The following is a 57,671-nucleotide window of genomic DNA, read 5'->3' as shown; positions in this document are numbered from 1 at the left end:
AAAATACTCATTACCAATATTACGTCCACCAACGATGCTGATCAGGTTATCCACCGTAAGGGATTTGTTGTGCATTCGATGATTTAAACGCGAAAAGTCTAGCAGTAAACCAAAATTACCAAAGCCACGAAGCGATGAAGGATTAAATAGACGGATCTCAATATTGGAATGACTCGCCAACTGCGCCAATACTTGATCACTGGTATCAAGGGTTAAATCGTCGAGCAAGACTCGCACTCTTACGCCGCGATCTGCCGCATCGATGAGTGACCACAATAGCAGTCTGCCAGTCTCATCATCATGATAAATATAATATTGTAGATCGATTGACTGCTGAGCCGCCTGCACCGCCTTAATACGTGCTGCGAAAGCATCGACACCTGACAATAATGGCAATACCCCAGTTTGATTGGGGTGAGCGGCCAAATCGGCACGTAAGAAATGGTAAAGTGGAGAATCAGCTGGAGCGGCAATCTTATAACTTGGAGAGAGGGTAGAAGTTAATGGCGTTTCAGAGACAGTTGTCGAACACCCACCGATGAGCGACAACTCAACAATTAGCACTATCGAAAAGAAAATCCGTTTAAACATCAGTAGATAATCAGCCGTATGGTTTGCCTATCACGAGCATAGGCTAACGGCTTCAGTCTTGTAAAGCGTAAAGCACATCGAAGGTAAATTGATCCCAGCCATCGGCGCTAAAGGCAATATCACGGATCGCACGCACCTGGCTAACCGCATGTAATGGCGCCGCGCCGTTACTCATTAGATAATAAGCCATTAATAACCCCGTTCTATCCTTGCCTGAACGGCAGTGGATCAACACAGGAATATCTTCGGCTTCGCACTGGCGAATAAAATCAAGCGCTTTGGGTAACTGTTCAACGCAGACAGCCAAATCGGTCTCAACTGGTGGCACATTGTTAGAAAATGGAATACAGGCATAACGCATTCCATGTTGTGCAAAGACTTCCGGCTCGCACATGTCGCCGCCATTAACCGACAATACCGCGCCAATCCCGCCTTGTTTTAACTCTGCAATATCCCAGTTTTCTTTATTCGGACCACAACGCCCTGCGACTTGTCCTTCGACTAACCAGAAAAGGTGCTTCATCTATTTACCTCGGTAAAATGATTAATGACGAAAAACGTATTCAATTATGACTTTTTCGCCCATAACGCTTCATTGATCTTAGGTAATTTTTTGCGCTTTTTCTTACCTGTGCCTTCAGGCTTAGCGACTGGCTTTTGTTGCCTTGAAGGACAATCTTCAGGTGCTTCATCGTCGGCTTCAAAGCCCACATATTGCAACCTGTCTAATCGAATCTTGTTTTTCTTCTCGATGATCTTAAAGTGATGATAGTCTTCATGACTAATTAACGAAATCGCCTCACCCGCTTCACCGGCACGACCACTTCGACCTATTCGATGCATATAATCGGCAGGACTTCTTGGCAATTCATAGTTAATCACCACGGGTAATTTGTCGATATCGATCCCGCGCGCAGCAATATCAGTGGCCACCAGTACTGTCACTTCACCGCGTTTAAAAGCTTCGAGTAAGCGAGTTCGCGTACCTTGAGCCTTATCGCTATGAAACACCTCTGCGGTTATCCCTTGCTTAGCCAACTTCTGTGCTACACGATTACAACTGTTCTTCGCGCTGGCAAACACCAACACCTGTTGCCATTGATGAGTATTAATTAGCTCAGCCAGCAACGCGGTTTTACGATCACGATTCACCGTATAAACCTTTTGCGTCAAGGTCTGCTGCTCTTCGTTTTGTAACTGGATCTCAAGTGGGTTGTTAAGTAAACCTTGAGTTAACGCTCGCACTTCTTCAGGAAAGGTGGCTGAAAATAACAAGGTTTGTTTCTGCTTTGGCAGTAAAGACAAGATTTGATTTAGCTCTTCGGTAAAACCGAGATTGAGCATACGATCGGCTTCATCTAACACTAACGCCTGTAACTTATCCAGTTTCAGCGCATTACTGGATAATAAATCGAGTAAACGTCCCGGTGTTGCCACCAACACATCAACACCACCGCGCAGCGCCAACATTTGGGTATTAATCGACACGCCACCATACACCGCCTGCACTTTTGCTCTGGGTTTAAGACCAGCGCCATAATTGACAAAACTGTCGGCAACCTGCTGCGCAAGCTCACGCGTAGGCACTAAAACCAGCGCACTGACAAAATTGCCACCACTAGCACGTTGACCCACCAGCTTTTGCAACAAAGGCAACGCAAATGCTGCGGTTTTCCCCGACCCCGTGTTTGCACCAGCAAGCAAGTCACGTCCGGCTAATATCACAGGAATGGCCTGCTGCTGTACCGCCGTAGGCTGGTGATAATTTAATTCCGTAAGGCGAGTTTGCAACGCCTCACTTAACTGAAGCTGACTAAAGGTCGATGTGCTTGCCACACCATTTGTGGTTGGGGTTTCTGAGAGCGTTTCTCTGATCATAACTACAGGAGGCCAAATTTGATATAGCCCAATATTGTACTGTAAAAGCCCTCAGAAAGCTTATTTTTTACATTAGTTAACTCGCCGCAGATTCTAAGGTTAACAATAGCTGTTTTAGCTCGAGTCCATAGGCGTAACCAGTCAAGGTGCCACTTTTACCTATAATTCGATGACAAGGAATAATAATCGCAATGTCATTGGCACCATTAGCACTGCCTACCGCCCTCACCGCTTTAGGATTGTTAATCGCAGTAGCGATATCACTATAACTACAGGCATGGCCAAAAGGTTGTTTTATTAAGGCTTGCCAAACCTGATGCTGAAACGGGGTTCCAACTGGCGCTAAAGCCAAGTTAAATTGCTTAAGCTGTCCTGAAAAATACTCAGTTAACTGTTGTTGCGCTTGAGCTAAATGTTGCTCGGCTTGAACCATATCCGTTTGCGTCCCTTCGGCAAGTTGAATCTCTCGTTCTGGCCAATTATCCCCTTGTTTGGGCTTAAAGGTTAAATGCGTTAACCCATAGCGATTGGCTGCAATCAGAATCTTTACCGTATCTGTGGTCAACAACGCAGATGCAACAGGCATATAGCCATCATCCATTTTCGTCATGGCATGATACGAAAGAAATTGAGAGTCACTCATTGTTTGCTCCAAAGTTGAAAGGTTAAATAGCTGCCCCAGGGAGAAACTTGGTGCGCTAGCTGCTGACTGTAGATTAAATATTGTTTCAGTTGTATGCGTTTAAGCGCTTTGGCATCGAATACTTCAGTATCAAGCGATGCTGCTTCTGTTTTAATTTGAGTTGAACCTGCTTCTTTGACTTGCTCCACAAAGGGTAAATTGTCTAAAAGCTGGTTTTTTACCACCAAATCCCCGGCTAGCAAGATATCAGGCAAACTGAGTCCGCGCATACGCACGTAATCTATCGTCCAAGAACCTATCCCCTTAATCGATAACCATTGCTCTACAGGTGCCTGCGGATTATCTACAACAAACTGGGCTAAATCTCGCAGGGCCTGTTTACGCGCACCAGGCATTTTTAGGCAGTCGAGTGTGGCAGTCGCAATAGACTCTGGATTTGGAAAGAAATATACCCTGCGTCCGTCTATGATCTGCTGCTGACCATAATGCTCAACCAATTGTGCGAGTAATTTCACCGCTTGTGTCACGCTCACTTGTTGGCCTAAGACGGCGCGACATCCAGCTTCAAAGGTCGACCAGATCCCAGGAATACGAATACCTGAATCCAAATTCGGCAAGTCACAGTCAATCTCAGTTAACCGCGCCTGAATAGCACTCATATCGGCATCCAGATCTAACATTCTACGAATTTGGGCGACGATGGCGTTTAAATGGGCAAGATCTGCCTTGTCGTTAAGCACAATGTTAACTTTAAAGCAGGCCGACTGCGGCTGATGAGTCGCAATAAAATAGCCTTTAGCCTGATGTAATTGAAAACTTCGGCCATAACAATCATCTGAAATCCACTCCATGCCTTCAACTGCACGCAAACGATAAAACTCGCGCATATGTTGCCAGTTAAATGGAGGTCGATAATGTAAAGTCAGCGCTAAACTGTTGGTTTCTGCATCGCACTCTTTAGCGCCACTGTTACGGATCGCGCTCGGCGTCATCTGCAATTGCTGTTGAAACACCTCATTGAAACGCCGCACGCTATTAAAACCTGATGCAAACGCCACATGGGTGATAGGAATCTGTGTTTGATGTAGCAACTGTTTAGCGAATAACAGTTGTTGATACAATGCATATTGCTTCGGTGAAGCCCCGATATATTGCCGGAATAACGCCCGTAAATAGCGGCTTGTCATCCCCAACCTTTGAGCCAAATCTTCCAGCGAAATCGCATTGGGTCCTGATAACACGCCAGAATTAATTAAGGCCAATGCACGATTAACACTCGTCTGAGTCCCGATCCAAGGGTTCGATTGCGGTGCACTATCGGGACGGCAACGCAGACAAGGACGTAATCCTTGGTTAGCCGCCGCTAATGCGCTATCAAAATAGCCCACGTTTTCTTCTTTGGCAGGCACTGCCGGACAAATAGGCCGACAGTAGATCCCCGTCGAAAACACACCTACATAAAACAAACCATCAAAACGACGATCTCGCGATAGTCGCGCAAGACGAAAATGTTCTGCAGTGTCGATTTGATCCTGTGTCATCTGAGTTCAGCATCCACTCATTACTCTCTTAAGGTAGTGCTACCTTAATCTATGCCGAGGACGGATACTAGCGGAAAACGGAACTCAACATAGCAAGATATTCAGCGTCAATTTGTCTTTGAAAGCAAACTTAAACTTTAGGCATCACTGATAAGGTAAGATATGATGATGGTTTTTAATCACGCCTGAAACCTTTTGCTAAGGACGTTATGTTTAAGCTATTCGAATCTTGGGTGGACGCCCTTCCCGATGATGAACCAGTACAACCACCCGAAGGGATATTCGCTTTTTGTCGCCATTACACCAAAGGCTTCGAAATCCCCTTAGCGCTGATGTCAGTGTTGACAGCTGCATTGGCCATATTAGAAGTGTCTTTGTTCGCCTTTATGGGCGATCTAGTCGATATGCTTGCCAGCCATACACCAGAAACCTTATTTACCCAGCAAGGTGACAAATTACTTATTATGGCGTTACTGGTATTAGTGGTGATCCCCCTATTAGTGTTGTTGCACGCCTTAGTGGTTTATCAGGGATTATTAGGCAATTACCCCATGTCGATACGTTGGCTCGCCCATCGTTATCTACTAAAACAGAGCGTGTCGTTTTATCAAAATGATTTTGCAGGGCGAATTGCGACAAAAGTCATGCAAACCTCGCTTGCAGTTCGTGAAACCGTGACCAAATTGCTCGATGTCATGGTGTATATCTTGGTGTATTTTTTATCCATGCTGGTGATCATCGCCGATGCCGATTTAAGATTGATGCTTCCCATGGTCGTCTGGCTTATTTTATATGTCGGTTTGCAGATCTATTTTCTGCCTAAACTTAAGAAAGTCTCCACCGAACAAGCTGATGCACGTTCAAGCATGACGGGATGCATCGTCGACAGCTACACCAATATCGCCACGGTAAAGCTGTTTTCTCATACTCAGAAAGAAGCCGAATACGCGAAAGAGAGCATGGGCGGTTTTCTCGATACCGTATATCGCCAAATGCGCTTGGTGACAGGCATCAATGTCAGCGTTCAGGTGATCAATTACCTGTTAGCTTTTGCTATCGCAGCCGCCTCAATTTGGCTGTGGAGCGATAACGCCATCACCATAGGAGCCATTGCTGTGGCGGTAAGCTTATCGCTCAGACTCAATGGCATGTCTCAGTGGATCATGTGGGAGATCAGTGCGTTATTTGAAAATATCGGCACTGTTGCCGACGGAATGAATACCTTATCAAAACCCACTTCGATTGCAGATAAATGCGATGCAACTCAGCTTCAGGTTGATCAGGGGAAAATCGATTTTAATGACATCAGCTTCCATTATGGTGAGCAGAGTGGTGTCATTGACTCGCTACAACTGAATATCAAAGCAGGCGAAAAAGTCGGCCTTGTCGGGCGTTCAGGTGCTGGTAAATCGACCTTAGTAAACTTGTTAATGCGTTTTCACGATGTAGAACAAGGACACATTGCTATTGATGGGCAAGACATCAAAGATGTCACTCAAGACTCATTACGCTCTAATATCGGCATGGTGACTCAAGACACGTCGTTACTGCATCGCTCAATCAGAGATAACATTCGCTATGGCAAGCCAGAAGCAACTGAACAAGAGCTCGATGATGCTATCAGGCAGGCACAGGCTTACCAGTTTATCAATGAGTTAAGCGACCCTGAAGGTAATCATGGTTTAGATGCTCAGGTTGGTGAACGCGGCGTCAAACTCTCTGGTGGACAAAGACAACGTATTGCAATTGCTCGGGTGCTACTTAAAAATGCACCTATCTTGTTGCTCGATGAAGCCACGTCGGCACTAGACTCAGAGATTGAAGCGGCAATTCAGGAAAGTTTATACCAATTGATGGCAGGCAAAACCGTGATTGCCATCGCTCACCGTTTATCGACCATCGCGGCAATGGACAGACTCATCGTATTGGATCAAGGTAAGATTGTTGAACAAGGAACTCATCAACAACTAATTACTCAAGGCGGAATTTATGCCCAGCTTTGGGCACACCAAACTGGTGGATTCTTAGGGGTTGATTAACCTTTAAACGAGGCGAAGTTAGTTTATCTCGATAAGCTTCGCCTCTTGTTATCCATTTTTGCAGCAGACTATATACAAATTATTCATAGCCTTGTGGTCAGTTTTACTTATCCGCAACAATAAGCCAATTGTTAACCTAGCATTGTAATTTACATGAATTAAATGCTTATCGTCTATTAGGCGACAGTACAAAGATAACTGTTAATTTGCATCCAAAAGAGATCTGGAATAGTACAAGTCCAGCACTGCAATGGTTTGTTATATGCCGTAATCTTGCTCTACTTTTGAAATACGAACCTTGAATGACTCATACCATAGCTTACGACCAGCTTTTTGAGCTTCTAAGTGCTCAGTATTAGCTTTCCAGTTTTTAATAGACTCCAAATCTGTCCAGTAAGAAACTGTAATACCTACTTCTTCTCTTGCTGATTCAGCACCTAAATATCCAGGTTGCTGTTCAGCTAACTCCACCATTCTGTTTGCAGTTTCACCATAACCATTATCTCCTTCTGTTCGAACCGAAGTAAAAATGACAGCATAATATGGTGGTTTCGGGGTATTAGCTAAAAAGGACATCTGAACTCCTTAGGCATACAACATCTTGTTAATATTCAAAAAGTTTGTTGGCTAAAATAAGCGACTAAGTAGCAAAAGCCAACTGTTTTTATTCTTGTTTAGCAGCTTGTTAGCTGCTGATTACTGACTTACTCGTCGTTACTGATTTCTTTTTTTTCTTCTGCTCTATGGCTATAGCGGCGCCAATTGCAATTTCGACTCCAATACCTAGAGCTAGATTTCCAAGAGCTACACCAATCCCATAACCAATAGCGATCCCTATACTAAGACCAAGTGCTACTGGGTTCATTTTAGTGCTACCATTTTTGTTCCAATTACCCATTTTAACTCCCTAAACAACGAACGTCCCAGCAGCCCATGGATTTATGACCCGATTCTTAATGGTACTACTTGGCAGGATAATTGGCGGTGCGTTTTACGCAAAAAAAAACCACCCTAAGGTGGTTTCTAGCACTGACGTGCTTATATGGTGGAGCCTAGCGGGATCGAACCGCTGACCTCAACACTGCCAGTGTTGCGCTCTCCCAGCTGAGCTAAGGCCCCTTTCATATCGAATAATAGTCAATACAAAATTGAATAGGTGGTATCCCATAGGGGATTCGAACCCCTGTTACCGCCGTGAAAGGGCGGTGTCCTAGGCCTCTAGACGAATGGGACGCCGAGAGATACGTTATACTCTGTATCGAGTGAATACTCRTTRAAGCCAGTAGGCTATCGCTTCAACGCTATCGAATCGTTAACTTATGCAGTCAACCACTCAGAAAAAGTGGTATCCCATAGGGGATTCGAACCCCTGTTACCGCCGTGAAAGGGCGGTGTCCTAGGCCTCTAGACGAATGGGACACTGGTGATACGTTATACTCTGTATCGAGTGAATACTCGTTAAAGCCAGTAGGCTATCGCTTCAACGCTATCGAATCGTTAACTTATGCAGTSAACCACTCAGAAAAGTGGTATCCCATAGGATTTACTCCTGTTACCGCCGACTCTTTATAAACCAAAGTGGGCGGTGTCCTAGGCCTCTAGACGAATGGGACACTGGTGATACGTTATACTCTGTATCGAGTGAATACTCGTTAAAGCCAGTAGGCTATCGCTTCAACGCTATCGAATCGTTAACTTATGCAGTGAACCACTCNCTCAGAAAGTGGTATCCCATAGGGGATTCGAACCCCTGTTACCGCCGTGAAAGGGCGGTGTCCTAGGCCTCTAGACGAATGGGACACTGGTGATACGTTATACTCTGTATCGAGTGAATACTCGTTAATGCAGTAGGCTAAACATTAACGCTATAAGTTAGATGGTGGAGCCTAGCGGGATCGAACCGCTGACCTCAACACTGCCAGTGTTGCGCTCTCCCAGCTGAGCTAAGGCCCCTCTTCTAACTATTTACTGATGAGTGAACTGCAAAGGAATGCCAAGCTGTCTCTCAACTGCGAGGCGCATTCTATGCAGCACACCCAAAAGTGTCAACTCGTTTTTTAGGAATTTATTCTATTTGCTACAAATTCAATCGCTTTGGAGATTCTTTGTTCACAACGAGCCTTGCCGATAAGGAATAAGGTCAGATCGACAGCTGGAGACATACCAGCCCCCGTCACGGCAACACGTAATGGCATACCGACTTTACCCATACCAACTTCAAGTTCTGCAGCAGTATCTTCAATTGCTTGATGGATCCCTTCTAAAGACCACTCTGGCAAAGCAGCTAACTTCTGCTGAACTAATTGTAATGGCTCCATTGCAACACCACGAAGGTGCTTCTTCGCCGCAGTTTCATCGAAATCAGCAAAGTCTTCGTAGAAGTAACGACTAGAAGCCGCAAGTTCTTTAAGTGTTTTCGCGCGTTCAGCCAATGCCGAAACCACCTCGGCTAAAGCGGGACCATTGCTGGTATCAATTTTTTGATCGGCCATGTGCCATTCAAGGTGCTTGGCAACATAATCTGGAGCCAGTTCTTTCATATAATGCTGGTTCAACCAAATCAGTTTTTCAGTGTTAAACGCTGACGCCGCTTTATTAATGTCATCAAGCTTGAATAGCTCAACCATTTCAGCAACAGAAAACACTTCCTGATCGCCATGCGACCAACCTAGACGCACTAAGTAATTCAGTAGTGCTTCTGGTAAATAGCCATCATCACGATATTGCATAACACCAACGGCGCCATGACGCTTAGATAACTTGGCACCATCATCACCTAAAATCATCGCTACATGGGCGTATTCAGGAATAGGTGCACCCAACGCTTTTAGAATGTTGATTTGACGTGGCGTGTTGTTGATATGATCTTCACCACGAACCACGCAGGTGATGCCCATATCCCAATCATCGACAACCACACAGAAGTTATAAGTCGGCGTGCCATCAGTTCGAGCGATAATAAGATCATCAAGCAGATCATTGCTGATCTCGATACGACCACGAACATGATCATCAAAAACAACACTGCCTTCGGTTGGGTTTTTAAAACGGATCACAAACGGCTCATCTGTGTCACGAGGCGCTTTATCACGGCAACAACCATCATATTTCTGTTGTTCGCCTTTAGCCGCCTGCTCTTCACGCATAGACTCAATTCGTTCGCGGCTACAATAACACTTATAAGCACTGCCCTGCTCTAGCATCTGGGCAATGATCTCGTTATAACGATCAAATCGCTTAGTTTGATAATATGGGCCTTCATCCCAATTAAGCCCAAGCCACTCCATACCTTCTAAAATAGCAGCACAAGCTTCCGGCGTTGAACGTTCGATATCGGTATCTTCGATACGTAGAACAAATTCACCTTGGTTGGCACGGGCATATAGCCATGAATAAAGTGCAGTACGAGCACCCCCTACGTGTAAAAATCCAGTAGGGCTTGGAGCAAAACGCGTTTTCGTTGTGATATTAGTTGTCATAGTGGGACACTAACCTATTCCAAAAGTCTATATAGTAGACGAAACAATAAATGTGGCGGCTATTCTAACAGCCAAAACGATGAAGAGAAAACACTCTCGCTGATTATCAAAAGTCTCATCACATACTGCAGAGTTTAGAAGCGACATTTGAAGGTTTAAACCAATATAAAAGCGATTGAGATAATTAATTACTGGTTTAATAACAGGAAATCAATTCTCGTTTATCAACAGTTTAATCCTGCCTGCGGTCATTTTGTTTAAAGGTGATTCAGCGTTTGCTTAACATTAAGCCAATCCGAACAAATTTAAATCAGACTCCATCTTTTATCGAAAAAACCGTTGACAGTAGATCGTTCCCCCCTATAATACGGCTCCACACAGCGAGGTCGATTAGCTCAGCTGGGAGAGCACCTCCCTTACAAGGAGGGGGTCACTGGTTCGAGCCCAGTATCGACCACCATATTTTATATGGCTGTACAATTTGGATATCCCAGGTCGCTTAGCTCAGCTGGGAGAGCACCTCCCTTACAAGGAGGGGGTCACTGGTTCGAGCCCAGTAGCGACCACCATATCTCATAGTATTGAGATGTTTATTCAAATAGGTTGTGAGATATCCCAGGTCGCTTAGCTCAGCTGGGAGAGCACCTCCCTTACAAGGAGGGGGTCACTGGTTCGAGCCCAGTAGCGACCACCATTCTCTTTCAACAAGAGAATTGCAAAATTTAGTTATATCCCAGGTCGCTTAGCTCAGCTGGGAGAGCACCTCCCTTACAAGGAGGGGGTCACTGGTTCGAGCCCAGTAGCGACCACCATTCTCTTTCAATAAGAGAACTGCAAAATTAGTTATATCCCAGGTCGCTTAGCTCAGCTGGGAGAGCACCTCCCTTACAAGGAGGGGGTCACTGGTTCGAGCCCAGTAGCGACCACCATCTCTTTCATTACCAACTGCAAACAAACTCTCAATTATAACCCTACTCTGTTTAGAATTAATCAGCCTATCAGGTTACGATTTCCCGTGTCTCAAACCATTGCAGTTCCCATCTTCTCTACTATTCTTCAATTATCCCTTAACCCTATATCAATGATATCCATTGGTATCAGTTGTTTTATTGGTGGTAGTTATGGCCAATGTATCCCAATCAGCGTCACTCACGAGTATCGCCGCTTATTTAAAACTCACCCATGAATGTAATGACCAACAAGCTTTAGTTGAAGCCAAAGAGGTGATGCAAAATCTGGTGGCAATGCGCCAAAAAGGATTTATTACCGGATGGTATTTTGATGCTCAAGGACACCTAGAGTTACTGCCATCAGACTCAATACTCAAACGGATAGAACCAAACAAGTGAATCACTCACCAATTTAACCGCTTGAATACTTAACCTGAACTCGGGATAACGAGTGTCGTAAAATATTAATTTAACAAGCTAATTCAATGCTATAAATGATTAGTTCGAAAAGGAAAGTCTATTTTCTGACTGAATGTGCAGATTTTTGGGCATATCAAGGCGCTCTGTCGTACACCATAGCGAGCTATGGTTAGACAGAGAGGCACACAAAGATGCGTATTCAGCGGCTCTACTTATCCAGAGCTCAGGTTACTTAACCTTAAACATCGCCGAATGGGTGGAAATCCACCCAATTGCAACTTAAGCAATGGCGGTTACTCCCCCACTAAAATCGAATCAAAAAAACACTAACAACCCATCTTACTGATATCAAAAGGTTTACATATCAGTAACATTTTGGCCTATTCCTTGCCTATACTTTTATTGAGTTAATCACGTTAATTCAGATTTTGGTTCATAAAACCAAAAGGATTAAAACTATAAAGGACAATAAAATGACTTTACTCAACACCTGTAGCTCAGCTAACTCACTCAAGAAATGGTTAAAGTTAACTGCAATTGCCACGCTCCTAGGTAGCAGCTTTGCAGCTTTAGCCGAACCTGTTGAAATCAAGTTTTCCCATGTGGTTGCGGAGAATACTCCCAAAGGGCAAATGGCTTTGAAGTTTAAAGCATTAGTAGAAGAAAGATTACCCGGTGAATACCAGGTCAATGTATTCCCTAATTCACAGCTGTTTGGTGATAACAATGAGTTATCCGCCCTACTGCTCGATGATGTGCAATTTGTAGCGCCTTCATTGTCTAAATTTGAACGTTACACTAAGAAGTTACAGCTGTTCGATCTCCCCTTTTTATTCCAAGATATGACTGCCGTCGATCGCTTCCAACAAAGTGAAGCAGGCCTCAAATTGCTAAATTCAATGAAACGTAAAGGCCTCGTCGGACTTGGCTATCTTCACAATGGTATGAAGCAGTTCTCTGCCAATGCCCCATTATTAACCCCCAAGGATGCCGAGGGTAAAAAATTCCGTATCATGGCCTCAGATGTATTAGCGGCGCAGTTCCAAGCCGTTGATGCTATTCCAGTTAAGAAACCTTTCTCTGAAGTTTTCACCCTACTACAAACGCGTGCAATTGATGGCCAAGAAAATACTTGGTCGAATATCTACTCGAAAAAATTCTTCGAAGTTCAAAGCCATATTACCGAGAGTAATCACGGTGTACTCGATTATATGATAGTGACGTCAGACGCTTTCTGGTCATCATTACCCAGCGATAAACGCAAGGTAATTAAGGCGGCACTGGATGAAGCTCTGGCTTATGGTAATGAAATTGCCGCCACCAAAGCCAACAACGATAAACAAGCCATCATAGATTCAAAACGAACCGAAGTGAGCTACTTAACTGCTGAACAGCGCGCTGAATGGGTTAAAGCCATGAAGCCTGTTTGGGCTCAGTTTGAAGACAAAATTGGTAAAGATCTAATCGATGCCGCTGAAGCCGCTAATAAATAACATTCGTTAGATTAGCAATATCAATGGGGTATAGACCTAAAGGATGAGGTCTATCTCCCATTTAAGGAGCATTGATGATTTCTCGCGCATTTTCCTATTTCGAAGAAGGCATGTTAAATGCTTTGATTTCGGCCATGACAATTCTTGTCTTTGCTGAGGTTATCGCTCGCTTTTTCTTCAACACTGGATTCTTATGGATCCAAGAATTAACCCTAACCTTGTGTGGCTGGTTTGTACTTTTTGGAATGTCTTATGGCGTTAAAGTTGGCGCTCATATCGGTGTCGATGCCTTCGTAAAAAAACTGCCTAAAACAGGCCGTAAATATACCGCCCTTATCGCTGTGATGATCTGTTTGATCTACTGTGTAATGTTTTTAATCGGCAGCTGGGACTATTTAGCCAAGATGTACCAAATTGGTGTGCCAATGGAAGATATTGATTTCCCCCATTTCCTCGTAAGCCATCTCGATCCTGATAACGCTTGGGAATATTTACGTATCGATGTCGAAGAACCCGCAGTGCCACTGTGGATCTCTCAAAGTATTCTAGTGATCGGATTTTCACTATTGGTTTGGCGCTTTATCGAACTGGCCATCGCCATCGTGAGAGGTCAAACCGACGGCTTCCACTTTGCCGATGAAGCCAAAGAAAGTATGCATTTAGTCGATCAAGAGACGAATAAAAACAACTCAGACGTCCAAGGAGATAAGTAATGACTATTGCGACCCTCTTTATTAGTTTATTTCTTTGTATGCTAATTGGCATGCCCATCGCCATTGCACTTGGCTTTTCAAGCATGTTGACCATTTTATTGTTCTCCGATGACTCACTCGCCTCCGTTGCGCTAAAGCTATATGAATCAACTTCGGAGCATTACACCCTATTGGCGATCCCCTTTTTCATCTTGTCCTCTGCCTTTCTGTCAACCGGTGGTGTTGCCCGAAGGATCATCGACTTTGCGATGGACAGCGTGGGACACATTCGTGGTGGACTGGCAATGGCCTCAGTCATGGCCTGTATGCTGTTTGCTGCGGTATCGGGCTCGTCTCCTGCTACGGTTGCAGCCATTGGTTCCATCGTGATTGTAGGAATGGTGCGTGCAGGCTACCCAGAAAAGTTTGCCGCAGGGGTTATTACAACCTCTGGTACATTAGGCATCTTAATCCCGCCTTCAATTGTGATGTTGGTATATGCCGCTGCTACCGAGGTTTCTGCCGCCAGAATGTTTATGGCTGGTCTCATCCCCGGTTTGATGATGGGATTGCTATTGATGCTGGCCATCTACATTGTTGCCCGCATTAAACAGCTACCTTCACGCCCCTTCCCTGGCGTAGGTACATTGATCAAGTCCAGCGCTAAAGCCATGGGCGGATTAGCATTAATTATTATCGTACTGGGCTCTATTTATGGTGGTGTAGCGAGTCCAACCGAAGCGGCGGCCGTTGCCTGTGTCTACGCCTATTTTATCGCGGTGTTTGGCTATCGCGATATCGGCCCACTCAAAGAGGTCCGCTGGCGTGAAAAAGGTGAGTCATTGGCAAAAGCGACGCTACGTAATCTCAGCTTTATGGTCATAGGCTTTATTAAAACACCAAGCAATAAAGAGATCCGCAATGTGGTACGTGATGGCGCAAAAGTCAGTATTATGCTGCTGTTCATCATTGCTAATGCCATGTTGTTTGCCCATGTTCTGACTACTGAGCGGATCCCGCATTTAATCGCCGAAACCATTGTCGGTATGGGACTCCCCGTTTGGGGGTTCTTAATCATCGTCAACTTGTTACTGCTGGCGGCAGGTAATTTCATGGAACCCTCGGCGATCTTATTGATCATGGCGCCCATTTTATTCCCTATTGCAACCCAACTGGGAATTGACCCCATTCACCTTGGGATCATCATGGTGGTTAACATGGAGATAGGGATGCTCACGCCGCCGGTCGGGCTCAATTTGTTTGTCACCGCGGGGATAACGGGCCGCAGTATGGGCTGGGTGATCCAGTCGTGTATTCCCTGGTTATTTTTACTGTTATTTTTTCTTGCGCTCATCACCTACATTCCGCAGATATCACTATTCCTGCCTGAATATATAGATAAGCTAAACGGTTATTAAATAACTTGATTTTGCTTAATAATTAAGTGAGTCTGAAACAGGTTTCCATTAGGGAGCCTGTTTCAGTTCTGCTCTATTTTATGGATATTCCTTGTATGTCAAAAAAAAGGAAGTACCTCGGCGTTATCTTGCTGATCAGCTTTGGCTTGGTCGTGATATTGCGCTTTGCCTATTGGTTTCATTTAGAACATGGCTACCAAGAAACCCAGCAGCAGTCGCAAATCCAAATGAAAGAGATCATGACCACTATTTCGGCCTCATTATCTCGTTATCAAAGTATTCCCCATGTGTTATCAACCAACCCACTGCTCGCCGATGCTTTATTACATCAAGACGATGTGAGCACCATTGCGCCGCTTAATAATTATTTACAAGAGATCCAAAGCATTACCGAAGCGCTTGATATCTATTTAGTCAATGCTAAAGGCGATACCATTGCAGCGAGTAACTGGGATAAAAGCTATTCTTTCATCGGCACCAACTATGCCTTTCGTCCCTATTTTCAACAGGCCATTAAAGGAGAATTAGGCCGTTACTATGCCGTGGGAACTAGCTCAGACAAACGTGGATATTATTTTTCCTATCCTATCTATGCCAGCAATTACCCTCTGGACTCATCTAAAGGTGAACAACCTGTACTGGGTGTCATTGTTGTTAAAATCGATATTACCGAAATAGAACAGCAAGGCAGCGGGATCTCTAGAGCCAATAATTATGAGTTCGTGATCACCGATCCCGATAATATTATTTTCCTGTCGAGCAATCCTCAATGGCGCCTAAAATCATTAGTGCCAATGACTCCGAGTCGCAGCCGTCAAATTCAACTCTCAAGACGTTACGCCAATCGCCTTATTGATGAATTGACCCTGTTTCCGCCTTACAACTCACTCAGCGATAACCGCTTTCCGATCTACAAAATCAATCAAGAAAACGGCACTGCAACAGGCTATATGGACAGCCAGATGTTAATGCAAAGCGCAGGCTGGAATGTACATGTATTGGCGCCAATGGCACCAATTTTCGATAGCTTACCCCCACTGCTTCTGCTTTATGGCGCGCTGTATCTGCTATTGACCTTAACTTTGTTGTACACCATAGAACGGCGCAAAAATACCCTGCGTTTACGCCAAGCTCATGAGCAATTAGAGTTTCGAGTAAAAGAACGAACACAGGCATTAGAAAGCAGCAATATGCAGCTCAAAGAGACGCAAGACGAACTCATTCAAGCCGCAAAATTAACCGTGATCGGCAGCCTTTCAGCCAGCATTAACCACGAGATTAATCAGCCACTCGCGGCGATTCGTAGCTATGCCCAAAACACCCAAACTTTTCTTGCTCGTGGCAAGCTAGATGAAGTGTCGGACAATATCACCACCATCATCGAACTAACCGACCGGCTTGCCGCCATCGTCTCACAATTTAAGAGTTTTACTCGTAAGACCCACAGTAACGATAAGGCTGTCAGCGTTGCTAAATGTATTCAAGATACCCTGACGATTATCCAACCTGAAGTCGATAAGCAAGGGGTTGCACTGATATTGAATAATGCTGATAGTAAAGCCTATATCTGGGGAGATTCTGTCCGACTACAACAGGTGTTGATCAATCTGATGAGTAATGCCATTGTCGCTATGCAGCCCTGTGAACATAAAGAGCTGATCGTCAGCGTGGCACAAGACGATAGACTTAATATCACCATAGAAGATTCAGGTGTTGGTATTGAAGCCAGCCAGATGGAAAAAATATTCGATCCTTACTACACCAGCTCACGCCAAGGATTAGGCTTGGGGTTATCGATATCGAGACGGATAGCGGAAGCCATGCAAGGACAACTTACCGTGGCCAATAGAACCCAAGGTGGTGCTATTTTTAACATCTCATTACCCATTCACGCGTCAGGAAATCAATAATGACAGACTTAGATCTTTCTCAATATGACATAGTGATTGTCGATGATGAGCCGTTAATTGGCTCAGCGCTGGTGCAACTATTTAACCTCGAATCTTATCGCGCAATCTCCATCACTCAACCTCGCGTGTTAGCCAATGCCCTTACGGACAATTGGCCTGGAATAGTGATCTCCGATGTTAATATGCCTGATATTGACGGCTTAACCTTGATGAACCTGTTACTGGAACATGATAAAGATATTCCGGTGATTTTACTGACAGGACATGGCGATATCGCGATGGCGGTACAATCATTAAAGCAAGGCGCCTACGACTTTATCGAAAAACCGTTCAATAATGAACACATGCTCGATATTGCCAAACGCGCGCTCGAAAAACGCAGCCTAACCTTAGAAAACCGTAGCTTAAAACGTGAGCTAGAATCCCAAAGTACACCTGGACCACGGATCTTAGGTCACAGTGCGGGGATCAAGCAGATGCGTCATATCATTCACCAAGTGATCGATATGCCAGCAGATGTCCTGATTGAAGGTGAAACGGGCACTGGTAAAGAGCTAGTGGCGCGTTATCTTCACGACCATAGCCCACGTAGCGAGGCGAATTTTGTTGCCATTAACTGTGGCGCCATCCCAGAAACCATTATTGAAAGTGAGTTATTTGGCGCAGAGTCTGGCGCCTTCACCGGCGCAGACAAAACCCGTATCGGTAAATTTGAATACGCTAACGGCGGTACTCTATTTCTCGATGAAATCGAGAGTACACCGCTGTCATTACAAGTTAAATTATTACGCGTGTTAGAAGACAGGAAGGTAGAGCGACTTGGCTCGAATAAATCAATAGAGCTGGATATTCGAGTTATTGCCGCCACCAAAGTTGATCTTAAGGCACTCTGTGACACCGGCGAATTTCGTCAAGATTTGCTTTATCGGCTTAATCTGGTCACCGTGGCTATCCCTGCCCTGAGAGATCGAAGAGAAGATATTGGCTTACTGTTTTTACACTTTGCCCGCGTCGCTTCGGCTCGTTATCACAAGGCACTTATCCCACTGAATGCCGAATATACAGCTCAATTAGTGTCTCACGATTGGCCGGGTAATGTTCGCGAGCTGCGAAACCTCGCCGAACGTTATGTCCTTTTAGGCGCAGAAGCCGCATTTGCCACCACGCTAGGACAAAGCGATCTGCTGACCAGTAGCATGTCACTGCAACAGCGGGTTGAGTTCTTTGAAAGGCTATTAATCGAAGAAGCATTGAGCGCTAATAAAGGCAGTATCAAGCAGACCATGGAACAACTGGAACTGCCCAGAAAAACACTTTATGACAAAATGCAGAAATTTGGCTTAAACCGCAAAACCTTTATCCAGTAACATCCACAAAGGGATCCATAGTGCGTTTTGTTGCGCGCGCCATCATTGCCACCAACACCACCACGCCCGATAACAATATGATGCTGCCGAAGACCACGCCGCTCCAACCCCAGTGGTTCCAGAAAGGTAGCAAGTATGGCCCGCCGATAGCAGCGCCTAAGTAATAACTGCACAGATACAAAGCTGTGGCTTTGGCTCTGTGCTGCTGGGCACGCTGAGCCACCCAAGCATTACATACGCTGTGAAAAGTAAAAAAGCCAAAGCTCGATAATAGGAAGCCACAGATAATCGCCACGCTAGTGTCAAGCAGCGTTACCATACTACCAACGCACATCATCATACTTGAGATAACAAACAGCGGCTGACGTCCTAAGCGATTGACCCAATTAGCCGAGCGAAATGAAGCATAGGTTCCACTGAGATAACAGAGGAAAATCAACGTGACTTCGAAACGCCCCCAATGAAATGGTGCAGCCATCAAATGCAGTTGAATATAACTAAACTGATTCACCATCACCATAAATGCCAGTGCACCTAATAGATACAGCTTCACCATGGTGCGATCCGTTAAATGTGACCAAAAGCCTTTTAAATCCTGTCGACCAAAAGTGACCTTAGACGAACGCTCACTGCGCACTTTGTCTCGATTAGGTAATAACCCCATAACACAGAGCACACCCAAGGCAGTTATCGTCGTTAGCAGCAACATTGAAGGCTGCCAGTTAAGGTATTGAGTCATGGCTCCACCGAGCAAACGCCCACCAATCCCCCCTAAACTATTGGCAGCAATGAAGATAGCTCCAGCTTTTAATAATACGGATTTATCCAGCATATCTTTAAAGTAAGCCATCGCAATGGCTGGCACCGCAGCAAGTAGCGCCCCTTGAATAAGACGCACAGCGATGAGGCTACTGAAGTCGCTAACAAAAATAAGCAGCAGATCGACAACCACTAACAGACCTAAGCTCCATAGCAGAGGTAAGCGTCGACCAATTTTGTCAGACAAGGTGGCATAAAACAGCAGTGAAAATGCCATAGAAAAGCTGGTTACGGACAACAATAAGGTCGCGTGTGCAGGCGAAACATTAAAACTGGACGCAATAAGTGGCAGCATCCCCTGCACTAAGTACAGGTTGATATACACAATGACAGAGGCGATGGATAACCCCCATATTAAACGTGTTTGTAACTGCTGCTGACTCATCTGTGACACACTTTATGTTTTACCCGATAGACAAAGGCTAGCACCCGAATTAACATAACAAAAATAGATTATTTTTATGATGTCCATACTTTTTGATTATGGCAAAGTGATTGGGTTCCTAATTCAATAATAGATAAAGTGCAACTGAAGATAAAAAGCTATGGATATCAAACAACTAAAACAGTTCGATGCGTTAGCCACTAAAGGCAGTTTCACCCTCGCGGCGAAACAGCTCAACATCGCTCAGCCCGCACTGAGTCAGAGTATCAAACGTCTCGAAACCGATTTAGGCGTTACCTTGATAAATCGTAATCGACATTATCGAGGTCAAGATGGCAGCCGTCTCACATTGACCGCCGAAGGTGAGGCGCTACATCAGCATGCCAAGCTGATCATCAAGCAGGTTAAACAAGCCGAAGCGCAAATAAAATCGATGGCAAATCTCACCAAAGGCGAAGTCAGAATTGCGGTGCCTGGAATGCTGGGGTCCTATTATTTGCCATCTCGCTTAATGGCCTTTCGCCATCATTATCCCGATCTTAAGTTGTCACTGTTCGAAGGCGGAACCCGCGATAGTTTGCGTATGCTGCAAAATGAAGAGGTAGATATCGCCATCATTACTGGGCAAGACTTGCAGGCTAATTTTGACAGTCACTTGTTACTCAGAGAGCAGATGGTGGTTGCCGTGGGTGAAGACCATCCACTGGCAGTGCAGAAAAACGTGACTCTGAAGCAGTTTTTCGAGCATGAATTAGTGATGTTCAAGCCCGGTTACTTCCACCGAGAATGGATGTTGGCTCAGGCAAAATTATTAGATCTCGATGTCAATATCGCCTTTGAAACCAACTTGATTAACCTGATTAAACAGATTGTGTCTCAAGGCTATGCCATTACCAGCGTACTGGAGATGGTGATCGAGCAGCGCGACAATATTCTCGCTTTACCCTTCTCTCCTGCGGTGTATCTCGATCTGCATATCGCTTGGAACAAAGAACGTCCCGTGGGCATAGCAGATCGAGCCTTCGTCGATTTTCTAATGCAAAACCGTTAATAACTAAATTTAGCAAGCATCGGCTTGTTGTTCTGGAGCAGCGTTTACAAATGCCTCAAGCTGATGGCAATTGTCCCAGATACGACGGATATGAGGATAAGCAGTAAGATCCACGGCAAATCGATTAGCGTTATACACCTGAGGAATAAGGCACAGATCAACTAAGGTGACATTATCACCAAAACAGTAACGACCTGAATATTGCTCCAGCTGCTTCTCTAGCGCCGCAAAGCCTTGATGGATCCAATGGTGATACCAGGCAGTTTTACTCGCCTCATCCAGTTTCATTGGCCCGGTTAAATACTGTAATACCCGCAAATTATTAAGCGGGTGGATCTCACAAGCGACAGATAACGCCATTGCACGTACTAACGCACGTTCTTTGGCACTGCTAGGTAATAAAGGGGCTTGCGGATAACGCTCCTCAAGGTACTCAATCATGGCCAATGATTGCGAGAAGACTAAGTCTTCTTCTGCATCGATTAAGGTGGGAACCAACTCATGTGGATTTAATGCCGCATAATCGGCTTTATGTTGCTCACCTCCCTCTTTAACTAAATGAACCGAGCTGTGTTCAACATCGATCCCTTTCAAATTCAGCGCAATTCGAACTCGATATGCCGCGCTTGAACGCCAGTAGCCAAGTAACTTCATCATTTGTCTCCTTACAAAAAGGGGGCGAACATACGTCGCCCCCTAAGCTATAACAGCTGCAAATTAACCTTTGTACTGCACAACTTGCTGGTCAATAGAACCGAAGATAGATTGTTGGTTTTCATCCAACATTTCGATACGCACTCGGTCACCAAAACGCATAAATGACGTTGAAGGCTTACCATCGGCAATCGTTTCCAGCATACGAGTTTCAGCTAGGCAGCTTGAGCCCGCGCTGCGGTCATAGTTTGAAATTGTTCCAGAGCCAATAATCGCGCCGGCACCCAATGGACGAGTCTTAGCAAAATGACTAATCAACTGACTAAAGTTAAACGTCATATCTACACCACAGTTAGGTTGACCAAACAGTTCACCATTTAAATGGGTGATCAGTGGCAGGTGTACTTTACTGTCTTGCCATTTGCCGTCCAGCTCATCAGGCGTCACAGCGACAGGAGAAAAGCTGCTTGAAGGCTTAGCTTGGAAAAAACCAAAGCCTTTAGCCAACTCAGCAGGGATAAGGTTACGTAATGAAACGTCGTTGACCAACATCAACAGCTTGATGTGCTCAGCCGCAGAAGCGGTCTCGATGCCCATAGGCACATCGTCAGTGATCACGGCCACTTCAGATTCAAAATCGATGCCCCACTCTTCGCTGGCAAGTTCAATATCAGCCTTAGGTGCGATAAAGCAATCAGATCCGCCTTGGTAAACCAATGGGTCGGTCCAAAATGTTTCAGGCATTTCGGCGCCACGCGCCTTACGAACCAGCTCAACGTGGTTTACATACGCACTACCATCGGCCCATTGATAAGCACGTGGCAGTGGCGATAAGCATTTGGCTTCATCAAACTCTACCGCATTATCTAACATGCCTGCGTTAAGCGCTTCGTAAAGCTCTTGAAGTTGTGGCTGAAGCAGATCCCATGTGTCTAATAGCTGTTGCATAGTGTGAGCAATTGCTGGCACGGCAACGGCTTTAGTCAAATCCTTACTCACAAGCATTAGTTGGCCATCACGGCGGCCATTATCATAACTTGCTAACTTCATACCGACTCCTATCGAATTCTTATTTTCGATGCCAGAAAAACAATGAATATCGGCATCGATTGATCATTTGCCCATAGAAATAACCTATGGTTACAGATATAGGAATAGCGTGACCTAAATCACGCTATTGTTGTGAATACACCATTTTGTAAATTATTCATTACAGCTATGAAGTCGCCTGCGAATTAGGCCACTTGCGTTTCAATTTGCTGCAAAAAACAACAATTTTGTGGCAATCAGGTTTTACATGCCTTTTTGCTTGCTGATCTTATATTCACGCAGCTTATTGGCAATCGCTGTATGAGAGACACCCAACTTTTTCGCTAGCTGTCGCGTACTAGGATAAGCAGGATAGAGACGTCTTAATAAGCTGGCTTCAAACTGCTTCATCGCTTCATCGAGACTACCCTCGAATTGATGATCAAAATAGCCAAAACCTTCAGCATAAGAAGGCAATTTGAGCTGTTCGACATTCAACTCGGCCGAACCATCCCACATTGAAACTGCGCGGAAAATGGCATTCTTAAGTTGGCGTACGTTCCCCGGCCAAGCATAACTTAATAGATGTTCACGGCATGCCGCCGAAATACGGCGGATCGGGATCGACATCTGTTGACTGTAATGCTCTAAAAACATCTCGGTTAGCGGGATAACATCCACCTTGCGCTCACGCAAACTGGGCATATGGAAGCTCAGTACATGGATGCGGTAATAAAGATCCTCACGAAACTCCCCCGATTGGCACAATTCCGCCAAGTTTTTCTGGGTTGAACAGATAATACGTACATCGGAGCGTACTTCGACATCACCGCCCACGCGGCGGAAAGTACCATCTTGCAGTAAGCGTAACAGTTTGACCTGAGCCGCCTTAGACATCTCGGCAATTTCATCTAAAAATACCGTACCGCCTTTAGCTTCTTCGAAGAAACCTCGTCGCACCACTTCACCAGCACTCACATAGCCGAACAACTCTTCTTCGGCTGCGCTGTCGGGCATAGCTGCACAGTTAATGGCGATAAACGGATGTTCGCGGCGCATACTGGCATCGTGACACGCTCGAGCCATCAACTCTTTACCCGTTCCAGTCTCACCGGTGATCAACAGCGGTGCATCAAGCTGCGCCATACGCCTTGCTTGCACTAACACCTCTTTCATCTTGTCGCTAACGGCCAACACGTTTTCAAAGCCTGCTGCTTGGTTTTGCAACGCATTAAACTGTTTGCCTACCCGCGCAGGAGACTTGAGTGACACCACGGCGCCAGCCAAAATACTTTTATCATTTTCATCAGGTAGATAGATGGGTAACATCTCAGCTAAGTATTCACTTTGACCGATATTAACTCGGGTCGCTTGGGCTAACACCAGAGGCTCACTCAGCCAACGGGCAAAATTAAAGCCTTGTACCCAATGGTTTAGCGGCTCATCGATCACCTCATGTTCACCCATGCCTAAGGTCATGATGGCCGATTCATTAATAATGCGAATGCGCCCTTTTATATCGATAGAAAATACAGAGTCAGGTAGGGTTTTTAGTAAGGTTTTTAATGCGTAATGCTCCTGCTCAGACGGCATAAAAGACACCGTTCTGACGTCGTGAACCCCCTCTACCTTACGAATAAGCGGTAACAGTTCACTTAATAGGTCAAATTTTACTTCAGCAAACTGCAGATACAGAAACCCTTGATTACTGGCATCAATGGCTAATAAATTGATGCCATAACCTTCTAAGATCTCAAGAATACCTTTTGCTAGCCCCACTCGGTCGATGCAACTAACTTCAATGCGCATACGATGTTGTCCCTTTGATTTTAAATTCATTATTTTTTGGGAAAGTTCGCCGTTGCAGTCCTTAGCTCAATGGCTAAACAAGCGAAAGCAGCGCCGATAAAACGCCTATACGTTAAATTGAATTGTGATTTGTGGCAAGAGATGTTTACAAGTGAAAAGAGTTTGTTAAATACAAAAAAGCGCCATATTAATTATATAGCGCTGATTATCTTTATATTTTTATTTACTAATTCACTGTTCAGATCAGTTGGTCAGTCTTGGCTGCCATGATGAAATCGTTACGATGTAATCCTTTAATCGAATGTGACCACCAAGTCACGGTGACCTTACCCCACTCGGTTAAAATACCAGGATGATGGAACTCAGCCTCGGCAAGATCAGCGAGTTTATTGGTGAACTCCATCGCCAGTTTAAAGTTTTTAAACTTATAAACGCGTTCCAATTGCATAATGCCGTCACGTACTTCAACGCCCCAATCAGGGATCATGCGAATTAATTCAGCCAGCTCGGTATCAGTTACTTTTGGCGCATCAGCTTGGCAGGCTTCGCATTTCATTTGCGCTAATTCAGTCATAATTACTTCCTATAAATTATCGTTATTATTCAATTAACTTGCTTTAGATTTTGGCTCAAAAAGAGGAGCATGCAAACCTAATTGGCGGGCTTGAGTTACCGCCTTCATGATATCCATTTTGACCACCTCATCGAGGTAATCAATCGAGTCAATAACGTAGTAAACCGGTTGCATGATATCGATACGATAAGGTGTACGCAGCATATCAATCAGATCAAACGGCTTAATTAATGGGGTATCACCCATGGCATATAAGGTTTCACCTGGTGAACTTAAAATGCCACCACCATAAATTTTAAGCTGATTGTTACTGTCTCGTAGTAATCCAAACTCTACCGTAAACCAATAGAGCCTCGCTAAAAAGACACGTTCCTCTTTCGAGGCTGCCAAGCCTAACTTGCCATATTCATGGGAAAAACGGGCAAATGATGGATTAGTTAACAGTGGGCAATGACCAAAGATCTCATGGAAGATATCCGGCTCTTGCAGATAATCAAACTCTTCTTGGCTGCGAATAAAAGTCGCAACAGGAAACTCTTTATTTGCCAGTAGTTGAAAAAATTTCTCAAATGAAATGAGCGCCGGCACACCTGCAGTTTTCCATCCCGTGGTTTCCAGCAGTACCTTATCAATCTCTTGCAATTGAGGAATACGTTCTTCTGGCATTGCCAAATCCTTCAGCCCCTGTAGATACGCATCACAGGCATACTGAGGTAAATTACCTTTTTGTCTCTGGTATAACGCTTGCCATATTTTATGTTCGTTTTCTGGGTAAGCGATATAACCTTGACTATCAGGCATCCTCGCCTGATATGTTGTTTGTTTGCTCATGTTTAATACAACACTCTTGACTACTTCTACCACCATACTTGACCAAAGCCGTCTATTTGTTAACTCCTCGCCCATTTATAGTTGTTGATCTAGATCTCACTTTTTGTAACTTAAAATTTACAAATATCCTGCTTAGGTCGCCAAACCCACCATGTTTCAACTATCTAGAGCGTGTCACAAAATGAACGCTCGGTGACCACAAGCGCCAACATTTATAACGAATCCAAAGTTTAAAATGGATTTTCAGTGTATTTTTATTAGAATGGAACCCTACTTTGCATCCAAATAAGGGAAAGGATGAAACCGCATAAAGTTCACAAAGCCGTTATCCCGGTTGCAGGATTAGGCACTCGCATGCTCCCAGCCACCAAAGCCATCCCCAAAGAGATGTTGCCTGTCGTCGACAAACCCTTGATCCAGTATGTTGTTAATGAAGCTATTGCGGCAGGGATTAAAGAAATTGTACTGGTCACTCATGCCAGTAAAAACTCGATTGAAAACCACTTTGACTCTAGTTTCGAGCTAGAAGCACAACTAGAAAGCCGAGTTAAAAGACAGCTGCTCGCCGAGGTTCAGGCGATTTGTCCCAAAGATGTCACTGTGATCAGCGTACGTCAGTCGCAAGCCAAAGGTTTAGGTCACGCTATCTTGTGTGCTCAGCAAGTGGTGGGAAATGAGCCTTTCGCCGTATTGCTACCCGATGTCATCGTCGATGAAGCCAGTTGCAACCTGCGCTGCGATAACCTTGCAGAAATGGTGAGCCTTTTCGATCAGACCGAAGTGGGTCAGATCATGGTTGAAGGCGTGCCAGAGCAACAAGTAGATCAATACGGTATTGCCGATGTTAACGGCCAATCCCTTGAACCAGGGCAATCACAGCCCATCGTTAAATTGGTAGAGAAGCCCGCGATCGATGAAGCACCATCGAATTTAGCCGTGGTAGGACGCTATATTCTCCCCCGTGAGATCTGGTCTTTATTATCAAAAACCCCAGTCGGTGCCGGTGATGAGATCCAATTAACCGATGCTATCGCCATGTTGATGGAGAAGCAGCAAGTCAATGCCTACTATATGAAAGGTAAGAGTCACGATTGCGGCAATAAACAAGGCTATATGCAAGCCTGTGTTGAACATGCTCTGCGCCACAATCATGTGGGTGCTGAATTTAAAGATTACCTCATAAAACTGGCTCAAGAATTACAACAGGAAAGCAATTAATGACCATTTTAGTCACCGGCGGTGCAGGTTATATCGGCAGTCATACCGTCGTTGAACTGCTTAATGATGATCAATCTGTAGTGATCATCGACAATCTTTCAAACGCTTGTGTAGAAGCGCTCACTCGGGTCGAACAGATCACTCAAAAACAAATCACTTTTTATCAAGGCGATGTTCTTAATAAAGCCTTCTTGCAAAAAGTGTTTACCGATCATGATATCGATGCCGTTATCCACTTTGCAGGGCTTAAAGCTGTAGGCGAATCAGTTGCCCAGCCGCTACGTTATTATGAAAATAACGTCACTGGCACCTTAGTACTGTGTGAGGTGATGCAAGAATTTAATGTGAAGAATCTGGTATTTAGCTCATCGGCTACCGTCTATGGCGACCCCGCCTCTTTGCCAATCACAGAAGATTTTCCCACAGGTGCGACTAACCCTTATGGCCAGTCAAAATTGATGGTAGAGCATATTCTTAGCGATCTACATCATGCCGATCCTAGCTGGAACATCGCTAGATTACGTTACTTTAATCCCGTTGGTGCCCATGAAAGCGGTTTAATTGGTGAAGATCCTAACGATATTCCCAATAACTTGATGCCTTTTATTGCTCAAGTTGCTGTTGGCCAGCGTGAATTCCTTAGCGTATTTGGCGCTGATTACGACACCCACGACGGTACAGGTGTACGCGACTATATCCATGTTGTCGATTTAGCCAAGGGACACTTAAAAGCGCTCGAAAAGCTTAATACTCAGTCTGGATTGGTCACTTATAACTTAGGTACAGGCCAAGGCTATAGCGTACTGGATATGGTCAAAGCCTTTGAAACTGCCTGTGGTCATCCAATTAACTATCAAGTCGCCCCTCGCCGTCCCGGTGACATCGCCGCTTGTTATGCTGATCCTGAAAAGGCCAAAACCGAGCTTAACTGGCAGGCCACACACACGATTGAGGATATGGCCAACAGCAGTTGGCATTGGCAATCACGTAATCCAAACGGCTATAAATAAGTGAATAAAGCAATGGTAAGTCGACGTTTTAGCAATAACAAACAGCCTTTACCGATACTTACCCTTGCTTTTAAGTCAGGACATTATGAGTAATAGCATCAACCATCAACGTCGTAACCTGTTTCGTCGCAACAACAAGAGCGCCATCAGACCGCCTTGGAGCAAGACCGATATCGAGTTTACCGACATTTGCACTCGCTGCAATAAATGCATCGACAACTGCGAGACTCATATTTTAATTCGCGGTGATGGTGGCTTTCCTGAAGTCGACTTCACTATTGACGAATGTAGCTTTTGCCAGCGTTGTGTCGAGGTGTGCCCCGAGCCCTTGTTTAACGATGTTAGTCAGGCGCCTTGGTCAATCACAGCTCACATAAATGATACTTGCCTGACCCATACGGGTGTCTGGTGCCAAAGCTGCAAAGATAGTTGTGATAGTCAAGCGATCAAATTTACTGCTGCCATAGGGCAAGCGCCTAAACCTATGATATTAAATGACCTGTGTACAGGTTGTGGTGCCTGTGTCTCCCCTTGCCCTAATCACTCGATAACCATAAAAGCTTAAGCCGCTTTTTTGCCAAAAATATGACGCTCTAGCGCCAAATATTAGTGGTTTTCCAATGAAGATTTTATGGTTACTATCATCTTAATATTAGCAATCTTCATGGACTATTATGTTTGGAAAAAAACGTCATCAAGCGGGCCTGACCTTCATTGCTCAAGGCACCAAACTCTCCGGTGAAACTCACTTTTCTGGCGAGGCCTTGATTGGGGGTGAGCTTCATGGAAAAATCAGTGCCGCCGATAAACTCACTATCGAAGCCGATGGCTATATCGAAGGCGAGCTGCAGTGCAAATCACTCAAAGTCTCTGGCGTGTTTAAAGGCAAACTAAAATGCGACAAACTCAATATCACCAGCACTGGGGTTGTTGAGGGTGAGATTGCCTGTAGTTCTATGGAGATCTTCGAAGGCGGCCAATTTATCGGTATGAGAATCAAAGAAGATATCGCCCTGTTAGCCGGCGAACACCAAGCAAAAACGATATCAAGCCAAGATGAACAGCCAGAGATGGATTACTCGGCAAACAAAGAAGGTTTAACAACGTGACAACTCACCGCCTTAATCAGGGCGAGGGTTTACGGCGAAATTGCTAAGGTTAACAACACATACAAACTCAGGCTATCTCAAACTACCTCAAGCTAGGTGTTGTCCTTGGTGGCTAGTGCGTGTTGTTTATATTCTCGCAGTAAAGACAAAAACTGCCGAGGCTCTCTATCTAAACAATCGATAGGGATATAAACATGGTAGCCAAGCTGGGCATTTAATTGCTGGCAGCGACGGGTAAACATGGCTTGCACACCATGATATTGCCGCTCTTCCAGGGTCAACGGTGAAAACTCAGAATTAAGATAGCGCTCTAAATCCGCCAACTCTCCGTCTAATGTCAGTGATGACATCAACAGCGGGCGTTGTTCACTTAATAATCCCGTTGCCAACCTAGGGGGAATATCATCAATCAAGGGCGACAACTGCTTTAACTTCACCCCGATGTAAGGCAACTCGTGACTATCTAGTGCTTGAATGCTTCTTGGCACATCGACACGTTGAATATTGGCCCACTCCAGATAAATAGTGCCACGATGGTGGTGATACACTAAGCCTTGCTGTCTCAGCTCAATACTCACTTCCGGTTGCCATAATTTCGCCACGCCTAGCACGGTGAAAATTATTCCGAAAATAAAACACACCATTCCCAGCCCCAACAGGCTCTTTGAAAACAAGAATAACATTAACCCGATAATTAACGTGCTAACGCCTAATAAGGTAAAACTTTTACCATTACGCTTGGTCACTGCACGGATAGCCACTGGGGTTTGAGAATCAAGGTCTGTCACACGTTAACTACCTAAAGTGATATATTAAAATGCTAATCATGATTGTTGAGTACTATGACGACCAACGACGTCAGAAACATCGCCAGAAACATAGTCACCGCTTAGGGTAAACTTTATCTTCAGCCAAAGCATGCCAACGTATTCATGAATCGCTCGCTGAGAAACCAGTAAATTTCTCGCATCAAGTTTCCACCAATAACCATTTCGAGCGATAAAATCACCAGGCGCTGCCTCTGGATGCATCCTCAAATAGGTAAAAATCATCATGGCTCTAGGCATATGAGTCGCAGAGGTCACTAAACGAAAAGGCGCATCACCTATTACCTGTCGCAACAACAGCGCTTCTTCTAAAGTATCCTTAGCCTCGGGAAATTGAATAATCTTCGATGGGTCAACGCCTAGTTCGCCAGCGGCAGCCGCCATCACTTCAGCATGAGACAGCGCATCACTCCCTCCCCATCCACTGACTACCAACTGGCACTCTTGCGCTAATCCATGACTCGCTTCATGACCTAATCCTAAGCCAAATCCCTGAACTAGCCTGAGCTGGCGCAGCCCTTCAGTTAATCTGGCTAATGCCGTAGCGGATAATTGCTGCGTAGGATAAGTTGATACAGTGGAGTCATGGCCACTCCCCAGCACCATCACGACACAGGGAGAGTTCATAGCACGATTGTTAGGTGAATACTGCTCTTCTAGAGACAAGCCGATTGCCTGACTCCCCCATTGACTACTCAACACCAGCAATAGACCGATGGCTAAACCCAGCAATAATCTCAGCCGTTGTTGATCACGTATAAGAAGCAGCACAATTACAAGCAACAACAGGGTTAACGGCAGCGGCATAAACAGCTGAGAGATGATTTTTTTCAACCAGAACATGGGCAAGCCTTACGCCAAATGATTGTTATAATAGAAAATCTTATAACGCCAAGCATTTACCAAAGCCAAGCAGCCCCGCGGACACCCGATGAACCACCATACATATTCTGCACGACTGGCGTACGACATTCGCCACCTAACACATATTGAGGTAATACTTTGGGCAATAAGGGATAAATAGCGTCGATATTCGATACACCGCCACCGAGCACAATAACATCGGGATCGAGTACATTAATCACATGTGCTAAAGAACGGGCTAACCGGTCGATATAGCGATCAAATGCCGCTTGAGCTAAGGGTTCACCTTTTTGCATACGGCTAGCGATCTCTATCCCGCTAGGCGCATCACCTCCGGCTGCTTTATAGTCCCGAATAAAGCCCGTGCCAGAAATAAAGGTTTCAATACAGTTCTTATTGCCACAGAAGCATTCGGTAGAATTAAATTCATCTTCGGTCATCCAAGGCAATGGGTTATGCCCCCACTCACCACCGATGCCGTTCCCTCCAGCGTGCACCTTACCGTTAATGGCGATACCAGCACCACAGCCGGTGCCAATGATCACGCCAAAAACAATACCTTTACCCGCTGCTGCACCATCGACAGCTTCTGACACAGCAAAACAATTGGCGTCATTCGCCACTCGAACTTCTCGGCCTAAACGCTTACCCAGGTCTATGTCCAACGGATGGCCATTGATCCACGTCGAATTCGCATTTTTAACTAAACCTGAATATGGCGAAATAACACCTGGAATACCAACACCAACAGTCCCTACTTGTCCCACCTCAGATTCAGCTTCATTGACTAAGGATTCAATCGCATCGAGTGTCGCTTGATATTCCCGAGGCGTTGGAACACGTTTTCTAAATAGCTCTTTACCCTGCTCGTTTAACGCTACTATTTCGATTTTGGTTCCACCGAGATCGACACCCATCCTTAACATAGCTAACTCCAACCTGAATCCGTTTTAATTACTTACCCAGCCAATGTTTGGCCGTGGCGATAAAGTAAGGGTTTAAAATGTTCTCTTTTTGATTGTAATCCAATACCTTGCCAGTTTCATGGTTGATCACCTGACCGCCAGCACTTTCGAGTACCGCTTGGGCTGCTGCGGTATCCCACTCGCTGGTGAGTCCAAGTCGAGGATAAATTTCGGCGTTACCTTCGGCTAAGATGCAAAACTTCAGCGAACTTCCCACGCTGGTGATTTCATGCTCCCCTAACGCTTGTAAATAAGCTTGTAATCCAGGGCTCACATGAGAACGGCTGCCCACAATACGCGGCACATCAGGCGCGGTGGCTCCCAGAGTATTCAAATTAGTGATTTCGCCTTGATGTTCAAGCCAAGCACCCAGCTCCTGTGCACCGTAATAACATTTCTCAAGCACAGGGGCATAGACCACACCAGCCACGGCTTTACCATTATCGATGAAGGCAATATTGACGGTAAATTCACCATTACGCTTGATAAATTCTTTAGTGCCATCGAGCGGATCGATCAGCCAATATTGTTGCCATGACTTACGCTCATTCCAATCGATATCAGCCGCTTCTTCGGACATCACCGGAATATTGGGCGTCAGCTTAGCTAAAGCATCAACAATTTTATGATGGCTGGCAATATCCGCCGCTGTCACCGGGCTATCATCTGATTTGGCTTCAACACCAAAGTCGGCGCTAGCGTACACTTTCATAATGGCAATGCCAGCTTGCTTGGCGATATCCACCATATCAGCCAACCATTCATGATTAAATTTATGACTCAAAACAGAATCTCTCCTTGAATTAATGATGGTTAAAGCAAGCTTAGGCTAAGCTAAAACGCAGAGCGAGAAACAGGCTGCAGCAACAGCCTATTTTTGATAAAAATCACGATACCAAGCAACAAACTCAGCCACACCCTCTTTCACCGACACATGAGGTTTATAACCCGTCGCGTCGAACAAATCGCTGACATCGGCATAAGTTTGATAAACATCACCCGGCTGCATCTCTCTGAACACCTTGTCAGCCTCGATACCTAATTCCGTTTCAATGGCTTTAACAAATTCCATCAAGTTAATCGGTGAGCCATGACCAATATTGTAAACGGCATAAGGCGCAGAGCTTGTTGCTGGAGAGCCACTCTCAACGGTCCATTTATCATCTTTACCCGGAATAACATCCGCAATACGCACCACACCTTCAACAATATCAATCACATGAGTAAAGTCACGCCACATATCACCATTGTTATTAATCTGGATTGGCTCCCCCTCTAGAATCTTCTTAGTGAAGATAAAAGGTGCCATGTCCGGCCTTCCCCAACTGCCGTACACGGTAAAAAAGCGAAGGCCAGTAGTGGGAATGTCGTACAGATGAGAATAACTATGGGCCATCAACTCATTGGATTTTTTAGTCGCTGCATAAAGCGATACAGGATGATCGACACTGTCAGTGGTGGCAAATGGCGTTTTCGCATTCAGGCCATACACAGAGCTCGAAGAAGCATAAACTAAATGCTTCACCTTGCTATGACGACATCCTTCTAAAATGTTCAGATGACCGACCAAGTTAGAGTCAGCATAAGCATGGGGGTTTTCGATTGAATAGCGCACCCCAGCTTGAGCCGCTAAGTGAATAACGCGATCAAACTGCTCCGATTGGAATAACTGCTCAACCGCAGCTCTATCGGCTATATCTAACTGAATAAAGCGAAAATCTGCATGAGTAATGCGATCTAAACGGGCATGTTTTAACTTAACATCATAATAATCATTAATATTATCGATACCCACCACTTGATGGCCAGATGCAGTGAGTTTTTCAACAACGGCGCTACCGATAAAACCAGCTGCCCCCGTAACTAAATATTTCATATTCATACCAAAACTTAATCTGAACCAAAGAGATCACGAGTATAGACTTTATCGGCTACATCGGAGATCTCCTCGACCATACGATTAGACACGATAACATCGCACATCTGTTTAAACTCATCTAAATTCTTGATCACTTTCGAATGGAAAAATTCCGCTTCCTCTAGCACAGGTTCATACACCACCACTTCGATGCCTTTGGCCTTAATGCGTTTCATGATCCCTTGAATACTCGATGCACGGAAATTATCGGAGCCAGCTTTCATGATCAGTCGATAGATACCGACACGTTTAGGATCACGCTTCAAAATACTGCTAGCAATAAAATCCTTACGGGTCGTGTTTGAATCAACAATCGCGCCAATGATGCTATTGGGTAAATCAGCGTAATTCGCCCGCAATTGTTTTGTATCTTTTGGCAAGCAATATCCGCCATAGCCAAAAGAGGGATTATTGTAGTGATCGCCAATACGTGGATCTAAGCCGACACCTTCAATGATTTGCCGAGAGTCCAAACCATGAGATTCGGCGTACGTATCGAGTTCGTTAAAATAAGCAATGCGCATCGCAAGATAAGTATTAGAAAACAGCTTAATGGCTTCGGCTTCAGTAGAACCGGTAAACAAGACCTGAATATCGGTTTTCTCAGCCCCTTCTAGCAAGAGATCAGCAAATACCTTAGCACGCTCACTCTGCTCACCAACAATAATACGAGATGGATGCAAATTATCGTATAAGGCTTTGCCTTCACGTAAGAACTCGGGAGAAAAGATGATATTGTCACTGCCAAGCTCTGCTTTAATACGCTGGGTATAACCTACTGGCACGGTAGATTTAATCACCATTATCGCATCAGGGTTAATCGCCATCACTTCTTTGATCACGGCTTCAACGGACTGGGTATTAAAGTAATTTGATTTAGGATCGTAATCGGTTGGGGTCGCAATAATCACATACTGCGCATCACGGTAAGCGAGCGTTTTGTCTGTCGTTGCCGTCAAGTTAAGAGGCTTATTTGCTAAAAAATCTTCAATCTCAGTATCGACAATCGGTGAACGTCGCTGATTAATCAACTCAACCTTTTGTTCAATAATGTCGACAGCAAAAACCTGATGATGTTGGGCTAACAGAACCGCGTTTGATAAACCCACATAGCCTGTACCCGCGATAGCAATTTTCAAAATAGATCCTTTGTTCGATACACATCAATGATACTCATTGAACAAGAGAGCGAATAATGCACCTTGCGGCTTTGCAGTTCAACTCTCTATGTAGAACAATAGTTTAAAATACTCGACGCAACAAAGCACTTTATCATTGATGTTTAACGCGTTATCAGCCCTATCTCGACTAAATAATCCACAACCTGCTGCGCACATTGCTGTACATTCTTGGTCGCGGTTTCAACATGAACCTCTGGCGACTCAGGTGCTTCATAGGCAGAGTCGATTCCGGTGAAATGTTTAATCTCACCCGCTCGGGCTTTCTTGTATAACCCTTTAGGATCTCGCTGTTCACAAACGGCTAATGGGGTATCGATAAACACTTCGATGAAAGCCATGTCACCCAGTAAATCTCGGACCATGGCTCGGTCAGCACTAAAAGGTGAGATAAATGCCGTCGACACCAGTAAACCTGCATCGACAAATAATTTCGCTACTTCACCAATACGGCGGATGTTTTCGACTCTGTCTTGGTCTGAAAAACCTAAGTCTCCATTTAACCCATGGCGAACATTGTCACCATCAAGCACATAGGTTTTACAGCCATTATCATGCAGCATTTTATCTACCGCATTGGCCACGGTCGACTTACCTGAACCACTCAACCCTGTAAACCACAACACGGCTCCTTGGTGACCGTTAGCAGAAACCCGCTCCTGATGAGACACACTGGCTTGATGCCACACAACATCAGAAGATTTTTCGTCAGCTTCAACGGTTTTATAGGGAGACATGTTTATCCTTTAAAATGCTCAATTTTAAGTTTTAAGTTTTAAGTTCTAGGTTTTAAGCTGTAAGTTTGGCAGTGCTTATGGCTTACCACTGGTTACTTACGCTTATGATTTCCAATAAATACTATATCGCTCACCGCGCTCCACTTAAAAAGGGAAAAATTGCGGTATCGCCAACAATACAATGACACCATAGGTCAAGCTAATAGGCAGACCCACTTTAACAAAGTCTTTAAGATGATAACGCCCAGCGTTATACACCATCAAATTAGTTTGATACCCATAAGGGCTCATAAAGCTACCACTCGCCGCAAAAGCGACTGTCATCACAAACGGCAAGAAGTCGACCCCAAAACCCAGCGCAATACTATAAGCGATAGGAAACATCAGTGCTGCGGCGGCATTATTAGTGATAAGCTCAGTCATCAACCAGGTAGTGACATAAACAATAATCAGCGCGAACATCAGGTGATCTTTATCTGCTACGCCCCCTACCCAGTCAGCAACAAACTGTGCCACACCAGCATTAACCAGCGCATGAGACAGGGTAATAGCCGAGGCCACAATCAGCCAGATATCAACCGGGAAACGTCTGACAATTTCATTAGCATTAATACATTGACTGAAGATAAGAATACCCAGCAGTAAAAACATGCCTTGCAGCATGTCCAATACGCCCGTGGCCGCTAGCACTAATGCCAGCACAAAACCACCAATAGAAACCCAAGCTTTCTTGCCGCTGATCCGCGTTTCTGGCTCAACGCCACTGAGCACAATAAAATTCTTACTGATATTACGACGAGTGAGGAAATCCTCACCCACAGCGAGAACCAAAAAGTCACCGGCTTTGATTTTCACTTCACCCAGCTTGCCAGAGATCTCTTCACCGTCTCGACGGATCGCTAACGTTGCCGCATCAAACAAGGCCCTAAAGCCGATGCGTCTCATGGTTTTACCCACCAACACGCTCTCAGGTTTCACCACGACTTCGGTCAGGTTACTGTCGAGTAAACCGCTTTTATCGGCAAACATCTCAAGCCCCGAAAACTGGCTGAGTTGCATCACCTTAGTAATATCACCACTGAAGATTAAGCGGTCGCCCAGCTGCAACACTTCTGTCGGGGTCACAGGGCTGATCAAGCGGTTATTACGAATCACCTCGACTAAAAAGAGAGACTCCAAATGACGCAAACCATTATCTTCCACCGAGCGGCCAATTAACTCTGAGCCTTCAACCACCTTGGCATCAATAAAATAGCCCTGCAAATGGGTCGGCTCATCGACTATATCAGGTAAAAAACCACTCACGAGTCTTAGCATCAAACCACAACCCAGCACTAACATTGCGCCAATCGCCGTGAATGAGAAAAACGACAGCGACTGACCGGACGCCTCGATATACATACTGTTGACGATTAGGTTAGTCGATGTCCCCACTAAGGTTAGTGTGCCGCCGAGGATCGCCGCGTAAGATAAGGGAATAAGCAGTTTGCTCGCCATGTGATGCGGATTGTTTCGAATAGGTGACAACAAGGTGGCCACCACGGCAGTGTTGTTCAACAACGCCGAACTCAGCGCAGTCATACCAAACAGCCGCAGCCAAGTACTATGATAAGAATTGACTATCACTTTAGAAGCGATGACTCGCAGCAGGCGCGTTTTTTCCAACGCAAAAGAACATAAGATCAACAGCACCAAGGTCACAAGTCCAGGATTGGACATGCTAGAAAGTAACTGTTCTGTGGTCACAAGGTTAAGTGCCACCAGCAGCAGTAATGCCACCCCAAACACACGGGCTGGGCGATTTTGAAAACGCACTAATCCCACGATAGTCGCGAGAAATATGGCAATGGTTAGGTATGCGTTTAATGTCATAAATTCTCGATTATTGACCGTTGAGAAACCATCAAGCGCAGCAAATACAGTCGCTGCGCTTGAGCACATTACGCCTTAGAAATGTCTTTCACGCCCCAATGTGGGAAATGTTTACGTACCAAGGTATTCATCTCAATTTCAAATTCAGAGATTGCACGCTTTTTACCTTTAGCGTCAATAGATTTACGGATCATCCCTGCACCAACAGTCACGTTAGTTAATCTATCGATAATAATAAATGCACCGGTATGACGGTTGCTATCATAGGCATCAAACTGCACTGGCGCAGTCACCGAGAAATGACAATTGCCCATCTCATTTAGTGCCAACTGCTGCGCGTCATGTTTGGTTAGATTATTGATATCAACCTTATAGTTAATTGCATCAACATAACCATATACTGCCTTACTACCTAATTTAATAGCATATTCTCTATCAACACATAAGGGTTCTTCCGTCATCCACACCACATCGGCTTCGAAGTGGCTGCTGGAATTAGGCTTATTGTGCGGACGCACCAACATATCGCCACGGCTGATATCAATCTCATCGGTGAGGGTTAATGTAACCGCCTGCCCCGCTGTGGCTTTTTCTAAATCGCCATCGAAAGTGACAATCGATTTAATCTGACTTTCTTTACCTGACGGCAACGCTGCAATGGTGTCACCGACACGGATCTCTCCAGAAGCCACAGTGCCGCAGAAACCTCTGAAATCAAGATTTGGACGGTTCACATACTGAACCTGAAAGCGGAATGACTCACTTCTGTCTTGTTCAACAGATACCGTATTAAGCAACTTGAGCAAGGTTGAACCAGGATACCAGGTCATATTCTCGCTTTCGTTTACAACGTTATCGCCTTTAAGCGCTGAGATAGGTACAAAACGTACATCTGTGAACGCAAGATCCTGTGCAAATTCACGATAAGCTTTCTTGATGTTTTGATACACGCTCTGATCGTAATCCACCGCGTCCATCTTGTTGATGGCAATAATCACATGCTTAATGCCCAATTGAGAACAGATATAGCTGTGACGACGAGTCTGAACTTGTACTCCATGACGCGCATCAATCAAAATAATCGCTAAATCGGATGTTGAAGCGCCGGTCGCCATATTGCGGGTGTACTGCTCATGGCCTGGGGTATCGGCAATAATGAACTTACGCTGTTCGGTCGCAAAATAGCGATAAGCCACATCGATAGTAATGCCTTGCTCACGCTCAGACTGCAACCCATCAACCAACAACGCTAAGTCAAATGCTTCATCAGTAGTGTTAAAACGTTTAGAGTCTTTCTCGATAGCCGCCATCTGATCTTCAAAGATCATCTTGCTATCAAATAACAGCCGTCCAATCAAAGTAGACTTACCATCGTCCACGCTGCCACAGGTCAAGATACGCAACATATCTTTGTTTTCATGCAGCTTTAAATAAGATTCGATATCGGTTTGTAATAGTGTCGATTCAGTTGTCATGGTCACTCTCGTCATTGGTTATCTGTGTCTAAGTCAAAAATGGTTTCAGGTTCAGCCTAGAAATACCCTTCCATCTTCTTCTTCTCCATCGAGCCAGCGGAGTCATTATCAATCACTCGCCCTTGTCGCTCTGAGGTGGTACACAACAACATCTCTTGAATAATTTCAGGTAACGTCGTGGCTTCAGATTCCACGGCACCGGTGAGCGGATAACAACCTAAGGTTCTAAAACGCACCATCTTATTTTCAACCGTTTCGCCCGGTTGAATTTCCATGCGCTCGTCATCGACCATGATCAAAGTTCCATCACGTTTAACCACTGGGCGTGGCTTAGCTAAGTAAAGTGATGGAATTTCAATATTTTCTAAATAGATATACTGCCAGATATCCAGCTCGGTCCAGTTAGACAAAGGAAACACTCGGATACTCTCGCCTTTATCGACCTTACCATTGTAGATATTCCACAGCTCGGGACGTTGGTTCTTTGGATCCCAGCGGTGTTTGCTATCGCGAAACGAATAGACACGCTCTTTAGCGCGAGATTTTTCTTCATCACGACGGGCCCCACCAAAGGCGGCATCGAAACCATGCATATCCAATGCTTGCTTCAGCCCTTCGGTTTTCATGATATCAGTATGCTTGGCGCTACCATGAGTGAATGGCGAGATATTCATCTCGATACCACGAGGATTTTTATGGACAATCAAGTCAAAGCCATATTTCTTAGCCATCTCGTCGCGAAACGCGATCATCTCTTTAAACTTCCAGTTGGTATCCACATGCATCAACGGAAACGGGATCTTACCGGGATAGAAAGCCTTACGTGCTAGGTGTAACAGCACTGAAGAGTCTTTACCGACAGAATAGAGCATCACTGGATTATCAAACTCTGCGGCAACTTCACGCATGATTTGAATCGATTCAGCTTCGAGCTGCTTCAAATGGGTTTGCTGTGTAGACATATCGATTTCCGTATAATTCCAGTTAAATTAAGATTCTCTAACCATCTTTCTTTCGTTGTTACAGGCACTAAGTTACAGGCACTAACTTAGCACTTCACACCTGTAACAACGAAAGAAAGATACATGAACCAAAATGAGATATAGAAATAATACCAGTACGGCGACCATTTAGAAGTTATAAATATTAATTTATTTATACAAAAAAGGAATATGATGTGATTGAACACTTAGCTCTAAATGTTGGAAAGCTTGTGTTCAAGCAACTAAATACAGACAGCTTTCATTCAATTCAACAAGAGGCTGAAGTGAGCGATGACCGTTGAAATGAGATGAACCCAGCGATGACTGACCTAGAATTGCTAAAAACCTGAAGTAATTTCAGCGCTAAGATAGAGACACATCAAGGAATCTACAACGAATTGAGGGAAAATGTTGTATGCTTCTGTGCTGAACACAAGCCCGTTATCAGTTGCTGTAAACAATAATGAAAATTATCGATACCCATATTCCAGATGTGAAGATACTTAAGCCTCAAGTCTTCACTGACGCACGAGGTTACTTTTTTGAAAGCTTTCGTCAGCAATGGTTTCAACAGCATGTTGCTAACCTAGATTTTGTGCAGACTAACCAGAGTCAGTCTATCGGTGGGACACTTCGCGGTTTACATTATCAACGTATGCAACCACAAGGAAAACTCGTTAGGGTGATGAGTGGGGAGATATTTGATGTGGCAGTTGACTTAAGACAAAGTAGCCCAAGTTTTGGTCATTGGACCGGACATATTCTTTCAGCAGATAACCATTGCCAAATGTGGATCCCACCTGGATTTGCCCATGGTTTTTATGTGATGTCAGATAGCGCCGAATGCCTGTATCAATGCAGTGACTACTATGCGCCTAATGACGAGTATGCCATAAAGTGGAATGATGACACCCTAGCGATTAATTGGCCACTGTCGTCTAAGCACTCGCTACAACTCTCAGAAAAAGATAACCAAGCTGGCAATTTTACTGATGCCCGCATGTTTGATTAAGGCGAGCCCTATCGTGCAATCCACTCAGGCAGAACAACCAAGAAATATTTTAGTCACTGGCGGTGCAGGCTTTATTGGCTCTGCATTGATCCGCCATTTAATTAAGCACACGCAACACCGCATCATTAATTACGACAAGCTCACCTATGCCGCCGACTTACACGCATTAAGCTGTGTCGCCGATGATCCGCGTTATGTTTTTATTCAAGGTGATATCAACGACGGTGAAAAAGTGCAACAAGCGCTGCAAACTCATCAAATATCATTGGTGATCCATCTAGCAGCTGAAACCCATGTCGACCGCTCAATCGCAGGGCCAAGCACTTTTATTGAAAGCAATATCGTCGGTACATTTACACTATTAGAACAATGTCGTCATTATCTCGCCAGCCTCAGTAAAAAAGCCGCTGCGCAATTTCGTTTTCATCATGTTTCGACCGATGAAGTATTCGGTGACTTAGGTGATACTGGCCAATTTGATGAACAAACAGCTTATGCACCGAGTTCTCCCTATTCGGCCAGTAAAGCCGCGGCAGATCATTTGGTCAGAGCTTGGCAACGAACCTTTGATCTCCCTATCGTGATTTCTAATTGCTCAAACAATTACGGTGCCTTTCAATATCCAGAAAAACTGATCCCAGTCACCATAACCAATGCATTAAACGGCAAATCAATTCCCATTTATGGTAATGGCCAACAGATCCGCGACTGGCTGTATGTTGATGATCACGCACGCGCTTTATGCATGGTCGCTTTTAAGGGCAAACTCGGTGAAAGTTACAACATAGGTGGCGACGGCGAACAAACTAACTTGGCAGTGGTACAAGCGATCTGTGAGCGACTTAATCATCTCGTTCACCACAAGCCGAAAGGTATAACGGACTTTAACCAGCTGATCCACTTCGTTGATGACAGACCAGGACATGATAAGCGTTACGCGATCAATGCCAATAAGATTAAAAGCACGCTGGGATGGCAGCCACAAGAAAGCTTCACTTCAGCAATAGATAAAACAGTGCGCTGGTATGTCGATAATCAAGACTGGTGTCAGCAAGCACTCACTCGAAGTTGTGCTGATGAGGACATTGGTTAGTGAGCATACCGCCTAAAAATGCCTTGGTGATAGGAAAGCAGGGACAGGTTGCTTTAGCATTACGTGCAACACAGCCACAGAACATAAAAACTGACTACCGTGGCAGAGCACAACTTGATATCCGTCAGCCTGATGCTATTCACAAGCTATTACGGCAAAAGCCATTTGATCTGGTGATCAATGCCAGTGGCTATACCCAAGTAGATCTGGCCGAAACCCAGCATTCAGAAGCAGATGCATTAAATCACTTATCAGTTAAGCAACTGGCCATATCCTGCGCTGAACATAACATCCGTCTCATCCATCTCTCTACGGATTACGTGTTCGACGGTAAACAAGACCAACCCTATCGCCCTGACGATGTGCCTCATCCTATCAATGCGTATGGTCAAACTAAGCTCGCAGGTGAACAAGCCCTCACCCGATACCATCCTAAAAACAGCACAATTATTCGCAGTGCATGGCTTTACTCGCCTTTTGGGAATAACTTTGTCAAAACCATGCTTAAACTGATGAATTCACGTTCTGAAATTAACGTCATTGCAGATCAACAAGGGAGCCCAACCTCAGCCATTGAACTTGCACAGTTTATTTGGCAAATCAGTCTGCAAGATACGACATCTCCTCGCTATCACTGGAGTGACATCGGAGTCACCTCATGGTTTGAATTTGCCAAGCAAATACAAACATGCGCCATAGAAGAAGGCTTGCTCAATAAAGAGGTGAACATCAAACCGATAAGTAGCCAAGATTACAATGCAGCAGCTACGCGACCACAATTTAGCGCACTTGATTGCCAACATTCATATTGTTTAAGGCAGGCCAAGCGCTGGCAAACGAATCTAAAAGATGTGATGAAAACCATTAAGAACAATGAAGAAACTTAATGTCCAATTGTCGCGAAGCAGAGAAGTGGTAAGCCCCTTACACTGCATGATTCTTCTAAATAATTGCTAAAGACTTTTATTGTCACGCTCACCATAAACCGGATAATCGGTATACCCACGCTCATCACCACCGAACAAGGTGGCTGGGTCTGAAATATCATTTAGCGGTAGGTTATTAGCTAATCGATAGGGTAAATCAGGATTCGCCAGAAATTTCCGACCAAAAGCAACGTAATCAACTAAGTTGTTGTTAATTAATTCGTCTGCTTTATCTAGTGTGTAATTACCCGCGACAACAATTGCGCCAGAAAAGTTTTCACGTAATTGCTGACGAAACGTTTCTGTTACAGTAGGAGCATCGTCCCAATCTGCTTCAGCGAGATGAATGTAGGCAATTCCCAAGTCATCAAAATGTTTAGCTAATAACAAAATGGCATCGATTGCTTCTGGGTCATTCATACCTCTTTGGGTAATAAATGGCGCTAGTCTTATGGCTGTGCGCTCAGCGCCTATTTCATCACTAATGGCTTTAATGATCTCTAACGCAAAGCGAATGCGATTTTCTAAATTGCCGCCATATTCGTCGTTGCGTTTGTTAGATGTGCTACGTAAAAATTGGTCAATTAAATAACCGTTTCCAGCATGCACTTCTACACCGTCAAATCCTGCTTCAATCGCATTAAGTGCAGCTTGGCGGTAATCTTCAATAATGCCTTTGATTTCTTGGGTAGATAACGCTCGTGGCGTAGGACAATCAAGCATACGTCCTACGCCATCATCACCTACTACCCACACTTGTGCATCTGGAGCTAAGGCGCTCGGTGCAACGGGTAGCCCATCAGAATGAAACACAGGATGTGACATGCGGCCAACATGCCAAAGCTGAGAAAAAATAATGCCATCATTGTCATGAACAGCATTGGTAACTTTCTTCCAACCGTCAATTTGTGCTTGCGTATAAATGCCCGGTGTAAAGGAATACCCTTTGCCTTGCGCTGAAATTTGCGTCGCTTCTGAAACGATAAAGCCAGCACTTGCCCGTTGTGCATAGTAAGTTGCCATTAACTCAGTAGGGATATCGCCGGGTTGCGCGGTACGAGAACGCGTCATCGGTGCCATCACCACTTTATTATTGGTATTAAGGTTTCCAAGTTTGCCTGTGTTAAACAATGCATTTTTCATATTATTAACCTCGTTAGTGAATGTCGTTTCTCGAAAATAAAATTTCGATTTTTAGGCCATCTGGGCCGGTGATAAAGACTTGATGTTCGTTTGCTTCGGGTATTTCTCGTTCAACAAAAGGCACGTTATACGTTAACAAACGACCTTTGAGTCCTTGGTAGTCATTTGAGGTAAACGCTAAATGATCTACCGTTGGCAAGCTCGGTGTTGAACTGTGTTTTTCAGCATGTCCTAAATAAAAAGATTGCTCAGGCTTAATGTCATTTCTTCCCGCAATGTGCACACAAGGCACATTGAGTTCGTCATACAACCAAACACCAGCAAAACCAAACGGTGGACGTTGCCCCTCTTTCAGACCAAGTGTTTGTATCAAAAACTGCGACATTTCATCTAAATCAGATACCAGCAGTAATGCGTGATTTAATTGCATATCAACCTCCTTAAAGCGATGTGATCAGTTTAACTATTTTGACTAAATTGATAATTACTCGTAGAGTTAAATCACTATTCAGAAAAACTGAAGAATCATGACAAAAATTGATGATATGGCATTGTTTGCTCATGTAGTAAAAGCAGGAGGATTAGCGGCAGCAGGACGAAAATTAGGGCTTTCACCTGCTAGCATGACGGCACGTATTAACCAGATTGAAAAGCGCTACGGCACAAGGTTGTTGACTCGAAATACACGAAGCATCTCGTTAACCGATGCTGGTGAGCGTTTTTATAGTGGCTGTTTACGTGTCATTGAAGAAGTAGAAAATACTGAAAATATGATACAAGAATCGCAAAACACATTGAGAGGAAGCTTACGAATATCGGCAACTTCTGATTTTGGCCGGCAATATGTAGCACCTGCACTTGCCGAATTTACTAATAACCATCCTGATGTTTCTTCTCATTTGATGCTATCTGACGGCATAATCAACATCATCGATGAAGGTGTTGATATCGCCTTTAGATTCGGTAATTTACCAGATAGTAATCTTATCAGCAGACCTTTAGCTCAAAATCGACGTGTGTTATGCGCCTCTCCCGACTATATAAAACACAACGGATTACCGCGACACCCAGAAGAGCTATCCAATCACCGTTGCCTGATTCTGGAGCGTTCAGGTCAACCACTAAACGATTGGTATTTTGAAATTGATAATAAACGACATTCGATAAAGGTAGAGCCGCATTTATCATGTTCAGACGGTGAAGTCATCAGACGTTGGGCAGTTCAAGGTTATGGCATTGCTTTTAAGTCATTAATCGACATAAGAAAAGATCTATCTAACAACAAGCTTGTATTGATACTAGATGAATATGTACGAGGATTTAGTCATAGTGATACCGAAGTTGTCGGTGTACAAGCCATTTATCCCAGCAGGCAATATCTGCCAATGCAGGTAAAGGCATTTTTAACGTATTTTGAGCAGTGGCTAAGCACGCAAATCGTCAACACATAAGGCTTAATATTTCGATACATAAGTGAACTACCCAGCGATATCGCTTCGCTCTGATCACTGGGTTTTCTAGGTGAATCTTCGATAAATAAGGATGTGACTAGATGATTTTACGAAGCTTTGAAAGGCACTTCTGTTCAAAATGGGGATAGTGATATTCTGACTCATTTGGGTAATAGCCTTTCAAATCAGGCCATAGCATTTGCACATAACGCGGTTTATTTTGAGCATAAGTGGGGTATTGCTTGTAAAAGGCCTCAGCCAACATAACATATTCATCTTTTACCCGTCTCAGCGCAGTGTTATGCCGAATTTCATCCATAAAGATGGGAAGTGCATCAATTTCGTTAAGAAACCCCTTTGCATAACCCGTGGTTCGCCAGCGCTCAAAAAGATTTTCAAATAGTATGTTTACTGAACGCTTATTGATGTCGCAAATTAAAATCACATCCGGCAGATTATGCTTTGCCATACCTATGGTATAAAACAGCTGATCACTAACAGTGACTATTGTGTATTTGTTCTTATCGATCTCTTTCTTAAAGCCTTGTAGACACTTCTCAGAGTCCGGTAATAGTTCATTCATCATTCACTCCAGACTTGCTCAGGGGTTAAACGTGCTGCTCGAGCCTTAACTCCCCCTAATATCGCGTCTCGAATGTGAACAGGGAAATCTTCGGGGAGCTCTGCTCTGACCTTCATAATGACAAAGTCGAGCTTGACTGCCATCTCTATCATGATGTTGGCCATGGAGTCTGTATCAAAACCAACGGCTTTGGCCGTTTGCATAAAATGCCTTGGAAATATCTTATCCAGCAGAACCTTATTACCCTTACTGGCTTTTAGCGACATCGCCAACTTAGCGTCACGTATATTCAGCCCTTTGCCACCAATGGCGGGATATATGGATAAAATGTCATACAGAGGCGTTAGGCGATACCCGCCACCAGCCTCAATAAAAACAGAAAAGTTTTTAGCATGCCCATCAATAGCCCCTAATAGCCAAAAAAGCACTTGGGCTTTCATGAAATTATATCGGTCGCGATCAGAATTGGACGAGCCCAAGAGCTCAGTCATGATGGCTTTAATATCTGGGCCACCATCACTCTCATACTTATTGGCTGGTGGCACATTGAGCACCTGACAAAAATCCTCTTGAGGCAGACGCATGATCCAGCTGCCATCTTGGGCATAGCGCCTATCGAACCGCTCAACGGCGAGCGCCTTAATATCGCCAACATGCATGATATGGCATTGTGCCACCGCCAGACCAAACGCCTCAGCGACCTTCATACACAGATACTCGTTTTCCACGCTGTCAGACATATCAATGGTGTACGAATGGCTCTTTATGGTGCCGATAGGCAGCTTAATAATATGCGTGGTTGGTGTTGAGTGGAGAGGTAAATGCCATTTTCCTTTTACATGCAACAATGCCGTTTTTTCTTGAGCACCCGCTATCGAGATCCTAAAGTCCTCTAGCTCCCGTAGCATGCCCAGCGGTATACCCAACATATAGCCTTTCAATACCTGTTCTAAGGCTGTTTCTGAAAGTGCTTCAGACTCTATCTGTTTCACCTTATGAGGCAACTGTCCATGGGAGACTAATTGCAGCGCGCCAACGCTGTCTTGACCAATTTTAGCCAGTAGGTCAAAGGGCTGTGATGAAGCCGCCTTATGACGAGCGACAATGCGATAACGCACATCAGGGTTATCGGGAAGTAAGTTATCAAAAAAGTTATATACCTCGTCCCCTTCATAAGCTTGACGACGCAATGGCATCGATAGCGATATAGGACGGCTTCCGGCTAAAGTAAGCCACTTTTCATGGTATTTAAAATGGTGGGCGCCCGTAGCAGTCTTGGTGAACTCCCCGATTAGATAACCGTTCATATAGACATCTAATACCGCCATCACCAGTCCTCATGCCACTCATTATTGCTTGATGGGGTAACGCTAGGATATGAAGCGTCATTTTGAGAAGCTCTAGGCTTAACCTCTAGCTCAAGGTTGAGTGATGATAGCAGCTTAAACAGCGTCTCTAGCTTAGTAGAATCTGGATTGTGCTCAAAGCTAGACACAGTGTCTTGCCTGATACCCACTTTATTAGCCACTTTGCTTTGTGACAGTTTCATCGACAAACGCGTGTCTTTTAGATAATTGCTTAACTGCTTTGAGGTAGTCACCTTCATCTCGCACCCTTCACTCAATACTAAGATCATCAACCAATCTACACGCTATAGAAGGTAAAGCAAGTTTTACACGCTAAAACCGTTAAATCATTGTTTACACGCTACAACAGGTAGAAATTACTCAGCTACCATAAAATATCGAGCTAGCCTGTCTTGGCTGTATTGATGAGCACCACGTTATCGGCGGGATTGACCAACCGTTCTAACCACTCACACCACATGTTGAGCGCTGCTTGCTTCTCGGGCTGATATTGACTGCGGTTATATATCGCCATTACGCCAGTCATACTATGCCCACCAGCTGCTCGACAACTTACGGGGCGACACCAAGATCATTGAGCTTGGTTGTGAAAGTTCGGCGCAAATCATGTAAAGACCATAGCGAGCTGTTAGAGTTCCGATCCCCACCAGCGGAATGACCATAGCGCAGCTTCAACAATGAAAGTAAGTACTGACCATAGCTGTTATTTCGCATAGGCTGGGCAAGACGATGAATATCCTCATTGGTGAGCCAACCATTACGCCATGCAATCTCTTCAAGACAAGCTACTTTGAGCCCCTGCACGGTTTCTATGGTTTGAACAAAAGAAGATGCCTGCTGCAGGCTGTCGAATGTACCGGTATCAAGCCAAGCAAAACCACGTCCTAATAATTCGACCTTTAGTTCGCCGCGTTCAAGATAAGATTGGTTGATTTCAGTAATTTCAAGCTCACCACGTTTTGAAGGCGTTAGCCCTTTAGCAATATCGATAACTTGATTATCGTAAAAATAGAGTCCAGTGACCGCCCAATTAGATTTGGGAACTGCTGGTTTTTCATCGATTGCCAATACGTTAAAGTCAGCATCAAATTCCACCACGCCAAATCTTTCAGCTTGATCGACCTGATAGGCAAAGATAGTAGACCCCACAGAACTCTTATCGCTGATATTAGCGACAGTCTGTTTGAGCGTTGGACTAAAACCCTGCCCATAAAACACATTATCACCCAGTACTAAACAAACACTGTCATCGCCAATAAAATCTTCGGCCAAGATAAAAGCCTGTGCGATCCCTTCAGGTTTAGTCTGCACTTGATAAGAAAGCGATACACCAAAATCACTACCATCACCCAATAAGCGCTGAAAAGCATCTGCTCATCCGGAGTGGTGATGATCAAAATATCACGAATGCCCGCTAGCATAAGCACCGACAACGGGTAATAGATCATTGGCTTGTCATACACGGGGAGCAACTGTTTAGACACACCGCGAGTGATGGGATACAACCGCGTGCCTGTGCCGCCAGCTAAAACAATACCTTTCACTGTACCCTCTCATTTGCAATCAGCTTAAAACACTCAATAGATAATACACTAGCCTGAAATAAAAAATGCCCACTTCAGCAAGCCAAAGTGGGCATTAAGTCATATTATAAAGGAGTTTCATGAAAATGAGGGAAAATTAAGAAACAAACGGTATGACTTTATTGTCCTTGATATCGCTAATACTGTCGTGGTTTTTCTGTAACCAAACTAAATCACAAATACCGTCAGTCGGACTAAATCCAGTTGGTGTTGAAAGTAGAATCTCTCTTATCACTTCATGTTTAAATTCATGACAAGCGCGATCTAGTCTCGCCAAGATAGTTTCAAGCTCTTTCCATGACAAACAGGCTTCATTAGCGGTCATAATTCGCTCATGCTCAGTACCAGTAACATCATCTCCAATCAATAACTCTTCGTAAAGTTTTTCCCCTGGACGCAAACCTGTAAATTCAATAGGAATATCACCGTCGGGATTAAGCTCATCTTTAATTTCAAATCCACTCAAACGAATCATCTTTTTAGCTAAATCGACAATTTTAACGGATTTCCCCATATCAAGTACGAATACATCACCACCTTTGCCCATTGCACCTGCTTGAATTACAAGTTGAGAAGCTTCCGGAATTGTCATAAAAAAACGGGTAATTTCGGGATGAGTTACGGTAACAGGACCACCATTACCAATTTGTTTTCTAAAAAGTGGAACAACAGAACCAGAAGAACCTAGCACATTACCGAAACGCACCATGCAAAAACGCGTTTGATTATCTTCATTGGATAATGCTTGCAAAACAAGTTCAGCCATGCGTTTCGTCGTTCCCATAACATTGGTAGGACGAACGGCTTTATCGGTACTCACTAAAACAAAGGTCTCAACTTTAGCTGCAATAGCCGCTCTAGCAGTATAAAGCGTGCCAAAGACGTTATTACGAACCCCTTCCACAACATTGTGTTCTACCAATGGCACGTGCTTATAAGCTGCAGCATGATAAACAGTTTGTACTTCGAAAGCTTCCATAATCGCTTGAACACGATTCTCACGCTGTACTGAACCCATCATAGGATAAATTTGCACATCTAAGCCAAGTTCTTTTGCCGTAGCAGTTAACTCTCTTTCAATAGAATACAAGCCAAATTCTGACAGCTCAAAAAGCACCAATTTTTTAGGAGATTGCTTTAATATTTGACGACATAATTCAGAGCCAATAGAACCACCAGCACCTGTAACCATAACCACTTTGTCGCGAATATTCGCAGTTAATAGATCTTTTCGTGGTGCAACGGGGTCACGTCCAAGCAAATCATCAATTTCAACTTCTTTTATATCACTGTATAGCTTATTACCACTAACCAGGTCAGCCATAGCTGGCAATGTCAAAACTTGGACTGCAAAAGTTTCAAGCTTAATTAAAATTTCTTGTCGACGTGTGCGAGAAGCGCTTGGAATAGCTAGTAAAACTTTTGTTGCCGCTTTTTGCTTAATCAATTTACGAAGAATAGAAGGACAATAAACTTGTACACCTTGCACCACTGTTCCATGTAGTGATTCATCATCATCAACGAACGCGAATGGGTAATATTCATGACTCTGGGAGAGCGCTGTGACAAGTTGCCTACCGCTTACTCCAGCGCCATAAATAATGACAGGTTCGCCAACACGGTTCATTCCCGCACCAACTAAAGAGCGCACCACTCCTCGAGAACCACCAATAAACACCAAACAAAAAGCCGCATAAATGACTGGCACGGTTCGAGGAAGCTGAGTATCAAAGTAGAATGAACAAAAAACTAACGCACACGTTGATAAAACAACACCCAACGCAATCGCAGTAAGCGCCTGCAATCCCATAAAACGCAGTACTGCACGATAGAGACCGAGCTTAGCGAAGATAAACAAGCTCATTGGAACTACGATACAAAGTAACAACCAATGGCTAGAATTTGTTAAAATAGCAAAATCATCGAATCGAGCTAACAGAGCACACCAAAAGGCCATGCATATAAATAATGCATCGACAACGAGGCTCACTAAACGTTTTTGTGTACGTTTTAATCTAAACAATGTTTGCAAAAAATCCATTTCCCGCTCCAATTTAATAAACTTCATAATAATGCACTACATCTTAAAGTACAGGGTTCAATCATAATTGCTAAATCACTAAACTCTAGCATATTATTGATCCAATGGGGCTTGATCGTGGATAACCTTTTAATGACGGTTTTAGCCGCTTAAAGAGGGGAAACACTCCGAGCGGCTACCAACAAATACCACCTGAAGAATATAATATCTATATCGTGTTTGGTGTTAGTGAAAAACACCGCATGAGACACTTAATCAGGCTTATCCTGCGAATTGAGACTCTTTGTATAAAAACCGCTCTAGATAAGCCCAGACTTTAATACAGTAATTCCGATAGATAGTACAATTAGACTATTTTTGAGCTGATAATAAAACAGTGCGAATGACTTCACAGGTTTTATTGATTTCTTCCTGAGTCAAAGTTGGATGAACCAAGAACATCAAACTAGTCTCACCTAATTCAACTGCATTTACTAAACGCTCTTTAGGTCGCCATGGAGTATTATCAAACGCTTTTTCAAGATAAACCTCTGAACAGCTACCTTGATAAGCTGGTACCCCCCTATCTACAATAGTTTCAACAATTCTATCTCTCGTCCAACCATCAGCCAAATTTTCTGGACGGACAAACATATAGTGCTTGTATTCTGCGTGCTCACTGTATTCTGGCACTTCAACTCTGCGCACAACGGACAAATCTTTTACAGCTTCATCAATTTGTGCCGCATTGACCTGACGACGTGCCGTCCACTCTGACATTCGAGTCAACTGTATACGACCTATTACAGCTTGGAGCTCAGTCATACGCCAGTTAGTACCGAAGCTTTCATGTAACCAACGAAAGCCTGGCGGGTGTTCACGATTATAAATGGCATCAAAACTCTTACCATGATCTTTGTAAGACCACATTTTAGCCCACAAATTTTTATCATTAGTAGTTACCATGCCGCCTTCGCCGCCTGTAGTCATGATCTTATCTTGGCAAAAAGACCAGGCGCCAATGTGACCTATCGTCCCAACACTACTGTCTTTATATTTAGCACCATGGGCTTGAGCACAATCTTCAATGACATAAAAATCATGTTTTTCTGAAAGTGCCATAATTGCATCCATTTCTGCTGGCATACCAGTTAAGTGAACAACGATGACCGCCTTAGTCTTTGGCGTTAAAACCGCTTCGATGCTCTTAGCTGTAATAGCTTGGCTATTAAGATCTACATCGGCAAATACAGGTGAGGCACCAGATGTAACGATCGATGACGCAGATGCAAGGAAAGTCCTTGGTGTTGTAATCACCTCATCCCCCTCTCCAACATCTAACGCTTTAAGAGCAACATCTAACGCTAGAGTACCATTACCAAGGGCAATAGCATGATCACAACCTACCCAAGTAGCAAACTCTTTTTCAAACTCTCGGCATTCAGTGCCGGTCCAGTAATTAACTTTGTTTGATAGCAGCACACGACTAACTGCATCAGCTTCTTCTTGAGTGAAGCTAGGCCATGGAGAAAATTCTGTGTTTAACATACTTAATACTCAAAAAATCCCTTTTTAGTTTTTCGGCCTAGATGCTTCGCTCTAACCATTTTTCTTAATAATGGATGAGCTCTATATTTAGGATCTCCAGTTTCGCTGTACAGTGTTTCCATAATAGATAAATTAACGTCATTCCCAATCAAATCAGCCAAGGCTAATGGCCCCATAGGGTGATGTGCTCCGAACTTCATGGCTTTATCAATATCTACAGCCGTTGCTACTCCTTCGGCTAAAATACTTATAGCCTCATTAATCATTGGAATGAGCATACGATTGACCACAAAGCCAGGAGCTTCTTGTACAACAACGGGTGATTTACCTAAACTTTGGGTAAATAATTTAAGCCTTTCAACTACCTCTAAACTAGTTTCGTGACCCATTACAATTTCAACCAACTCCATAACTGGGGCAGGATTGAAAAAGTGTAACCCGAGTACATTCTTTGCATTAGGTAAAACACTACCGAATGCAGTAATAGACAAGGATGAAGTATTTGACGCTACAACAGTATCACCTTTGATATACTTAGACATTTCAGAGAATAGTGACATTTTTACTGCAAAATCTTCGGAAACAGCTTCAATGATCAACTCAGAATTTTCCACGTCAGCCAACTCTGTAGTACTAAATATTTTCTCAATACTTTGACTTGCACTTTCTTCTGTTAACTTGCCTTTCCTCACTAGCCTTGATAAACCTTTTGCACATGAAGATTTTAACTGCTCAGCTTTTTGTATGTCCCTTGCTACAATAATTATGTGCTTCACTTCATCACTAGCGCACATGACTTGGGCAATTCCGGTGGCCATAGTGCCTGAACCTATGATTGAGACTCTCATTAGCTTGCTATCTCCTTTAACTTCTTAGCTGGATTACCGGCGAATATTGTGTTTCCTGGTATGTTTTTGGTTAGAACCCCTCCCATGCCAAGCATTGCCCCTGCCTCTATTTCAAGACCCTGTCTAATTACTGCTCCAGTACCTACCTCGACTAAATTTCGTAAAGTAACATTCCCAGATACTGCAGCCATAGGAGCAATTGTCACAAAATCTTCTAAAATGGTCTCATGCCCAACAGTTACATTTAGGTTTAAGATATTATGCATCCCTAATTTAATGTCTGTAGTTAAGATAGTCCCGGCACAAATCATTGAGCCTACTCCGATACTGACAGTATTAGAAAACCTGACACTAGGATGAATTAGGGTTGTAAATTTAGGTTTACCAGCCTCTAGCATCTTATTTAAGATGAACTTTCTTGTTCGAGGGGCTCCAACCGCTATTACAAATTCACAATCTTGATATTTCGTCCAGTTGGATATAGAGCCTAAAACCTTAACCCCCTGAATCTCACTTCCATGAGCACTTTCATTATCATCTAAAACACCTTTGACTCTCCGACTACAATCTTGTGCCAGCCAAACAACCTCTTTAGCGAAACCTCCTCCGCCAATAACAATCAGATCTTTCATTTTTTAACACTTCCTTCGAAGCGAGACATTGTCGCCTCACCGTCGGCACTAATGCCTTCTTTAATAAATACTTTTTTTATTGTCAGGAATAGAATTTTAATATCAAGCAACAAACTGCGGTTATCGACATACCAGACATCTAACTTGAACTTATCTTCCCAGCTTATTGCATTTCTTCCATTGACCTGAGCCCAGCCTGTTATTCCTGGCCGTACATTATGCCGCCGTGACTGCTCCTCACTATAAAGTGGTAAATATTCGACTAATAACGGACGAGGTCCAACCAAGCTCATATCACCTTTTAAGACATTCAGTAAGCCGGGTAACTCATCCAAGCTAGTAGAACGGAGAAATGAACCAAACTTTGTCATACGCTGCTCATCGGGTAATAAGTTACCATTGCTATCCTTGGCATCTAACATAGTTCTGAACTTCATCATTTTGAAAACTATGCAGTTGAGGCCGGGCCTCTCCTGCTTAAATAAAACAGGAGATCCTAACTTTACCCGAATGAGTAAAGCAATGATCAAAATAATAGGAAGCAAGCAAAGTAGCGCACTCAGCGAAATGATAAAATCAAAAATTCGTTTCATTTTACGGCCCCAATAACCCAATCAACCCACTTATCGGCTAAGTTATGGCGATTAAACTCTTTCTTAGCAAGTTCCTGAGCGCGCTTACCCATATCCGGTAGTTCCTTTTTTCTGTCTGCCGCATTTTCTAACGCATCGGCAAAAGCAATAGGATTATCAGGCTCAATTGTATAACCACATTGATGATCTTTAATCATGCCAGCTAACCAGCCGGGGTAGTTGTTTAGTACGGGCAACCCTGCAGAAATATAATCGAAAAATTTATTTGGTGATGTGCCGTAGTAAAACGCGGGAACATTAGCTAATAATTGCATGCCAATATCTGCACCTTTCATGAGCTCTGCTAACTTTGCTTTGTTGACGGGTGGATGGAAAACAACATTGCTCAACTCCTCACGCTCGGCTCTTTCTTGCAAAGCGGGTTTTAGCTTACCTTGCCCTACAAGCACAAGTTTGATGTCTTCCCTGCCGCGCTGCTTTAATTCGGCAGCCGCATCTAAAACAGCGTTCAAGCCGTTTGCAATACCATGCGTGCCTGTAAATACGGCCATTAAGTCGTTATCTGCCACAGCTTCCGGGCGCCATGCGGCAACTTCATTTGCAAAAATGCTTAAATCACAACCATTTGGTACGAGCTCAACTTTTGAGGACTTCACTCCTCGCTTTTTTATTCCTGCAACAATACCAGGTGAAAGGCCAATACAACGATGCGCAGAGCGATAAGAACACCACTCTAAAATAGACAACGCACTTAGTACAACGGGATTTTTAATCACTCCCATTTCTTTTGGTAACTCAGGCCACAAATCTCTCACTTCGAATACAAAAGGTTTTCCGAGTAACCAACGTGCAAAGATACCAGGGATACCGGCAGTAAGAGGTGTTGTGGTTGCAAATAGAATGTCATATTTTTCCGTAAAAGCTAAAGAAATGCTTTTAAGGGCAAACTGAATGAAAGTCATGCTTCGTTTAAAAAAACCATCTGCATTTGAATAAGACAAATCAAACTCAATGATTGAGATACCGTCAACAATACCCTCTCGTTTTCCAGCGATAAATCCTGACTCTAAGCCTGTATTGCCTCCACCATAAGAGCCGCAAACCATTGTAACATTATGGCCATGATGAATTAGACGCTTAGCCATCTCGTACGAACGAATACCAGAGGATCCTTTAGGTGTTGAAAAATGCTGGTGAAAATAAAGAATTTTTTTACTATTGCTCATAAATCAAAGGCCTTAAGTTGCGAAGACCAAGTAAATCGCTTTTTGGCCAAATCAGATATTTGAATATCTGCTTCATAGAATTGATTAAAACCAGAGGCAATTGCTTCGACTGAAGAACCACAGTTCTCTAAAATAATACCACAGCGAAGCTCTGAAACGATATTTGCCATTGGGGGATTGCTACCAACAATAACCGGAGTACCTCTTGAAATAGATTGATAAAGTCTATTAGGTTCGCAGTAAAAAGAGTTTGGTTCTTTATCATGATAAAGAATAACACTAGCTAAAGCCCTATCTATATAATCAACAAGCCTAATTTGAGGAACCATACCAACAAATAGAAAAAGGTCATCAAAATTGGAGTATTTTTTTCTAAGATTAGATACATAATCTTTATCAAAACCACCAACAACTATGCATTTTCTTTCTATAGTATTGCATATTGCTTCGGCTACGCTTGAAAAATTCCTCACTTCATAAGCGCCACTTTGTAATAGGAAGTAATCGTCCCCACCCAACCAGTTTATCTCCTCCTTAGATAAAGGGAGAGCTTTCTCTTGTACAAACAATTCATCAACAAAATTTCTAATCACTTTAAAAGAATAATTTTTTTCCAACACTTTGTTAAGGTATAATGCTCTTTCCTCATTAGCGTGTATCCTTACATCAGCAAGACTTAACGCCGTTTTATAAAATTTACGTAACAGCTTAGAGCACAAAAAATATTGGGGTGGTAACTCGTGCTGATCCCAAACAATTTTATTAACGCGGCCAATTTTTTTTAAAAGAAAAAAGTATGGGACGAAAATAAACATTAAAGGATCATGTAACCAAACAACATCGTATCGCTTAAATGAAGAAGGGAAAAACCTGAAAAACAACTCCATTAGTTTCAAAAAAAGAAACCGATTACCTTTAAATAATTTCCTACTAATCAAATAGTATTGCTTAAATTTGATCGAATCATTAAATACATTACCAGAAGCAGATTTATTGTCATTTTCTAAAACATGTATATCTACATCATAACCATTAGCCGTTAAACTGATAGATTCCTTTCTAACTCTATCGTCATACGCTAATCCATTACACTTTAAAAGCATTAAAAGATTCAAATTTATAGCCTCATAACATTATAATCTGGAGAATAATACTGAGTAATTCAATCCAAGTAAAAAACGAACAAAAACCTTGAAGTAAAACTCACTTTAAAATGTAATATTTTATATTACATTAGTTAAAATAAAACCATGACAAACAAGGAAAATTCATGAATATCCCAGTCAATAAAGGCTTCTCAACACCTTCAAAAGATACTCATTATCCATCGCACACTTCGCTCTTTTGTGTTTTATACTCGCTTTCAAACTCGTTTCGCTCTTCAGCATATTTAAGCAAGTTTGTCTGATCCTTGCGAAATTCTCTGCACTTTCTTCAGCTCGCTTTCGGCAAGCATCTTCACCAAATGTGGAATCAAGTCTCCAGTGCATCTATTCGACTAACCAATGTGAACGTGTTGCATTTAACAATTCTTTAGCACTTAGATTTTTAGAGTTGATGTAATATCTAACAGAAACTTCCGACTCTTTCGCCACCGTTCCTTCTTGTTTTATTGAGACAACAATACCCATCGTTTTTAACTCTGCCCAATCAAACCCTAAGTCACCTAAAACACTTAAATCTGTGTTCGTTACTGCCAGCCTTGTTTCTTGTCTGCCTCTCGATTTTTCTTGTGTACTGTAAGAATCACCGTCGTGTTTTTGCAGCATATGGTAAGCCCCTAATATCTTAGACACTTAACTGTTTCTCAAAGTACTGTTTTTCGAACTGCACAGGAGACAGTCCTTTATTACTACCATGACGACGCACAGGATTATAGAAATATTCGATATAGTTAAATATTTCTGAGCGAGCTTC

At 43.8% G+C, this 57,671-nt stretch carries 54 protein-coding genes, 10 tRNA genes and 2 pseudogenes (1 of these 66 running past the window's edge); 21 read left to right on the top strand and 45 right to left on the bottom strand.

The window, feature by feature from the left end:
• From L1D21_RS15525 to L1D21_RS15505, 5 genes are all read right to left on the bottom strand, one after another.
• Nucleotides 1-591, bottom strand: partial view of a phospholipase D family protein gene (locus L1D21_RS15525; RefSeq protein WP_239846173.1) — the 5' end (the start) only. The gene continues 960 nt to the left of window position 1, outside the view; 591 of the gene's 1,551 nt are visible here — the first part of the coding sequence; it begins with the start codon at nt 589-591; its stop codon lies off the left edge, out of view.
• Between the two features lie 52 nt (nt 592-643).
• On the bottom strand, nt 644-1,114 hold the full coding sequence (locus L1D21_RS15520) for a dual specificity protein phosphatase family protein (RefSeq protein ID WP_239846172.1): 471 nt from the start codon (nt 1,112-1,114) through the stop codon (nt 644-646).
• A 44-nt stretch (nt 1,115-1,158) separates the two neighbouring features.
• The gene (locus L1D21_RS15515) at nt 1,159-2,469 is read right to left on the bottom strand and encodes a DEAD/DEAH box helicase (RefSeq protein ID WP_239846171.1); all 1,311 of its coding nucleotides are present in this window, start codon (nt 2,467-2,469) and stop codon (nt 1,159-1,161) included.
• Between the two features lie 76 nt (nt 2,470-2,545).
• A complete protein-coding gene (locus L1D21_RS15510; RefSeq protein WP_239846170.1) occupies nt 2,546-3,112 on the bottom strand; it encodes a methylated-DNA--[protein]-cysteine S-methyltransferase in 567 nt (188 codons plus the stop codon).
• Nucleotides 3,109-4,653 carry an AlkA N-terminal domain-containing protein gene (locus L1D21_RS15505; RefSeq protein ID WP_239846169.1) on the bottom strand — a complete coding sequence of 515 codons (1,545 nt, stop codon included), beginning with the start codon at nt 4,651-4,653 and terminating at the stop codon, nt 3,109-3,111. Before L1D21_RS15505 ends, L1D21_RS15510 begins: the two co-directional genes overlap by 4 nt.
• A gap of 209 nt (nt 4,654-4,862) precedes the next feature.
• Here L1D21_RS15505 and L1D21_RS15500 point away from each other — a divergent pair, with 209 nt between their 5' ends.
• Nucleotides 4,863-6,692 carry an ABC transporter ATP-binding protein gene (locus L1D21_RS15500; protein WP_239846168.1) on the top strand — a complete coding sequence of 610 codons (1,830 nt, stop codon included), beginning with the start codon at nt 4,863-4,865 and terminating at the stop codon, nt 6,690-6,692.
• A 258-nt stretch (nt 6,693-6,950) separates the two neighbouring features.
• Here the strand turns inward: L1D21_RS15500 and L1D21_RS15495 are convergent, their stop codons facing one another.
• The 8 genes from L1D21_RS15495 to gltX form a co-directional block, all read right to left on the bottom strand.
• On the bottom strand, nt 6,951-7,268 hold the full coding sequence (locus L1D21_RS15495) for an antibiotic biosynthesis monooxygenase (protein ID WP_239846167.1): 318 nt from the start codon (nt 7,266-7,268) through the stop codon (nt 6,951-6,953).
• 109 nt (nt 7,269-7,377) lie between these two features.
• Nucleotides 7,378-7,590, bottom strand: a complete 213-nt coding sequence (locus tag L1D21_RS15490) for a hypothetical protein (protein WP_239846166.1) — start codon at nt 7,588-7,590, stop codon at nt 7,378-7,380.
• Between the two features lie 145 nt (nt 7,591-7,735).
• Nucleotides 7,736-7,811, bottom strand: a tRNA-Ala gene (locus L1D21_RS15485).
• Nucleotides 7,812-7,849: 38 nt separating this feature from the next.
• Nucleotides 7,850-7,925 (bottom strand) — tRNA-Glu (locus L1D21_RS15480).
• A gap of 110 nt (nt 7,926-8,035) precedes the next feature.
• A tRNA-Glu gene (locus L1D21_RS15475) sits at nt 8,036-8,111 on the bottom strand.
• A 305-nt stretch (nt 8,112-8,416) separates the two neighbouring features.
• Nucleotides 8,417-8,492: transfer RNA gene (locus tag L1D21_RS15470), tRNA-Glu, on the bottom strand.
• Between the two features lie 77 nt (nt 8,493-8,569).
• Nucleotides 8,570-8,645: transfer RNA gene (locus tag L1D21_RS15465), tRNA-Ala, on the bottom strand.
• A 104-nt stretch (nt 8,646-8,749) separates the two neighbouring features.
• Nucleotides 8,750-10,159: a glutamate--tRNA ligase gene (gene gltX, locus L1D21_RS15460; protein WP_239846214.1), complete on the bottom strand. Its 1,410-nt coding sequence runs from the start codon at nt 10,157-10,159 to the stop codon at nt 8,750-8,752.
• A 396-nt stretch (nt 10,160-10,555) separates the two neighbouring features.
• Between gltX and L1D21_RS15455 the strand changes: the two genes are divergently transcribed.
• The 11 genes from L1D21_RS15455 to L1D21_RS15405 all read left to right on the top strand — a co-directional run bounded on the left by L1D21_RS15455 (nt 10,556) and on the right by L1D21_RS15405 (nt 18,421).
• Nucleotides 10,556-10,631: transfer RNA gene (locus L1D21_RS15455), tRNA-Val, on the top strand.
• A 33-nt stretch (nt 10,632-10,664) separates the two neighbouring features.
• Nucleotides 10,665-10,740, top strand: a tRNA-Val gene (locus tag L1D21_RS15450).
• A 49-nt stretch (nt 10,741-10,789) separates the two neighbouring features.
• Nucleotides 10,790-10,865, top strand: a tRNA-Val gene (locus tag L1D21_RS15445).
• Nucleotides 10,866-10,907: 42 nt separating this feature from the next.
• A tRNA-Val gene (locus tag L1D21_RS15440) sits at nt 10,908-10,983 on the top strand.
• A 41-nt stretch (nt 10,984-11,024) separates the two neighbouring features.
• A tRNA-Val gene (locus L1D21_RS15435) sits at nt 11,025-11,100 on the top strand.
• Between the two features lie 192 nt (nt 11,101-11,292).
• Nucleotides 11,293-11,520 (top strand): hypothetical protein, encoded by a 228-nt coding sequence (locus tag L1D21_RS15430; protein WP_239846165.1) that lies wholly within the window; start codon nt 11,293-11,295, stop codon nt 11,518-11,520.
• Between the two features lie 494 nt (nt 11,521-12,014).
• The gene (locus L1D21_RS15425) at nt 12,015-13,034 is read left to right on the top strand and encodes a TRAP transporter substrate-binding protein (protein ID WP_239846164.1); all 1,020 of its coding nucleotides are present in this window, start codon (nt 12,015-12,017) and stop codon (nt 13,032-13,034) included.
• A 74-nt stretch (nt 13,035-13,108) separates the two neighbouring features.
• On the top strand, nt 13,109-13,747 hold the full coding sequence (locus L1D21_RS15420) for a TRAP transporter small permease (RefSeq protein ID WP_239846163.1): 639 nt from the start codon (nt 13,109-13,111) through the stop codon (nt 13,745-13,747).
• A complete protein-coding gene (locus L1D21_RS15415; RefSeq protein WP_239846162.1) occupies nt 13,747-15,144 on the top strand; it encodes a TRAP transporter large permease subunit in 1,398 nt (465 codons plus the stop codon). The genes L1D21_RS15420 and L1D21_RS15415 overlap by 1 nt, the downstream gene beginning before the upstream one ends.
• 95 nt (nt 15,145-15,239) lie before the next feature.
• A complete protein-coding gene (locus L1D21_RS15410) occupies nt 15,240-17,054 on the top strand; it encodes an ATP-binding protein (protein ID WP_239846161.1) in 1,815 nt (604 codons plus the stop codon).
• On the top strand, nt 17,054-18,421 hold the full coding sequence (locus L1D21_RS15405; protein WP_239846160.1) for a sigma-54 dependent transcriptional regulator: 1,368 nt from the start codon (nt 17,054-17,056) through the stop codon (nt 18,419-18,421). The genes L1D21_RS15410 and L1D21_RS15405 overlap by 1 nt, the downstream gene beginning before the upstream one ends.
• Here the strand turns inward: L1D21_RS15405 and L1D21_RS15400 are convergent.
• On the bottom strand, nt 18,411-19,625 hold the full coding sequence (locus tag L1D21_RS15400) for an MFS transporter (RefSeq protein WP_239846159.1): 1,215 nt from the start codon (nt 19,623-19,625) through the stop codon (nt 18,411-18,413). The genes L1D21_RS15405 and L1D21_RS15400 overlap by 11 nt on opposite strands.
• 160 nt (nt 19,626-19,785) lie before the next feature.
• Between L1D21_RS15400 and L1D21_RS15395 the strand changes: the two genes are divergently transcribed.
• A complete protein-coding gene (locus L1D21_RS15395) occupies nt 19,786-20,676 on the top strand; it encodes a LysR family transcriptional regulator (RefSeq protein WP_239846158.1) in 891 nt (296 codons plus the stop codon).
• A gap of 9 nt (nt 20,677-20,685) precedes the next feature.
• Here the strand turns inward: L1D21_RS15395 and maiA are convergent, their stop codons facing one another.
• The 5 genes from maiA to phhA all read right to left on the bottom strand — a co-directional run bounded on the left by maiA (nt 20,686) and on the right by phhA (nt 25,573).
• Nucleotides 20,686-21,330, bottom strand: a complete 645-nt coding sequence (maiA, locus tag L1D21_RS15390; RefSeq protein WP_239846213.1) for a maleylacetoacetate isomerase — start codon at nt 21,328-21,330, stop codon at nt 20,686-20,688.
• Between the two features lie 63 nt (nt 21,331-21,393).
• The gene (locus L1D21_RS15385; RefSeq protein ID WP_239846157.1) at nt 21,394-22,380 is read right to left on the bottom strand and encodes a fumarylacetoacetate hydrolase family protein; all 987 of its coding nucleotides are present in this window, start codon (nt 22,378-22,380) and stop codon (nt 21,394-21,396) included.
• A gap of 243 nt (nt 22,381-22,623) precedes the next feature.
• Entirely contained in the window at nt 22,624-24,168 is a 1,545-nt protein-coding gene (gene tyrR / locus L1D21_RS15380; RefSeq protein ID WP_239846156.1) for a transcriptional regulator TyrR, read from the bottom strand.
• A gap of 238 nt (nt 24,169-24,406) precedes the next feature.
• Nucleotides 24,407-24,742, bottom strand: a complete 336-nt coding sequence (locus tag L1D21_RS15375) for a 4a-hydroxytetrahydrobiopterin dehydratase (RefSeq protein ID WP_239846155.1) — start codon at nt 24,740-24,742, stop codon at nt 24,407-24,409.
• A 33-nt stretch (nt 24,743-24,775) separates the two neighbouring features.
• Entirely contained in the window at nt 24,776-25,573 is a 798-nt protein-coding gene (phhA, locus tag L1D21_RS15370; RefSeq protein WP_239846154.1) for a phenylalanine 4-monooxygenase, read from the bottom strand.
• Nucleotides 25,574-25,870: 297 nt separating this feature from the next.
• Here phhA and galU point away from each other — a divergent pair, with 297 nt between their 5' ends.
• From galU to L1D21_RS15350, 4 genes are all read left to right on the top strand, one after another.
• Entirely contained in the window at nt 25,871-26,791 is a 921-nt protein-coding gene (gene galU, locus L1D21_RS15365) for a UTP--glucose-1-phosphate uridylyltransferase GalU (RefSeq protein WP_239846153.1), read from the top strand.
• Nucleotides 26,791-27,801, top strand: a complete 1,011-nt coding sequence (gene galE / locus L1D21_RS15360) for a UDP-glucose 4-epimerase GalE (RefSeq protein WP_239846152.1) — start codon at nt 26,791-26,793, stop codon at nt 27,799-27,801. The genes galU and galE overlap by 1 nt, the downstream gene beginning before the upstream one ends.
• Nucleotides 27,802-27,886: 85 nt before the next feature.
• Nucleotides 27,887-28,366, top strand: a complete 480-nt coding sequence (gene napF, locus L1D21_RS15355; protein WP_239846151.1) for a ferredoxin-type protein NapF — start codon at nt 27,887-27,889, stop codon at nt 28,364-28,366.
• 109 nt (nt 28,367-28,475) lie between these two features.
• Nucleotides 28,476-28,910 carry a polymer-forming cytoskeletal protein gene (locus L1D21_RS15350; protein ID WP_239846150.1) on the top strand — a complete coding sequence of 145 codons (435 nt, stop codon included), beginning with the start codon at nt 28,476-28,478 and terminating at the stop codon, nt 28,908-28,910.
• Between the two features lie 92 nt (nt 28,911-29,002).
• Here the strand turns inward: L1D21_RS15350 and L1D21_RS15345 are convergent, their stop codons facing one another.
• From L1D21_RS15345 to cysD, 10 genes are all read right to left on the bottom strand, one after another.
• Nucleotides 29,003-29,698, bottom strand: coding sequence for a DUF2982 domain-containing protein (locus L1D21_RS15345; protein WP_239846149.1), 696 nt, complete (start codon nt 29,696-29,698; stop codon nt 29,003-29,005).
• A gap of 36 nt (nt 29,699-29,734) precedes the next feature.
• The gene (locus L1D21_RS15340; protein ID WP_239846148.1) at nt 29,735-30,580 is read right to left on the bottom strand and encodes a YdcF family protein; all 846 of its coding nucleotides are present in this window, start codon (nt 30,578-30,580) and stop codon (nt 29,735-29,737) included.
• Nucleotides 30,581-30,636: 56 nt separating this feature from the next.
• Nucleotides 30,637-31,527: a fructokinase gene (gene mak / locus L1D21_RS15335; RefSeq protein WP_239846147.1), complete on the bottom strand. Its 891-nt coding sequence runs from the start codon at nt 31,525-31,527 to the stop codon at nt 30,637-30,639.
• A 28-nt stretch (nt 31,528-31,555) separates the two neighbouring features.
• Entirely contained in the window at nt 31,556-32,314 is a 759-nt protein-coding gene (gene cysQ / locus L1D21_RS15330; protein ID WP_239846212.1) for a 3'(2'),5'-bisphosphate nucleotidase CysQ, read from the bottom strand.
• Nucleotides 32,315-32,437: 123 nt separating this feature from the next.
• Entirely contained in the window at nt 32,438-33,442 is a 1,005-nt protein-coding gene (locus L1D21_RS15325; protein ID WP_239846146.1) for an NAD-dependent epimerase, read from the bottom strand.
• A 14-nt stretch (nt 33,443-33,456) separates the two neighbouring features.
• On the bottom strand, nt 33,457-34,623 hold the full coding sequence (locus tag L1D21_RS15320; protein WP_239846145.1) for a nucleotide sugar dehydrogenase: 1,167 nt from the start codon (nt 34,621-34,623) through the stop codon (nt 33,457-33,459).
• A gap of 143 nt (nt 34,624-34,766) precedes the next feature.
• The gene (cysC, locus tag L1D21_RS15315; RefSeq protein ID WP_239846144.1) at nt 34,767-35,399 is read right to left on the bottom strand and encodes an adenylyl-sulfate kinase; all 633 of its coding nucleotides are present in this window, start codon (nt 35,397-35,399) and stop codon (nt 34,767-34,769) included.
• A 144-nt stretch (nt 35,400-35,543) separates the two neighbouring features.
• Nucleotides 35,544-37,271 carry an SLC13 family permease gene (locus L1D21_RS15310; protein WP_239846143.1) on the bottom strand — a complete coding sequence of 576 codons (1,728 nt, stop codon included), beginning with the start codon at nt 37,269-37,271 and terminating at the stop codon, nt 35,544-35,546.
• A gap of 68 nt (nt 37,272-37,339) precedes the next feature.
• On the bottom strand, nt 37,340-38,746 hold the full coding sequence (gene cysN / locus L1D21_RS15305; protein WP_239846211.1) for a sulfate adenylyltransferase subunit CysN: 1,407 nt from the start codon (nt 38,744-38,746) through the stop codon (nt 37,340-37,342).
• Between the two features lie 56 nt (nt 38,747-38,802).
• The gene (cysD, locus tag L1D21_RS15300) at nt 38,803-39,708 is read right to left on the bottom strand and encodes a sulfate adenylyltransferase subunit CysD (RefSeq protein ID WP_239846142.1); all 906 of its coding nucleotides are present in this window, start codon (nt 39,706-39,708) and stop codon (nt 38,803-38,805) included.
• Nucleotides 39,709-40,192: 484 nt separating this feature from the next.
• Between cysD and rfbC the strand changes: the two genes are divergently transcribed.
• The 3 genes from rfbC to rfbD are packed head-to-tail and all read left to right on the top strand — an operon-like array spanning nt 40,193 to nt 42,721.
• Nucleotides 40,193-40,741 carry a dTDP-4-dehydrorhamnose 3,5-epimerase gene (gene rfbC / locus L1D21_RS15295; protein ID WP_239846141.1) on the top strand — a complete coding sequence of 183 codons (549 nt, stop codon included), beginning with the start codon at nt 40,193-40,195 and terminating at the stop codon, nt 40,739-40,741.
• A gap of 13 nt (nt 40,742-40,754) precedes the next feature.
• A complete protein-coding gene (gene rfbB, locus L1D21_RS15290) occupies nt 40,755-41,834 on the top strand; it encodes a dTDP-glucose 4,6-dehydratase (protein ID WP_239846140.1) in 1,080 nt (359 codons plus the stop codon).
• Nucleotides 41,834-42,721, top strand: a complete 888-nt coding sequence (rfbD, locus tag L1D21_RS15285; protein ID WP_239846139.1) for a dTDP-4-dehydrorhamnose reductase — start codon at nt 41,834-41,836, stop codon at nt 42,719-42,721. The genes rfbB and rfbD overlap by 1 nt, the downstream gene beginning before the upstream one ends.
• 66 nt (nt 42,722-42,787) lie before the next feature.
• On the opposite strand, the gene L1D21_RS15280 is transcribed toward rfbD, so the two are convergent.
• Together L1D21_RS15280 and L1D21_RS15275 are read right to left on the bottom strand one after the other, a co-directional pair.
• Entirely contained in the window at nt 42,788-43,903 is a 1,116-nt protein-coding gene (locus L1D21_RS15280; protein WP_239846138.1) for an alkene reductase, read from the bottom strand.
• Between the two features lie 13 nt (nt 43,904-43,916).
• Nucleotides 43,917-44,333: a VOC family protein gene (locus L1D21_RS15275; RefSeq protein WP_239846137.1), complete on the bottom strand. Its 417-nt coding sequence runs from the start codon at nt 44,331-44,333 to the stop codon at nt 43,917-43,919.
• A 97-nt stretch (nt 44,334-44,430) separates the two neighbouring features.
• Here L1D21_RS15275 and L1D21_RS15270 point away from each other — a divergent pair, with 97 nt between their 5' ends.
• Nucleotides 44,431-45,354, top strand: a complete 924-nt coding sequence (locus L1D21_RS15270; RefSeq protein WP_239846136.1) for a LysR family transcriptional regulator — start codon at nt 44,431-44,433, stop codon at nt 45,352-45,354.
• A gap of 97 nt (nt 45,355-45,451) precedes the next feature.
• Here L1D21_RS15270 and L1D21_RS15265 read toward each other — a convergent pair whose 3' ends face one another.
• From L1D21_RS15265 to L1D21_RS15200, 14 genes and pseudogenes are all read right to left on the bottom strand, one after another.
• Nucleotides 45,452-45,937, bottom strand: coding sequence for a DUF4262 domain-containing protein (locus L1D21_RS15265; protein ID WP_239846135.1), 486 nt, complete (start codon nt 45,935-45,937; stop codon nt 45,452-45,454).
• Complete coding sequence (locus L1D21_RS15260) at nt 45,937-47,265, bottom strand: type II toxin-antitoxin system HipA family toxin (RefSeq protein ID WP_239846134.1); 1,329 nt, start codon at nt 47,263-47,265, stop codon at nt 45,937-45,939. The genes L1D21_RS15265 and L1D21_RS15260 overlap by 1 nt, the downstream gene beginning before the upstream one ends.
• Nucleotides 47,265-47,543 carry a helix-turn-helix domain-containing protein gene (locus L1D21_RS15255; protein ID WP_239846133.1) on the bottom strand — a complete coding sequence of 93 codons (279 nt, stop codon included), beginning with the start codon at nt 47,541-47,543 and terminating at the stop codon, nt 47,265-47,267. The genes L1D21_RS15260 and L1D21_RS15255 overlap by 1 nt, the downstream gene beginning before the upstream one ends.
• Before the next feature lie 143 nt (nt 47,544-47,686).
• On the bottom strand, nt 47,687-47,830 hold the full coding sequence (locus tag L1D21_RS15250; protein WP_239846132.1) for a hypothetical protein: 144 nt from the start codon (nt 47,828-47,830) through the stop codon (nt 47,687-47,689).
• Between the two features lie 143 nt (nt 47,831-47,973).
• Nucleotides 47,974-48,848: pseudogene (rfbA, locus tag L1D21_RS15245) on the bottom strand (glucose-1-phosphate thymidylyltransferase RfbA); the annotation flags it as partial.
• 136 nt (nt 48,849-48,984) lie between these two features.
• The gene (locus L1D21_RS15240; protein ID WP_239846131.1) at nt 48,985-50,928 is read right to left on the bottom strand and encodes a nucleoside-diphosphate sugar epimerase/dehydratase; all 1,944 of its coding nucleotides are present in this window, start codon (nt 50,926-50,928) and stop codon (nt 48,985-48,987) included.
• A gap of 351 nt (nt 50,929-51,279) precedes the next feature.
• The gene (locus L1D21_RS15235) at nt 51,280-52,455 is read right to left on the bottom strand and encodes a DegT/DnrJ/EryC1/StrS aminotransferase family protein (RefSeq protein ID WP_239846130.1); all 1,176 of its coding nucleotides are present in this window, start codon (nt 52,453-52,455) and stop codon (nt 51,280-51,282) included.
• A 2-nt stretch (nt 52,456-52,457) separates the two neighbouring features.
• Entirely contained in the window at nt 52,458-53,303 is an 846-nt protein-coding gene (locus tag L1D21_RS15230) for a 3-hydroxyacyl-CoA dehydrogenase NAD-binding domain-containing protein (protein ID WP_239846129.1), read from the bottom strand.
• The gene (locus tag L1D21_RS15225; RefSeq protein WP_239846128.1) at nt 53,303-53,935 is read right to left on the bottom strand and encodes an acetyltransferase; all 633 of its coding nucleotides are present in this window, start codon (nt 53,933-53,935) and stop codon (nt 53,303-53,305) included. Before L1D21_RS15225 ends, L1D21_RS15230 begins: the two co-directional genes overlap by 1 nt.
• On the bottom strand, nt 53,932-54,528 hold the full coding sequence (locus L1D21_RS15220) for a sugar transferase (RefSeq protein WP_239846127.1): 597 nt from the start codon (nt 54,526-54,528) through the stop codon (nt 53,932-53,934). The genes L1D21_RS15225 and L1D21_RS15220 overlap by 4 nt, the downstream gene beginning before the upstream one ends.
• Nucleotides 54,525-55,754, bottom strand: a complete 1,230-nt coding sequence (locus tag L1D21_RS15215; protein WP_239846126.1) for a glycosyltransferase family 4 protein — start codon at nt 55,752-55,754, stop codon at nt 54,525-54,527. Before L1D21_RS15215 ends, L1D21_RS15220 begins: the two co-directional genes overlap by 4 nt.
• Nucleotides 55,751-56,869 (bottom strand): hypothetical protein, encoded by a 1,119-nt coding sequence (locus L1D21_RS15210; protein WP_239846125.1) that lies wholly within the window; start codon nt 56,867-56,869, stop codon nt 55,751-55,753. Before L1D21_RS15210 ends, L1D21_RS15215 begins: the two co-directional genes overlap by 4 nt.
• Nucleotides 56,870-57,037: 168 nt before the next feature.
• Nucleotides 57,038-57,529: pseudogene (locus tag L1D21_RS15205) on the bottom strand (ISAs1 family transposase); the annotation flags it as partial.
• Nucleotides 57,530-57,542: 13 nt separating this feature from the next.
• On the bottom strand, nt 57,543-57,671 hold a 129-nt coding region (locus L1D21_RS15200; RefSeq protein WP_239846210.1), incomplete at its 5' end, for an IS3 family transposase.

This window comes from Shewanella sp. Isolate11 (assembly GCF_022398315.1).
Classification (GTDB): Bacteria; Pseudomonadota; Gammaproteobacteria; order Enterobacterales; family Shewanellaceae; genus Shewanella.
The sequence above is the reverse complement of the archived record's forward strand: the minus strand, read 5'-3'. Positions and strand labels throughout refer to the sequence as shown.

Bases quoted from the DNA above. Each gene is read 5' to 3' on its own strand.
- L1D21_RS15275 (WP_239846137.1), bottom strand. From the start codon at position 44,333: ATGCAATTAAATCACGCATTACTGCTGGTATCTGATTTAGATGAAATG.
- L1D21_RS15255 (WP_239846133.1), bottom strand. From the start codon at position 47,543: ATGAAGGTGACTACCTCAAAGCAGTTAAGCAATTATCTAAAAGACACG.
- galE (WP_239846152.1), top strand. From the start codon at position 26,791: ATGACCATTTTAGTCACCGGCGGTGCAGGTTATATCGGCAGTCATACC.
- galU (WP_239846153.1), top strand. From the start codon at position 25,871: ATGAAACCGCATAAAGTTCACAAAGCCGTTATCCCGGTTGCAGGATTA.
- L1D21_RS15235 (WP_239846130.1), bottom strand. From the start codon at position 52,455: ATGTTAAACACAGAATTTTCTCCATGGCCTAGCTTCACTCAAGAAGAA.
- L1D21_RS15350 (WP_239846150.1), top strand. From the start codon at position 28,476: ATGTTTGGAAAAAAACGTCATCAAGCGGGCCTGACCTTCATTGCTCAA.
- L1D21_RS15265 (WP_239846135.1), bottom strand. From the start codon at position 45,937: ATGAATGAACTATTACCGGACTCTGAGAAGTGTCTACAAGGCTTTAAG.
- mak (WP_239846147.1), bottom strand. From the start codon at position 31,527: ATGTTAAGGATGGGTGTCGATCTCGGTGGAACCAAAATCGAAATAGTA.
- L1D21_RS15375 (WP_239846155.1), bottom strand. From the start codon at position 24,742: ATGACTGAATTAGCGCAAATGAAATGCGAAGCCTGCCAAGCTGATGCG.
- L1D21_RS15505 (WP_239846169.1), bottom strand. From the start codon at position 4,653: ATGACACAGGATCAAATCGACACTGCAGAACATTTTCGTCTTGCGCGA.
- L1D21_RS15270 (WP_239846136.1), top strand. From the start codon at position 44,431: ATGACAAAAATTGATGATATGGCATTGTTTGCTCATGTAGTAAAAGCA.
- napF (WP_239846151.1), top strand. From the start codon at position 27,887: ATGAGTAATAGCATCAACCATCAACGTCGTAACCTGTTTCGTCGCAAC.
- L1D21_RS15520 (WP_239846172.1), bottom strand. From the start codon at position 1,114: ATGAAGCACCTTTTCTGGTTAGTCGAAGGACAAGTCGCAGGGCGTTGT.
- L1D21_RS15230 (WP_239846129.1), bottom strand. From the start codon at position 53,303: ATGAGAGTCTCAATCATAGGTTCAGGCACTATGGCCACCGGAATTGCC.
- L1D21_RS15430 (WP_239846165.1), top strand. From the start codon at position 11,293: ATGGCCAATGTATCCCAATCAGCGTCACTCACGAGTATCGCCGCTTAT.
- L1D21_RS15395 (WP_239846158.1), top strand. From the start codon at position 19,786: ATGGATATCAAACAACTAAAACAGTTCGATGCGTTAGCCACTAAAGGC.
- L1D21_RS15495 (WP_239846167.1), bottom strand. From the start codon at position 7,268: ATGTCCTTTTTAGCTAATACCCCGAAACCACCATATTATGCTGTCATT.
- L1D21_RS15250 (WP_239846132.1), bottom strand. From the start codon at position 47,830: ATGACTGGCGTAATGGCGATATATAACCGCAGTCAATATCAGCCCGAG.
- L1D21_RS15225 (WP_239846128.1), bottom strand. From the start codon at position 53,935: ATGAAAGATCTGATTGTTATTGGCGGAGGAGGTTTCGCTAAAGAGGTT.
- L1D21_RS15515 (WP_239846171.1), bottom strand. From the start codon at position 2,469: ATGATCAGAGAAACGCTCTCAGAAACCCCAACCACAAATGGTGTGGCA.
- L1D21_RS15420 (WP_239846163.1), top strand. From the start codon at position 13,109: ATGATTTCTCGCGCATTTTCCTATTTCGAAGAAGGCATGTTAAATGCT.
- L1D21_RS15415 (WP_239846162.1), top strand. From the start codon at position 13,747: ATGACTATTGCGACCCTCTTTATTAGTTTATTTCTTTGTATGCTAATT.
- maiA (WP_239846213.1), bottom strand. From the start codon at position 21,330: ATGAAGTTACTTGGCTACTGGCGTTCAAGCGCGGCATATCGAGTTCGA.
- L1D21_RS15500 (WP_239846168.1), top strand. From the start codon at position 4,863: ATGTTTAAGCTATTCGAATCTTGGGTGGACGCCCTTCCCGATGATGAA.
- L1D21_RS15490 (WP_239846166.1), bottom strand. From the start codon at position 7,590: ATGGGTAATTGGAACAAAAATGGTAGCACTAAAATGAACCCAGTAGCA.
- L1D21_RS15260 (WP_239846134.1), bottom strand. From the start codon at position 47,265: ATGGCGGTATTAGATGTCTATATGAACGGTTATCTAATCGGGGAGTTC.
- phhA (WP_239846154.1), bottom strand. From the start codon at position 25,573: ATGAGCAAACAAACAACATATCAGGCGAGGATGCCTGATAGTCAAGGT.
- L1D21_RS15510 (WP_239846170.1), bottom strand. From the start codon at position 3,112: ATGAGTGACTCTCAATTTCTTTCGTATCATGCCATGACGAAAATGGAT.
- L1D21_RS15325 (WP_239846146.1), bottom strand. From the start codon at position 33,442: ATGAAATATTTAGTTACGGGGGCAGCTGGTTTTATCGGTAGCGCCGTT.
- L1D21_RS15340 (WP_239846148.1), bottom strand. From the start codon at position 30,580: ATGTTCTGGTTGAAAAAAATCATCTCTCAGCTGTTTATGCCGCTGCCG.
- cysC (WP_239846144.1), bottom strand. From the start codon at position 35,399: ATGTCTCCCTATAAAACCGTTGAAGCTGACGAAAAATCTTCTGATGTT.
- L1D21_RS15280 (WP_239846138.1), bottom strand. From the start codon at position 43,903: ATGAAAAATGCATTGTTTAACACAGGCAAACTTGGAAACCTTAATACC.
- tyrR (WP_239846156.1), bottom strand. From the start codon at position 24,168: ATGCGCATTGAAGTTAGTTGCATCGACCGAGTGGGGCTAGCAAAAGGT.
- L1D21_RS15405 (WP_239846160.1), top strand. From the start codon at position 17,054: ATGACAGACTTAGATCTTTCTCAATATGACATAGTGATTGTCGATGAT.
- L1D21_RS15215 (WP_239846126.1), bottom strand. From the start codon at position 55,754: ATGAGCAATAGTAAAAAAATTCTTTATTTTCACCAGCATTTTTCAACA.
- cysD (WP_239846142.1), bottom strand. From the start codon at position 39,708: ATGTCTACACAGCAAACCCATTTGAAGCAGCTCGAAGCTGAATCGATT.
- rfbC (WP_239846141.1), top strand. From the start codon at position 40,193: ATGAAAATTATCGATACCCATATTCCAGATGTGAAGATACTTAAGCCT.
- L1D21_RS15310 (WP_239846143.1), bottom strand. From the start codon at position 37,271: ATGACATTAAACGCATACCTAACCATTGCCATATTTCTCGCGACTATC.
- L1D21_RS15400 (WP_239846159.1), bottom strand. From the start codon at position 19,625: ATGAGTCAGCAGCAGTTACAAACACGTTTAATATGGGGGTTATCCATC.
- L1D21_RS15240 (WP_239846131.1), bottom strand. From the start codon at position 50,928: ATGGATTTTTTGCAAACATTGTTTAGATTAAAACGTACACAAAAACGT.
- L1D21_RS15410 (WP_239846161.1), top strand. From the start codon at position 15,240: ATGTCAAAAAAAAGGAAGTACCTCGGCGTTATCTTGCTGATCAGCTTT.
- cysN (WP_239846211.1), bottom strand. From the start codon at position 38,746: ATGACAACTGAATCGACACTATTACAAACCGATATCGAATCTTATTTA.
- cysQ (WP_239846212.1), bottom strand. From the start codon at position 32,314: ATGGTGGATATCGCCAAGCAAGCTGGCATTGCCATTATGAAAGTGTAC.
- L1D21_RS15220 (WP_239846127.1), bottom strand. From the start codon at position 54,528: ATGAAACGAATTTTTGATTTTATCATTTCGCTGAGTGCGCTACTTTGC.
- L1D21_RS15425 (WP_239846164.1), top strand. From the start codon at position 12,015: ATGACTTTACTCAACACCTGTAGCTCAGCTAACTCACTCAAGAAATGG.
- L1D21_RS15385 (WP_239846157.1), bottom strand. From the start codon at position 22,380: ATGAAGTTAGCAAGTTATGATAATGGCCGCCGTGATGGCCAACTAATG.